67 protein-coding genes and 1 pseudogene (2 of these 68 cut by a window edge) are annotated in these 56,280 nt (G+C 42.4%); 16 read left to right on the top strand and 52 right to left on the bottom strand.

Annotation, left to right across the window (positions count from 1 at the left end; all coding sequences use genetic code 11):
• From C9E88_RS02450 to C9E88_RS02440, 3 genes are all read left to right on the top strand, one after another.
• A protein-coding gene (locus tag C9E88_RS02450; protein WP_171356348.1) for a YheV family putative zinc ribbon protein crosses the window boundary here: on the top strand, positions 1 to 68 show its end. Its footprint begins 142 nt before the window's first position; only the last 68 of its 210 coding nucleotides appear in the window; its start codon lies beyond the left edge, outside the window; its stop codon occupies positions 66 to 68.
• Positions 69 to 84: 16 nt separating this feature from the next.
• Positions 85 to 549: a hypothetical protein gene (locus tag C9E88_RS02445; RefSeq protein WP_106984056.1), complete on the top strand. Its 465-nt coding sequence runs from the start codon at positions 85 to 87 to the stop codon at positions 547 to 549.
• 68 nt (positions 550 to 617) lie between these two features.
• The gene (locus C9E88_RS02440; protein ID WP_106984055.1) at positions 618 to 1,505 is read left to right on the top strand and encodes a DMT family transporter; all 888 of its coding nucleotides are present in this window, start codon (positions 618 to 620) and stop codon (positions 1,503 to 1,505) included.
• 66 nt (positions 1,506 to 1,571) lie between these two features.
• Here C9E88_RS02440 and C9E88_RS02435 read toward each other — a convergent pair whose 3' ends face one another.
• The 5 genes from C9E88_RS02435 to C9E88_RS02415 all read right to left on the bottom strand — a co-directional run bounded on the left by C9E88_RS02435 (position 1,572) and on the right by C9E88_RS02415 (position 6,806).
• Positions 1,572 to 3,761: a TRAP transporter large permease subunit gene (locus C9E88_RS02435; protein ID WP_106984054.1), complete on the bottom strand. Its 2,190-nt coding sequence runs from the start codon at positions 3,759 to 3,761 to the stop codon at positions 1,572 to 1,574.
• A 193-nt stretch (positions 3,762 to 3,954) separates the two neighbouring features.
• Positions 3,955 to 4,530: a rhombosortase gene (rrtA, locus tag C9E88_RS02430; RefSeq protein WP_106984053.1), complete on the bottom strand. Its 576-nt coding sequence runs from the start codon at positions 4,528 to 4,530 to the stop codon at positions 3,955 to 3,957.
• 76 nt (positions 4,531 to 4,606) lie between these two features.
• Complete coding sequence (locus tag C9E88_RS02425) at positions 4,607 to 5,653, bottom strand: hypothetical protein (RefSeq protein ID WP_106984052.1); 1,047 nt, start codon at positions 5,651 to 5,653, stop codon at positions 4,607 to 4,609.
• Positions 5,654 to 6,172: 519 nt separating this feature from the next.
• A complete protein-coding gene (locus C9E88_RS02420) occupies positions 6,173 to 6,556 on the bottom strand; it encodes a protein YgfX (protein WP_106984051.1) in 384 nt (127 codons plus the stop codon).
• Positions 6,549 to 6,806, bottom strand: coding sequence for an FAD assembly factor SdhE (locus C9E88_RS02415; RefSeq protein WP_106984050.1), 258 nt, complete (start codon positions 6,804 to 6,806; stop codon positions 6,549 to 6,551). Before C9E88_RS02415 ends, C9E88_RS02420 begins: the two co-directional genes overlap by 8 nt.
• A gap of 186 nt (positions 6,807 to 6,992) precedes the next feature.
• Between C9E88_RS02415 and C9E88_RS02410 the strand changes: the two genes are divergently transcribed.
• Entirely contained in the window at positions 6,993 to 8,165 is a 1,173-nt protein-coding gene (locus C9E88_RS02410; RefSeq protein WP_106984049.1) for an acyl-CoA dehydrogenase family protein, read from the top strand.
• A 79-nt stretch (positions 8,166 to 8,244) separates the two neighbouring features.
• Here C9E88_RS02410 and C9E88_RS02405 read toward each other — a convergent pair whose 3' ends face one another.
• The 31 genes and pseudogenes from C9E88_RS02405 to C9E88_RS02255 all read right to left on the bottom strand — a co-directional run bounded on the left by C9E88_RS02405 (position 8,245) and on the right by C9E88_RS02255 (position 25,451).
• The gene (locus C9E88_RS02405) at positions 8,245 to 9,036 is read right to left on the bottom strand and encodes an alpha/beta fold hydrolase (RefSeq protein WP_106984048.1); all 792 of its coding nucleotides are present in this window, start codon (positions 9,034 to 9,036) and stop codon (positions 8,245 to 8,247) included.
• A 159-nt stretch (positions 9,037 to 9,195) separates the two neighbouring features.
• Positions 9,196 to 10,686, bottom strand: coding sequence for a flavin-containing monooxygenase (locus tag C9E88_RS02400; protein ID WP_106984047.1), 1,491 nt, complete (start codon positions 10,684 to 10,686; stop codon positions 9,196 to 9,198).
• A gap of 200 nt (positions 10,687 to 10,886) precedes the next feature.
• Positions 10,887 to 11,252 (bottom strand): 50S ribosomal protein L17, encoded by a 366-nt coding sequence (rplQ, locus tag C9E88_RS02395; RefSeq protein ID WP_004641032.1) that lies wholly within the window; start codon positions 11,250 to 11,252, stop codon positions 10,887 to 10,889.
• 18 nt (positions 11,253 to 11,270) lie between these two features.
• On the bottom strand, positions 11,271 to 12,278 hold the full coding sequence (locus C9E88_RS02390) for a DNA-directed RNA polymerase subunit alpha (RefSeq protein ID WP_106984046.1): 1,008 nt from the start codon (positions 12,276 to 12,278) through the stop codon (positions 11,271 to 11,273).
• A gap of 17 nt (positions 12,279 to 12,295) precedes the next feature.
• The gene (gene rpsD, locus C9E88_RS02385) at positions 12,296 to 12,922 is read right to left on the bottom strand and encodes a 30S ribosomal protein S4 (protein WP_004691294.1); all 627 of its coding nucleotides are present in this window, start codon (positions 12,920 to 12,922) and stop codon (positions 12,296 to 12,298) included.
• Positions 12,923 to 12,934: 12 nt separating this feature from the next.
• The gene (rpsK, locus tag C9E88_RS02380) at positions 12,935 to 13,321 is read right to left on the bottom strand and encodes a 30S ribosomal protein S11 (protein WP_001040166.1); all 387 of its coding nucleotides are present in this window, start codon (positions 13,319 to 13,321) and stop codon (positions 12,935 to 12,937) included.
• Positions 13,322 to 13,340: 19 nt separating this feature from the next.
• The gene (gene rpsM / locus C9E88_RS02375) at positions 13,341 to 13,697 is read right to left on the bottom strand and encodes a 30S ribosomal protein S13 (RefSeq protein WP_106984045.1); all 357 of its coding nucleotides are present in this window, start codon (positions 13,695 to 13,697) and stop codon (positions 13,341 to 13,343) included.
• 107 nt (positions 13,698 to 13,804) lie between these two features.
• Positions 13,805 to 13,921: a 50S ribosomal protein L36 gene (rpmJ, locus tag C9E88_RS02370; protein ID WP_000867907.1), complete on the bottom strand. Its 117-nt coding sequence runs from the start codon at positions 13,919 to 13,921 to the stop codon at positions 13,805 to 13,807.
• A gap of 19 nt (positions 13,922 to 13,940) precedes the next feature.
• Positions 13,941 to 15,260: a preprotein translocase subunit SecY gene (gene secY, locus C9E88_RS02365; protein ID WP_171501790.1), complete on the bottom strand. Its 1,320-nt coding sequence runs from the start codon at positions 15,258 to 15,260 to the stop codon at positions 13,941 to 13,943.
• Between the two features lie 45 nt (positions 15,261 to 15,305).
• Positions 15,306 to 15,746, bottom strand: coding sequence for a 50S ribosomal protein L15 (gene rplO, locus C9E88_RS02360; RefSeq protein ID WP_106984043.1), 441 nt, complete (start codon positions 15,744 to 15,746; stop codon positions 15,306 to 15,308).
• 3 nt (positions 15,747 to 15,749) lie between these two features.
• On the bottom strand, positions 15,750 to 15,926 hold the full coding sequence (gene rpmD, locus C9E88_RS02355) for a 50S ribosomal protein L30 (protein WP_081406804.1): 177 nt from the start codon (positions 15,924 to 15,926) through the stop codon (positions 15,750 to 15,752).
• 6 nt (positions 15,927 to 15,932) lie between these two features.
• Complete coding sequence (gene rpsE, locus C9E88_RS02350; protein ID WP_004786901.1) at positions 15,933 to 16,430, bottom strand: 30S ribosomal protein S5; 498 nt, start codon at positions 16,428 to 16,430, stop codon at positions 15,933 to 15,935.
• Between the two features lie 2 nt (positions 16,431 to 16,432).
• Positions 16,433 to 16,783, bottom strand: coding sequence for a 50S ribosomal protein L18 (gene rplR, locus C9E88_RS02345; protein WP_106984042.1), 351 nt, complete (start codon positions 16,781 to 16,783; stop codon positions 16,433 to 16,435).
• Positions 16,784 to 16,797: 14 nt separating this feature from the next.
• Positions 16,798 to 17,331, bottom strand: a complete 534-nt coding sequence (rplF, locus tag C9E88_RS02340) for a 50S ribosomal protein L6 (protein WP_106984041.1) — start codon at positions 17,329 to 17,331, stop codon at positions 16,798 to 16,800.
• Between the two features lie 13 nt (positions 17,332 to 17,344).
• Positions 17,345 to 17,740, bottom strand: coding sequence for a 30S ribosomal protein S8 (rpsH, locus tag C9E88_RS02335; RefSeq protein ID WP_053579514.1), 396 nt, complete (start codon positions 17,738 to 17,740; stop codon positions 17,345 to 17,347).
• A 12-nt stretch (positions 17,741 to 17,752) separates the two neighbouring features.
• Positions 17,753 to 18,058: a 30S ribosomal protein S14 gene (gene rpsN / locus C9E88_RS02330; RefSeq protein ID WP_106984040.1), complete on the bottom strand. Its 306-nt coding sequence runs from the start codon at positions 18,056 to 18,058 to the stop codon at positions 17,753 to 17,755.
• Positions 18,059 to 18,067: 9 nt separating this feature from the next.
• Complete coding sequence (gene rplE / locus C9E88_RS02325) at positions 18,068 to 18,604, bottom strand: 50S ribosomal protein L5 (protein WP_106984039.1); 537 nt, start codon at positions 18,602 to 18,604, stop codon at positions 18,068 to 18,070.
• Positions 18,605 to 18,620: 16 nt separating this feature from the next.
• Positions 18,621 to 18,938, bottom strand: a complete 318-nt coding sequence (rplX, locus tag C9E88_RS02320) for a 50S ribosomal protein L24 (protein WP_106984038.1) — start codon at positions 18,936 to 18,938, stop codon at positions 18,621 to 18,623.
• Between the two features lie 9 nt (positions 18,939 to 18,947).
• Positions 18,948 to 19,316 carry a 50S ribosomal protein L14 gene (gene rplN / locus C9E88_RS02315; protein ID WP_106984037.1) on the bottom strand — a complete coding sequence of 123 codons (369 nt, stop codon included), beginning with the start codon at positions 19,314 to 19,316 and terminating at the stop codon, positions 18,948 to 18,950.
• A 91-nt stretch (positions 19,317 to 19,407) separates the two neighbouring features.
• Positions 19,408 to 19,665 (bottom strand): 30S ribosomal protein S17, encoded by a 258-nt coding sequence (rpsQ, locus tag C9E88_RS02310; protein ID WP_106984036.1) that lies wholly within the window; start codon positions 19,663 to 19,665, stop codon positions 19,408 to 19,410.
• Positions 19,662 to 19,859: a 50S ribosomal protein L29 gene (rpmC, locus tag C9E88_RS02305; RefSeq protein WP_005012982.1), complete on the bottom strand. Its 198-nt coding sequence runs from the start codon at positions 19,857 to 19,859 to the stop codon at positions 19,662 to 19,664. The genes rpsQ and rpmC overlap by 4 nt, the downstream gene beginning before the upstream one ends.
• Positions 19,859 to 20,272 carry a 50S ribosomal protein L16 gene (gene rplP / locus C9E88_RS02300; protein WP_106984035.1) on the bottom strand — a complete coding sequence of 138 codons (414 nt, stop codon included), beginning with the start codon at positions 20,270 to 20,272 and terminating at the stop codon, positions 19,859 to 19,861. Before rplP ends, rpmC begins: the two co-directional genes overlap by 1 nt.
• A pseudogene (rpsC, locus tag C9E88_RS02295) lies at positions 20,251 to 21,028 on the bottom strand (30S ribosomal protein S3). The gene rplP and the pseudogene rpsC overlap by 22 nt, the downstream one beginning before the upstream one ends.
• A gap of 1 nt (position 21,029) precedes the next feature.
• Entirely contained in the window at positions 21,030 to 21,359 is a 330-nt protein-coding gene (gene rplV / locus C9E88_RS02290; protein WP_106984033.1) for a 50S ribosomal protein L22, read from the bottom strand.
• A gap of 11 nt (positions 21,360 to 21,370) precedes the next feature.
• Positions 21,371 to 21,646, bottom strand: a complete 276-nt coding sequence (rpsS, locus tag C9E88_RS02285; RefSeq protein WP_004281508.1) for a 30S ribosomal protein S19 — start codon at positions 21,644 to 21,646, stop codon at positions 21,371 to 21,373.
• Positions 21,647 to 21,665: 19 nt separating this feature from the next.
• Positions 21,666 to 22,490 carry a 50S ribosomal protein L2 gene (gene rplB, locus C9E88_RS02280; RefSeq protein WP_067762915.1) on the bottom strand — a complete coding sequence of 275 codons (825 nt, stop codon included), beginning with the start codon at positions 22,488 to 22,490 and terminating at the stop codon, positions 21,666 to 21,668.
• A gap of 11 nt (positions 22,491 to 22,501) precedes the next feature.
• Positions 22,502 to 22,822, bottom strand: coding sequence for a 50S ribosomal protein L23 (rplW, locus tag C9E88_RS02275; RefSeq protein ID WP_106984032.1), 321 nt, complete (start codon positions 22,820 to 22,822; stop codon positions 22,502 to 22,504).
• Positions 22,819 to 23,421, bottom strand: a complete 603-nt coding sequence (gene rplD, locus C9E88_RS02270; protein WP_106984031.1) for a 50S ribosomal protein L4 — start codon at positions 23,419 to 23,421, stop codon at positions 22,819 to 22,821. The genes rplW and rplD overlap by 4 nt, the downstream gene beginning before the upstream one ends.
• Before the next feature lie 11 nt (positions 23,422 to 23,432).
• The gene (gene rplC / locus C9E88_RS02265; protein ID WP_106984030.1) at positions 23,433 to 24,071 is read right to left on the bottom strand and encodes a 50S ribosomal protein L3; all 639 of its coding nucleotides are present in this window, start codon (positions 24,069 to 24,071) and stop codon (positions 23,433 to 23,435) included.
• Positions 24,072 to 24,135: 64 nt separating this feature from the next.
• Entirely contained in the window at positions 24,136 to 24,447 is a 312-nt protein-coding gene (gene rpsJ / locus C9E88_RS02260; RefSeq protein ID WP_004725677.1) for a 30S ribosomal protein S10, read from the bottom strand.
• Between the two features lie 239 nt (positions 24,448 to 24,686).
• On the bottom strand, positions 24,687 to 25,451 hold the full coding sequence (locus C9E88_RS02255; RefSeq protein ID WP_106984029.1) for a type 1 glutamine amidotransferase: 765 nt from the start codon (positions 25,449 to 25,451) through the stop codon (positions 24,687 to 24,689).
• Between the two features lie 163 nt (positions 25,452 to 25,614).
• Here C9E88_RS02255 and C9E88_RS02250 point away from each other — a divergent pair, with 163 nt between their 5' ends.
• From C9E88_RS02250 to C9E88_RS02225, 6 genes are all read left to right on the top strand, one after another.
• On the top strand, positions 25,615 to 26,817 hold the full coding sequence (locus C9E88_RS02250; protein ID WP_106984105.1) for a PLP-dependent transferase: 1,203 nt from the start codon (positions 25,615 to 25,617) through the stop codon (positions 26,815 to 26,817).
• Positions 26,818 to 26,836: 19 nt separating this feature from the next.
• Positions 26,837 to 28,420, top strand: a complete 1,584-nt coding sequence (locus C9E88_RS02245; RefSeq protein ID WP_106984028.1) for a helicase HerA-like domain-containing protein — start codon at positions 26,837 to 26,839, stop codon at positions 28,418 to 28,420.
• 150 nt (positions 28,421 to 28,570) lie between these two features.
• On the top strand, positions 28,571 to 29,779 hold the full coding sequence (gene hmpA, locus C9E88_RS02240; RefSeq protein WP_106984027.1) for an NO-inducible flavohemoprotein: 1,209 nt from the start codon (positions 28,571 to 28,573) through the stop codon (positions 29,777 to 29,779).
• A gap of 87 nt (positions 29,780 to 29,866) precedes the next feature.
• On the top strand, positions 29,867 to 30,310 hold the full coding sequence (locus tag C9E88_RS02235) for an RrF2 family transcriptional regulator (protein WP_106984026.1): 444 nt from the start codon (positions 29,867 to 29,869) through the stop codon (positions 30,308 to 30,310).
• A 112-nt stretch (positions 30,311 to 30,422) separates the two neighbouring features.
• Positions 30,423 to 31,292 carry a ribosome biogenesis GTP-binding protein YihA/YsxC gene (gene yihA / locus C9E88_RS02230; RefSeq protein ID WP_106984025.1) on the top strand — a complete coding sequence of 290 codons (870 nt, stop codon included), beginning with the start codon at positions 30,423 to 30,425 and terminating at the stop codon, positions 31,290 to 31,292.
• A gap of 150 nt (positions 31,293 to 31,442) precedes the next feature.
• Positions 31,443 to 32,390, top strand: a complete 948-nt coding sequence (locus C9E88_RS02225) for a metal-dependent hydrolase (RefSeq protein ID WP_106984024.1) — start codon at positions 31,443 to 31,445, stop codon at positions 32,388 to 32,390.
• Between the two features lie 140 nt (positions 32,391 to 32,530).
• Here the strand turns inward: C9E88_RS02225 and C9E88_RS02220 are convergent, their stop codons facing one another.
• Positions 32,531 to 33,775, bottom strand: coding sequence for a dicarboxylate/amino acid:cation symporter (locus tag C9E88_RS02220; protein WP_106984023.1), 1,245 nt, complete (start codon positions 33,773 to 33,775; stop codon positions 32,531 to 32,533).
• A gap of 256 nt (positions 33,776 to 34,031) precedes the next feature.
• Positions 34,032 to 34,904, bottom strand: a complete 873-nt coding sequence (locus C9E88_RS02215) for an acyl-CoA thioesterase (protein ID WP_106984022.1) — start codon at positions 34,902 to 34,904, stop codon at positions 34,032 to 34,034.
• 280 nt (positions 34,905 to 35,184) lie between these two features.
• Between C9E88_RS02215 and plsB the strand changes: the two genes are divergently transcribed.
• Positions 35,185 to 37,752, top strand: a complete 2,568-nt coding sequence (gene plsB, locus C9E88_RS02210) for a glycerol-3-phosphate 1-O-acyltransferase PlsB (RefSeq protein WP_106984021.1) — start codon at positions 35,185 to 35,187, stop codon at positions 37,750 to 37,752.
• Positions 37,753 to 37,903: 151 nt separating this feature from the next.
• Here plsB and C9E88_RS02205 read toward each other — a convergent pair whose 3' ends face one another.
• The gene (locus C9E88_RS02205; protein ID WP_117007432.1) at positions 37,904 to 38,635 is read right to left on the bottom strand and encodes a hypothetical protein; all 732 of its coding nucleotides are present in this window, start codon (positions 38,633 to 38,635) and stop codon (positions 37,904 to 37,906) included.
• A 141-nt stretch (positions 38,636 to 38,776) separates the two neighbouring features.
• On the bottom strand, positions 38,777 to 39,550 hold the full coding sequence (locus C9E88_RS02200) for an NAD(P)H-binding protein (RefSeq protein WP_106984019.1): 774 nt from the start codon (positions 39,548 to 39,550) through the stop codon (positions 38,777 to 38,779).
• A 50-nt stretch (positions 39,551 to 39,600) separates the two neighbouring features.
• Between C9E88_RS02200 and recG the strand changes: the two genes are divergently transcribed.
• Entirely contained in the window at positions 39,601 to 41,646 is a 2,046-nt protein-coding gene (gene recG / locus C9E88_RS02195) for an ATP-dependent DNA helicase RecG (RefSeq protein ID WP_106984018.1), read from the top strand.
• On the top strand, positions 41,633 to 42,286 hold the full coding sequence (locus C9E88_RS02190; RefSeq protein WP_425267151.1) for a ComF family protein: 654 nt from the start codon (positions 41,633 to 41,635) through the stop codon (positions 42,284 to 42,286). The genes recG and C9E88_RS02190 overlap by 14 nt, the downstream gene beginning before the upstream one ends.
• 35 nt (positions 42,287 to 42,321) lie before the next feature.
• On the opposite strand, the gene C9E88_RS02185 is transcribed toward C9E88_RS02190, so the two are convergent.
• Both C9E88_RS02185 and C9E88_RS02180 read right to left on the bottom strand, forming a co-directional pair.
• On the bottom strand, positions 42,322 to 42,717 hold the full coding sequence (locus tag C9E88_RS02185; RefSeq protein ID WP_106984017.1) for an NUDIX hydrolase: 396 nt from the start codon (positions 42,715 to 42,717) through the stop codon (positions 42,322 to 42,324).
• A 1-nt stretch (position 42,718) separates the two neighbouring features.
• Positions 42,719 to 43,315 (bottom strand): LOG family protein, encoded by a 597-nt coding sequence (locus tag C9E88_RS02180; protein ID WP_106984016.1) that lies wholly within the window; start codon positions 43,313 to 43,315, stop codon positions 42,719 to 42,721.
• A 154-nt stretch (positions 43,316 to 43,469) separates the two neighbouring features.
• Here C9E88_RS02180 and C9E88_RS02175 point away from each other — a divergent pair, with 154 nt between their 5' ends.
• Positions 43,470 to 44,483, top strand: a complete 1,014-nt coding sequence (locus C9E88_RS02175) for a CorA family divalent cation transporter (protein ID WP_106984015.1) — start codon at positions 43,470 to 43,472, stop codon at positions 44,481 to 44,483.
• Positions 44,484 to 44,617: 134 nt separating this feature from the next.
• Here the strand turns inward: C9E88_RS02175 and C9E88_RS02170 are convergent, their stop codons facing one another.
• The 9 genes from C9E88_RS02170 to dxs form a co-directional block, all read right to left on the bottom strand.
• A complete protein-coding gene (locus C9E88_RS02170) occupies positions 44,618 to 44,905 on the bottom strand; it encodes an STAS domain-containing protein (protein ID WP_106984014.1) in 288 nt (95 codons plus the stop codon).
• Positions 44,906 to 44,916: 11 nt separating this feature from the next.
• On the bottom strand, positions 44,917 to 45,552 hold the full coding sequence (locus C9E88_RS02165; protein WP_106984013.1) for an MlaC/ttg2D family ABC transporter substrate-binding protein: 636 nt from the start codon (positions 45,550 to 45,552) through the stop codon (positions 44,917 to 44,919).
• 19 nt (positions 45,553 to 45,571) lie between these two features.
• Entirely contained in the window at positions 45,572 to 46,234 is a 663-nt protein-coding gene (mlaD, locus tag C9E88_RS02160) for an outer membrane lipid asymmetry maintenance protein MlaD (RefSeq protein ID WP_106984012.1), read from the bottom strand.
• Complete coding sequence (mlaE, locus tag C9E88_RS02155; protein WP_106984011.1) at positions 46,234 to 47,013, bottom strand: lipid asymmetry maintenance ABC transporter permease subunit MlaE; 780 nt, start codon at positions 47,011 to 47,013, stop codon at positions 46,234 to 46,236. Before mlaE ends, mlaD begins: the two co-directional genes overlap by 1 nt.
• Positions 47,010 to 47,828 carry an ABC transporter ATP-binding protein gene (locus C9E88_RS02150; RefSeq protein WP_106984010.1) on the bottom strand — a complete coding sequence of 273 codons (819 nt, stop codon included), beginning with the start codon at positions 47,826 to 47,828 and terminating at the stop codon, positions 47,010 to 47,012. Before C9E88_RS02150 ends, mlaE begins: the two co-directional genes overlap by 4 nt.
• A gap of 380 nt (positions 47,829 to 48,208) precedes the next feature.
• A complete protein-coding gene (locus tag C9E88_RS02145; protein ID WP_106984009.1) occupies positions 48,209 to 49,948 on the bottom strand; it encodes a DEAD/DEAH box helicase in 1,740 nt (579 codons plus the stop codon).
• Between the two features lie 704 nt (positions 49,949 to 50,652).
• Positions 50,653 to 50,910, bottom strand: a complete 258-nt coding sequence (locus tag C9E88_RS02140) for an AAA family ATPase (RefSeq protein WP_106984008.1) — start codon at positions 50,908 to 50,910, stop codon at positions 50,653 to 50,655.
• Between the two features lie 163 nt (positions 50,911 to 51,073).
• A complete protein-coding gene (locus C9E88_RS02135) occupies positions 51,074 to 51,904 on the bottom strand; it encodes an inositol monophosphatase family protein (protein WP_106984007.1) in 831 nt (276 codons plus the stop codon).
• A gap of 129 nt (positions 51,905 to 52,033) precedes the next feature.
• Entirely contained in the window at positions 52,034 to 53,926 is a 1,893-nt protein-coding gene (dxs, locus tag C9E88_RS02130) for a 1-deoxy-D-xylulose-5-phosphate synthase (protein ID WP_106984006.1), read from the bottom strand.
• Between the two features lie 311 nt (positions 53,927 to 54,237).
• Here dxs and ribA point away from each other — a divergent pair, with 311 nt between their 5' ends.
• Together ribA and C9E88_RS02120 are read left to right on the top strand one after the other, a co-directional pair.
• On the top strand, positions 54,238 to 54,840 hold the full coding sequence (gene ribA / locus C9E88_RS02125) for a GTP cyclohydrolase II (protein WP_106984005.1): 603 nt from the start codon (positions 54,238 to 54,240) through the stop codon (positions 54,838 to 54,840).
• Between the two features lie 38 nt (positions 54,841 to 54,878).
• Positions 54,879 to 55,349 (top strand): DUF4844 domain-containing protein, encoded by a 471-nt coding sequence (locus tag C9E88_RS02120; RefSeq protein ID WP_106984004.1) that lies wholly within the window; start codon positions 54,879 to 54,881, stop codon positions 55,347 to 55,349.
• Positions 55,350 to 55,465: 116 nt separating this feature from the next.
• Here C9E88_RS02120 and hemN read toward each other — a convergent pair whose 3' ends face one another.
• On the bottom strand, positions 55,466 to 56,280 hold the 3' portion of the coding sequence (gene hemN, locus C9E88_RS02115; protein WP_227865846.1) for an oxygen-independent coproporphyrinogen III oxidase. The gene runs 589 nt beyond the window's last position; the window shows 815 of its 1,404 coding nt (coding positions 590–1,404); the start codon falls outside the window, past its right edge; its stop codon occupies positions 55,466 to 55,468.

The following is a 56,280-nucleotide window of genomic DNA, read 5'->3' as shown; positions in this document are numbered from 1 at the left end:
AGCCTGAGACTCCGGCAGTGCCCGATGAAATTGGTGTCATTCAATTCAAACCTCGTCAGCCAAAATAACAATTTAGGTCTATGTATGGCAGAAGATCAAAGAAATAGCCCGAAACTTTTAATCGGGATTATTGGGGGACTCGGCGTACTGGTTGCGCTTTTTTTTGCTTATCAGTGGTTCACTTCTCCAGTAGAAGAGCTAGCGCCAGTTTATGATACGGTTGCGAGCGAAGCCTCAAATCAGCCAACAAGTGAGGCAAGCACTGAAGAAACCGCTGCTTCTGAAATCAACCTTCAAGAAGCAAGTGCAGTAGAAGCGAATCATGCAACTCAGTCAAAGCCGCTGGTCACTGACGATATTTTAACAGCGCCTATTCCTGAAAATGCTTCTTTAGCAAAAGAGGAACAGGCACGGCTTGCCGATTTGCAAGAACAACTCGCAGAGCAAGAAAAGACCCTAAAGGCACAGCATGCTGATGCTGATCAGCTGATTAAATTAAAAGAAGAGCAACTTAAGCTACTTGAGCAACAACTGGCACAAGAACACTAAGTCATTCAATACTTAGTTTTGCATCTAAATCAGGCTAGAATATCATCAGATTTTCTGGCCTATTATTTATGTCTTCACTCCCCTCATCCAATACCACCGTTAAAGCAATTGGCTTTTTAATGCTGTCCGCCTTTTTATTTTCAATTATGGGCGTCTGTATTCGTTTAGCCTCACAGAGTGTAGACAATGCCACGATTGTATTTTTTCGCAATGTAGTAGGCCTATTCATTTTCCTTCCCCTTATCCTCAAAAAAGGTACTGGCTTTTTTAAAACTCAAAAACTCTGGATGCACACTTGGCGCTCCATAGTCGGGCTGATCGCAATGTATGGTTTTTTCTATGCAATTGCCCATTTAAAACTATCCAATGCGATGGTGTTTACGTATTCATCCCCCATTTTTATTCCTTTAATTGCATGGTTATTTCTCAAAGAGCAAATCACTGCAAAAATGCTGATTGCGGCATTGGTCGGACTCATTGGGGTACTGTGCGTTGCAAAGCCAGATTCTGGCATGTTCAATCAATTGTCGCTCATTGGTTTAGGTGCAAGTTTTTTAGCAGCCATGGCCTTTGTGACCGTACGCGCCCTTACAGCAACTGAACCACCTGAACGCATCGTGTTTTATTTTTGCTTTTTTGGCACGCTCATTTCAGCCATTCCAATGTTTTGGTCATGGCGTCTATATACATTCACTGAATTAATGTACCTCATTTGTGCTGGGCTATTGGCCAATATCAGTCAACTCTTTATGTCGAATGCCTATAAACTCGCACCTGCTGGCGAAATTGGACCAGTCAATTATATTGCGATTATTTTTGCGGGTGCTTGGGGTTACTTCATGTGGCATGAGCTTCCAGATCTTTATAGTCTAATTGGATTTGCATTTATTTTTATGGCAATTGTCCTCTGTAATCCTTTATTCAAACGACCGCAGTGGTTGAAGGCACGTCGCTAAAATAAAAACGTTTAAATGTCTATCTCCCATAAAAAAATGCACCCGAAGGTGCATTTTTTTATGCTGTTACTTGTACCAGCCAAATAACTTCAATACATACGGCGCATAAGTCACAATCAGTAATGATGGGAACAACACCAAAATTGGTAAGATCCAACGTTCATAACGATAGTAGAAATTGGTGTACATCGCTTTTGCTTCGGCATCCGCTTCACGAACCTCATCATCACCAACGGACAATCGTGTCAGCAAATGATTCAGCGCAACAGGTGGTGAGACATAACCCAACTCGAATGCGACCAGTACAATCATCCAGAAATGAATTGGATGGATGCCATTTTCATACGCTACAGGTGCAACTGTAGCCGCAACCAAAATAACTGCACCAAATGGGTCTGTGGTCATACCAATAATTGCCAATAGCAATGCAATAAAGGCCAATGAAATATAGATATTGCCCAAATGTGTCGGTAATAGTTCTACAACTTCAGTACGTTCAATTAAGCCACCTACACTTGCAGAGAGTGCCATAAGGATAATCAGCGCACCAATATGACCAACTGTTTCTGATGATGCAAACCAAATCGAGCTACCAAAGCCACGACGCTGTCCATCATGCTCACGCATAAATGTTGAGCTTTGAGCATGCTGTTCTGCCAAATGTGCATGTTGATCGACAGGTGTTGGAGTAAAACGATCCGCAAACCAACGGTCAAACATAATGTAAGCAATTAAAATAATTGGTAACACTACAGGTGCAGTGAACTCATCCATCTTGGTGTCTAGACCATATTTGTAGAATGCAATCACAATCAATGTGATCACAATATATGGAATGACTGGAATAAATGCGCGAAGCATGCCTGGAATTGCAACTTTCGGTGAATTCACACGGAAACGTGTTTCCGCCAAGAACAAAGAAATGCCTAAGAAAATAAATGCAGTTAACCAGAATACATAAATACCATGATCAAATAGCTCATCTGAAGTAACATGACGACTGTCTAGCATTGAAATCAAGATAATTAATAAACATGGACGAATCACCACGCCGAGCGAGCCCGACATTGCAGACACGGCCAAAGCAAATTGACGACGTGAGCCAGAATTCCAAACTTCTTTATAAATAATGGCACCCGCAGCCACAACGAAGATACCAGATGCACCTGTATAAGCTGTTGGAATAGCAGCTGCAATCAAAATTAACCAAGTCAGTGTTTCAGGGGCCAAGTTCCATGGGCGTAAAATCCCCAAGAACAGATCCATCACCCGTGTTTGCGTGAGTAACATACCTGCCCAAATGAATAACGCTAGGTTTAAGAAAATACCTGAGAACTCAACCAACTGTCCCAAATAAATCCCTTGCCCCATTGGATAGTCCATGAAGAAAGTAAATGCTACGCCTGTAATAATGGCCATATAGGCATACAGTGGTACACTCAGTAATGCAAAACCAATATTCCCTGGGCCTTGTTCTTTTACCGCTGGGGTTTTAAAGAACTGGAAAATACTGATCAGCATAACTAAACCAAATAGCGCCAACCACAACCAATAGACAGCTAAGGTTTCAGTGGTCGATTTCACCCCTGAATTTAAAACCGAATTAAATTGGCTATATACAGAGAAAGTTAATAAACCATTACCTATCGCCATAAACAACGCGTATACACGGTAATCTAATTTGGTTGTTGGTGCACGTAGACCAATATGGTGGAATTTTATTGATGCAGTAATTGCAGAGACTAAAACCATCAACAATAAAATCAAGACACGGTTTTCAGAACCGAATTTGAAAATACCGAAGAATGTTGTTTCAACTGCACGATAAGTACGAATACTTGAATGATCATCCAAATATTTTTTAGCTTTGTCATAAAATTGGAATTTTTCTTCACACTGCTGCACACCCGCCATGATTGATGCACGTACATCAGACTCAGAGGCACTACCGAAGATATCTGCAAACTCATCATTTGCATTTTGCTTCATTTGGGTCTGCACCATTGCATCAACATTCGGATGACGATCACAATCAGGTGCAACAGGTTCAGCGCGTAAAAACGAGTACTGCATCCCAATCGCTTCATTGCCATACAGCTTTTCACCTGTACGCAATAATTGGCCATGAATCATTTCGCCCGTGCCAATGATTAAAGTCAACAGCAGTAAAAGCAGAACGATAAAGGTCGAGATCCAGTTGTTCCATATATAACTTAACAGTCCGAGTCCGGATCTGCTGTTTTGATCATTTTGCATGAATCTTCCTATTTTTATTTTGGGTGTGAGCGCTTTGCTTCACCCTTGTCCTTCTTTCCAAAAAATTCCTTTTTCGGTATTTCTGTTTGTTATTCCGATTTTCTTTCAATGTGCAACAATTAGGCAGATATTAAAATGACAATATGTATTTTCTTTTATGAAAAAAATGTCAACTCGATCACTTCTCTACTTATCATTTCTCTGCAATGAAATAACTCCCAATTACATAGATAACGGCCAGTACAATACCCCAAATCACCCCCAATAAATGGGCTTCGACCAATACAGGACTTCCTATAAGTTGAGCTGTCCCCATACTGCCAAAGGTATTTTCCCAAACCAATTTTGACAAAATTAATAACAGTACAAATGCAGCAAAGCGTCGCTCACGCTTATATAACAAGTGTACACAAGCAATAGATGCATAAGCCCCATGCAGCACCCCAGAAAGCCCCGCATAAGCTTCTATATCGGGTAGAAAAAAGTAAAAACTGAGACTAATTAAAGGCGGAAGTGCCAAGAGCAAGGCTACAAAGTGCCAGAGCGATGCGCGTGGAAATATAAATGGCAAACAGATAAATGCCAGCATATTCAAAAAATAATGCATCCATCCCACATGAACCCAATGAGCTGTCCATAAGCGCCAAAATTCGCTAAACAGCCCATCTTGCCAGTAGATGAATGCATCTTTATACACTTGCAAACAGGCAGAAAAAGACACAAATACTGCTAAAAAAACAATTTTTCGAATTAAAAATTGATCTTGCATGTACCTTACTCCGTTATGTTTGCACTAAGGTCTTACACTTAGCAATTCACTTCGGTTCTATTTCTGAGGCTCATATTTACTGTGACTTACCCTCTTCAAATAAATCATCTAAATCAGAAGAAGAGCCACTATCATCCCAGAAACGTTGCATGCCATCATCTGCTGTACGTGTACCTGTATGCTCAGTCCAATAGCGATCTGAAATACCTTTCACCATCAACTCAGCCATACTATCAATCAGTTTAAACTGTGGATTGACTGGTTTTTCATCTGAACGTGCCTGTGCAAAACTCTTCAAAGCATCACGAATTTTAGCATCGTCACCACTGGCTTGTGCTGCAACGGCATACATCGCATGCGGTAAGCGGACGCCTTTTTGCTCACCAATCGTCATTGATTGTTTTAAAGTTTGGTATGGATCTGGCTTATCATCGCCCGCCCCGGGTAATAAGGTCCAAATCACAGCACGCGTTGCATTAGGCGCACCCCAAAATTTTTCATTATTTAAGCAGGTCATCCCACGCTCAACCACGGCCGCAATATCTTTAGGTACATTCACTGCACCACCAGAGTTAATATCATTGGTCATGGCCTGTAAGCCACTTAACATGCCCAATAAATAAACAGTCTGCTCTATATCACTGTTCATTTTGGCACAGCCATCACCCAATGTTTTTTTGTATTTCTTTTCATAGCGTGATTGGAACAATTGATAGCCTGTATATTGACGCTGTGCCGCTAAACCCGCCCAACGTTTTTGCTCTATACGTGCATCCTGTGCTTCAGTCACTTGATTTGATTTAGATGCTCGAAGATAACGTAACTCTGCATCTAAAGCTTTTTGCTCTGCGCACATACCAGAAGCTGAGTACATAAGTACAGCCACACGTGTTGGATCTGCACCCATATCTTTAGTCGCCATAATCGCAGGCGTCAAAGAGTTGCCGGTGTTGCAGATCATTTCTGCATCATCCATGGCTAAAATTGGCGGTACGATATGATTTTCTGTAAAACCTAATGCCACATTGGCACCTGTCTTGATCACTTGTGAACAGCCAGATAATAAAAATGTAGTTGTTATTGCGACTGCCACACCTTGGCAAATGCGTTGGACGTTCGACATATTCCTGTCCTCTATAATTTTGTTTATGTCCATCTCGACAAACATATCAGAAGCGTTTTCTGTTTAAAAGAGTATTTACTCTAATTTGAGTCTACACTGTGCCATTATTTTAATGCGTTGCAATTGACTGGAATGAAGAGGATGCCAAATTTTAGGCAAAAAAAAGCAGCATTGCGACGGTTCAGCACATGCTACTTATTAAGGGTCTAGCGCCTAAACGCTAATCATGTTGTGCAATTCGTTCCTTCAGCACCGTTCCTAGCCGTCCTACTACAATTGCCATAACAATCGCAGCTGCCAGAAGCATCCAAGTTGGATAGTCCATAAGAGACTCCTCATTTCGCTGTTGGTAGAGTTAATGTACATGTATCAAAAAATAGACAGCACAATAATTGTCAGACAATTTATATTTTCTGCCAACTATTCAGCAGTCTGTCTGACAACATTGTGAGAGATGCATTATATTCAATTGATTTTTATTGTTTTTATGATTTTTTAAAAATTTAGTCTGTCTAACAATTAGATCATTTTGGCCAATACTTTCAATGACTTCCACTGTTTGAAGGCGACTTGATCACACCAAATAATCATTGGTTTTGTACGTGCATGCTGAAAATACACCACGATATACACTTGATGATCAATAATATGACTGATTTGCACACGCTGTGGCTGACCGTACTTGGTCAAGGTCCAATCACGACCATCCAGATATTCCAGCGCACTAATATTGGGGCGCCGGCGATAAAATAAAGCATAGATGACCAAGCCCAATAGCAGAAACACACACCAAAGCCAGATGGCTAAAACCTGATAGAGCAAGGTCATTAAAACCGCAAAAATGGCAAACTGAAACACTAGCGCTATCAGACTAGGTTTCAGCTGAAAATGACGCTTATCCATGAACGTAGTGTTTTAACTTCTGAATAAAATCACGTAATTCTGGGCGTGGCGGTTCACTTACTTCCATAAACCAATCCAATAAATCTGGATCTTCCTGCGCAACCAACTCTGCAAACATGTCTTTTTCAAATTGATCTGCTTGCAAGTAGTAATTTTTTACGTAGGGATCAAAATACACATCAATTTCTTTTAAACCGCGTCGCGCACGGTAAATTACTTTGCGTTCTTCCAAGCTGATGTCATCAGTCATCGCATTCCCCAATGTTAGATTTAAACGCCGTTATTTTACCTTATTCAGCCCTGTTAATTGACACCTTTTCACAAGATTGACCGAAAGCATCAGTAAATTTTCTGCAATTGAGCATTCAGCACATTGCTGACAACTGTACATTCTTATAATTTTCAAATACACGCACACACAATAAGGATAATTCACATGCAATCTGGAGCGATTCGCCCTATTCTCAATATGCTACCGCGCAAACTGTTTAATGCTGATCATGAAGCATTCCGCGATACTGTACGCAAATTTTATGAAAAAGAAGTTGTGCCAAATATTGAAAAATATGAACAACAACAACATGTGGATCGCGATATATGGAATAAAGCAGGTGCGCTAGGTTTATTGTGTACCACCATGCCTGAAGCCTATGGTGGCTCTGGGGTAGACCGTCTGTACAGCATGATCTTGATTGAAGAACAAGCCTATGCCATGGATTCTTCAACAGGTTTTTCTCTGCATTCAGATATTGTGGCCAATTACATTTATAATTTTGGTAATGAACAACAGAAGCAATTTTGGTTACCTAAAATGACCACTGGCGAAACAGTTACCGCCATTGCGATGACTGAACCAGGCACAGGTTCAGATTTACAAGCTGTACGTACAACCGCCGTACTAGATGGCGACGACTATGTTATTAATGGCTCTAAGATTTTTATTACCAATGGTTATCTATGTGATATGGCCATTGTGGTATGTAAAACAGGTCACTCTGAAAAAGGTTCTGCAAACTTATCCTTAATTTTAGTTGAAGCAGATCGCGTAGGCTTTAGCAAAGGCAAGCCACTCAACAAAATCGGCATGAAAGGTCAAGATACCTGCGAACTGTTTTTTGATAACGTGCGTGTACCTAAAGAAAACTTACTGGGTATGGAAGGCATGGGCTTTATGATGCTAATGAAAGAGCTGGCTTGGGAGCGCATGTTGGTCGCAATTATTTGCCAAGCAGGTGCAGAAGCGTCTTTTGCACATACCGTCAAGTACACCAAAGAGCGTAAAGCTTTTGGCAAAGCAATTGGGAGCTTCCAAAACAGTCGTTTTACACTCGCTGAATTGCGTACTGAAATTGACTTCTGTCGTGCCTACTTAGACCGATGCATGGAGTTACAACTCAAAGAAGAACTCGGCATTGATGCAGCAGCAGCGGCCAAATACAAAATTTCAGAAATGTTCTCAAAGGTTGTAGATGAGTGCCTACAGCTCCATGGTGGCTATGGCTATATGCTTGAATATCCAATTGCACGTGCCTATATCGACAACCGTGCAAATCGAATCTACGCAGGAACCAATGAAATTATGAAAGAATTAATTTCACGTACGCTCTAATCTCTAAACCCCTAGCCTATCCTGCTACAGCAACGCAATTCGTTCAGCGTTGCTGTTCTCATTTTACAAGTAACTATGATTAAAACAGCTCATTGAGAAATTCTTGAATAATCTGCAAAACCAGCTCAGGTTGCTCTTTATGCGGTAAATGATGCAACCCTTCTAAAATATGCATTTCAGCGCGACCATCAACACCATCAAATAATTGCTGTGCTTGATTTATACTGCCGTATTCGTCTAATTCACCATGAATAATCAAGCTTGGACAGCTTACTTTTGGCAAGACTGTGGCCAAATTCCAGCTTTGAAACTCAGGTGCAAGCCAGGTTTCCGTCCATGCATCTAATACCCACTGTGCCTTCTGTGGATGGTATTTCTCTAAGCGTTCCAATTGACCTGCTTGTTGAAAACCTTTTTTTGCAAGCATGATCCCCTGCACTGTTTGCTCTTCTACTTCAAACTGGGCTGCAATACTCACTAAACCTACACAGCGCTCTGCTTCTTGAGCCGCAATGGCAAATGCCATAGCACCACCCACACTATGCCCCATCACCACAAAATGTGAGAGCTGAAAATAGTCAATCACAGCCTGAAAAGCCTGCTGTGCTTCACTGAGCACAAAGTCCAGTGCAGGTAAGGCCATACATGCATCAGACAATCCAAAGCCTAAACGATCATAGGCATAGACTTTACGCTTTGAAAGATGTGCCAATTGCGCAGGTAAATCTCGCCATAAACCCACACTTCCTAAAGAATCGTGTAACAAAATTATGGGTGCCAATTCAGCATTTACATCAACCGATTGCCAAGAACGCGCGTTTAATAACAAAGTGCCAAAAGGCACTTGATAATGCTGTGTTTGAATATCCATTACACTACTTCGATTTATGTCCTACATACATCTTGTCCGAATCTATACTTAAGGCAAAGTTAAATTACTGAACGCAGAATTCATAAAAAAAGGAGCTCTTAGAGCTCCTTCTCATATCCAGCTTATAATGAAGTGATTTTAATACCTCATAAAATTCTCTTAAGAGACTAAACGAGGCTTTGTCACTGAAGCAGCTGATTTCTTACTGAATTTGAGCACACTATCTTCAAAACCAGCTTTTTTCAACGCTTTACGATCTGCCAAATAGTTATTGGTTACACGCCATGGTCCACTCTTACCTTGTTTCGGCATGACATCCGCAGCACGCGCAATATAACCAGAGCTGAGACTTCCCATCACCGTATCTTGCTCAATTTGTGTTGCATCGCCTTGTGGTAAAACTTCGTTATAGCCTTTCTCATCCATATAGTTCAGCAAACGACAGATATATTCAGCAGCAATATCCACTTTTAAAGTCCAAGACGCATTAATATAGCCAATAATTAGCGCCATATTTGGCACATCACTGACCATCACACCTTGATATAGCATATGCTGAGAAGTGTTCAATGGCTTACCATCAATCGTCGCTTTAATTCCACCTAAAATTTGAATATTTAAACCTGTCGCAGAAATTACAATATCTGCATCTAAATGTTTACCAGACTTCAACTGAACACCTTTGGCAGTAAACTTCTCAATTTGATCCGTTTCTACACTTGCACGGCCTTCACGCAAAATCTTAAATAAGTCACCATCTGGAACAACACATAAACGCTGATCCCAAGGATTATATTTAGGCGTAAAGTGTTTCATATCCACCTTACCCTTTAACTGCATTTTAATAGATTGCAATAAGAATTTGCGAAGCAACTCAGGCTGCTTTTGAGCGACTGCATATACAGCACGCTGCACACCAATATTACGTGCACGTGTTAATTTATAAGCCAAATCTTCAGGCAACACTTTACGCATTTTGTCATAGATCATATCCACCGAAGGAATAGATGCAATATAGGTTGGCGAACGTTGTAGCATCGTTACATGACCAGCGCCACCCTTAGACATTGCTGGTACGAGGGTAATTGCAGTTGCACCACTACCAATGATGACTACTTTTTTGCCTTTGTAATCTAAATTTTCAGGCCAATGCTGTGGGTGAATAAACTGACCTTTAAATGCACTTTGATTTGGAAAATCAGGTTGAAAACCTTTGTCATAGTTGTAATAGCCCGTACATCCCACGACAAAATTTGCAATCCAAGTTTCTTTTTTATTGTCCGCATTTTCAATTTCAACTGACCATTTTTTCGTGTTCGAGTCATAATTTGCACTCAGCACACGATGCTGAAAATGAATTTTCTGTGCCAACTGATTTTCGTCAATAACTTCAGACAAATACCCTTTAATTGAAGCACCGTCAGCCAAAACACTGGCCTTTTGCCAAGGTTTAAAATTAAAACCAAAAGTTGACATGTCCGAATCTGAACGAATACCAGGATATTTAAATAAGTCCCACGTACCACCAAAACTTTCACGACGTTCAATAATTTCAAATGAACGCTGCGGGCAATTCTTTAATAAATGCGCTGCAATACCAATACCAGAAATACCAGCACCAACAATCAGAATATCAACTTGCTTTTCCATATTGTTCTTTTAACCTATCTCAGTTTTATGGTTTTATTAAAGCACATATTTGACAATACGCAATGTCAAGTTTGATAAAATTTGATAAATTCCGTGTCATTTAAGGACAACACTTATTTTTGTCTAATAATTTTTAGGCAAAAAAAGACCGGCTAAAAGCCGGTCTTTCTTAGAACAACTAACGCTATTCTTGTGCGAAATTATTTAACTTCGCGATCTACAAGCTCAACGTAAGCCATCGGTGCAGCATCACCCGCACGGAAGCCCGCTTTAAGAACACGTAGATAACCGCCGTTACGTTCTTTGTAACGAGGGCCAAGAACGGTAAACAATTTACCAACAGTTGCTGCTGAACGAGTACGAGCAAACGCTAAACGGCGGTTTGCAACAGTATCGTTTTTAGCTAAAGTGATTAAAGGCTCAGCAACACGGCGAAGTTCTTTCGCTTTAGGCAAAGTTGTTTTAATTAACTCATGCTCAACTAAAGCATTTGTTAAGTTTTGGAACAACGCCTTACGGTGACTGCTTGTACGGCCTAATTTCACACCACTATTACGATGACGCATGGTGATAGTCCTACTTAATTAACGGCTACGATAGGCAAAGCGGTCGTCCATGCGTAAACTAGCTGGTGGCCAGTTTTCTAAACGCATGCCAAGCTGCAAGCCTTTCGAAGCTAGAACATCTTTAATCTCAGTCAACGATTTTTTACCTAAGTTAGGAGTTTTTAACAACTCAACTTCAGTACGTTGAACAAGATCGCCAATGTAGTAAATATTTTCTGCTTTCAAACAGTTAGCAGAACGAACAGTAAGCTCTAGATCATCTACTGGACGAAGCAAGATTGGATCAACTTCTTCACGAGGTTCTTGAGCAACTGGCGCTTGATCTTTCTGAAGATCAACAAAGATTGCAATTTGTTGTTGCAAGATTGTTGCCGCTTTGCGGATCGCTTCTTCTGGATCTACAGTACCATTTGTTTCAAGATCAATGATCAGTTTATCAAGATCTGTACGTTGTTCTACACGAGCGTTTTCCACTGTGTAAGACACACGTTTAATAGGGCTATAAGAAGCATCTAATTGTAAACGACCCACTGGGCGAGTTTCGCCTTCTGGGAAGCGTGAATCAGAAGTCTCGTAACCACGACCTTGAGAAACTTTCAGGCGCATCTTAAGATTGCCTGTAGCACTTAGAGTGCCGATCAAGTGTTCAGGGTTAACCACTTCAACATTATGAGGTAAACGAAGGTCAGCGGCAGTTACGTCGCCAGGACCTTGTTTCTCTAATGTCAAATAAGCTTCATTTTGATCGAACAGCTTAATAGACAATCCTTTTAGGTTCAGCAAGAGCTCGACGATGTCCTGCTGCAAGCCTTCCAAAGTACTGTACTCGTGCTCGACACCTTCAATTTCAACTTCAACCACAGCAGCGCCAGGTAAAGAAGAAAGTAGGATGCGACGTAAAGCATTACCAAGAGTATGACCAAAGCCACGCTCTAAGGGTTCTAGAATAACTTTTGCCGAGGTCCCGCTTGCCGCTTCGACCTTAATCGCTTGCGGAGTTAGAAACTCATTTGCAGTACGCGTCATTATTGCTACCTCAAGGATTATTTAGAATACAATTCTACAATCAAGCTTTCGTTGATTTCAGCAGGTAAATCAGAACGATCTGGAGCAGCTTTGAACGTACCTTCCAATTTAGAATGGTCAATTTCCATCCAAGAAGGAATGCCACGTTGAGCAGCTAATTCAACTGCGTTTTTGATACGCAATTGTTGTTTAGCGCCTTCGTGAACTGCAATCACGTCACCAGCTTTAACTTGGATAGACGCGATGTTAACGCGACGGCCATTTAAAGTGATAGAACGGTGAGATACAAGCTGACGAGCTTCTGCACGTGTAGAACCAAAACCCATGCGATAAACAACGTTATCTAGACGGCTTTCAAGCAATTTCAACAAGTTTTCACCAGTTGCGCCTTTAACACGAGCAGCTTCTTTGTAGTAGTTACTAAATTGACGTTCTAAAACACCGTACATACGACGTACTTTTTGTTTTTCACGTAATTGTAGTGAATACTCAGATTGTTTGCCACCACGAGCGCCGCCATGTTGGCCAGGTGCTTTAGCAGCTTTTTTTGTTTTGACGTCAAATGGTTTTACGCCAGATTTTAATTGCAGGTCTGTCCCTTCGCGGCGAGAGAGTTTGCATTTTGGACCAATATAACGAGCCATGAATGTTTCTCCTTACACGCGACGTTTTTTAGGTGGACGGCAACCGTTGTGCGGGATTGGCGTCACATCGGTAATGCTGTTAATTTTATAACCCACTGCACCTAAAGCACGAACCGCAGATTCACGACCTGGACCAGGACCTTTTACAAGGACGTCCAAGTTTTTCAAACCGTAGTCTAAAGCTGCTTTACCAGCAACTTCAGCAGCTACCTGAGCAGCGAACGGAGTTGATTTACGTGATCCACGGAAGCCTTGTCCACCAGAGGTAGCCCAAGCCAGTGCATTACCTTGACGATCGGTAATAGTCACAATGGTGTTATTAAAAGAAGCGTGAATGTGTGCAACACCTTCAGAGACGGTACGAGTGACCTTCTTGCGTGTGCGAGTATCTTTAGCCATCTTTTAGCTTCCAGAAATCTTATTTCTTAATAGGTTTGCGCGGACCTTTACGGGTACGTGCGTTAGTTTTGGTGCGTTGACCGCGGACAGGCAAGCTGCGACGATGACGAAGACCGCGGTAGCAGCCTAAATCCATTAAACGTTTAATGTTCATGGAAATTTCGCGACGTAAGTCACCTTCGGTAGGAACCTTAGCAACTTCTGCACGAATCGCATCAAGCTGAGCGTCATCTAATTCACGAATCTTAGTTGTAGTAGCGATACCTACAGTAGCTAAGATGTTCTTAGCAGTGTGGCGACCTACACCAAAGATGTACGTTAGAGAGATAACAGCATGCTTGTTATCCGGAATGTTTACACCGGCAATACGAGCCATTCAATTTTCTCCAAAAAGGCAGTTAAGATAATCAACCGCCCCACAAAAATCTTGAGGGGCGGATAATAACCTAATTAGCCTACTGAAATCAACAGGTCTTGATCAGATTAACCTTGACGCTGCTTATGACGAGGTTCAGCGCTACAAATTACGCGAATAACCCCATTACGACGGATAACTTTACAGCTACCACAAATTTTCTTTACAGAAGCTTGTACTTTCATGATGAAACCTCAAGTGCGCTTATCCCTTAGGATGAGCAGTCGTTTTTCTCATTAATGATTGATTATCGTACTGATGCGATGTGAGATGAGCTTGTAGCTGAGCCATAAAGTCCATCACAACAACCACTACGATCAGTAAAGACGTACCACCTAAGCTGAATGGAATACCAAACGAACTTTGTAGAATCATCGGCATTAAACAGATGATTGTGATATAAATCGCACCGATAAAGGTCAATCGATTGAGAATATGATCTAAGTAACGAGCAGTTTGCTCACCTGGACGAATACCAGGCACATAAGCTCCGCTGCGTTTTAGGTTCTCTGAAACTTCTTTAGGGCTAAATACTAGCGCAGTATAGAAATAACAGAAAAAGATAATTAACGCACCAAAGAGCACCAAATACAACGGCTGTCCAGGCGACAAAACGAGTGCCAAATCTTGTAGGCCACGCTTAATAAAACCAGCATCAACATCATGACTACCTACCCACTGACCTAAGCTCGCAGGAAATAATAGCAATGAACTTGCAAAAATCGCAGGAATCACACCCGCCATGTTAATTTTTAACGGCAAATGTGTCTGTTGTGCTGTAAATACACGACGACCTTGTTGTTTTTGAGCATAGTTTACTGGAATACGACGTTGCGCTTTCTCAATAAACACAATTGCTGCCAATACTGCAATCGATAATACAGCAAAAACTGCCAAACCAATCATACTTGATTGACCATTATCGATAGAAGTAAATGATTGCAGAACCAAGTTCGGCAAACCTGCAACAATACCAGCGAAGATGATCATGGAAATACCATTCCCCACCCCACGCTCGGTAATTTGTTCACCCAGCCACATTAAGAACATTGTACCTGCAACTAAAGATGTTACAGCGGGAACGTAAAATGCAAGACCAGAAGTCAAAGTAATATTTTGACTAATTAGACCCGCACACATCCCGATCGCTTGCACAAGTGCAAGGAACAACGTGCCCTGACGTGTATATTGGTTAATCTTACGCTTGCCTTGTTCGCCTTCTTTTTTCAAAGCTTCAAGCGAAGGAACCACAGTTGACATCAACTGCACGATAATCGATGCAGAGATGTATGGCATGATCCCTAGAGCAAGAATTGACATCCGCTCTAATGCACCACCTGAAAACATATTAAACAAACCAAGGATCGTGCCTTGGTTTGCATTAAAAAGGTTTTCAAGCGCAACATTATTAATGCCCGGTACTGGTATATGCGCTCCTAACCGAAAAACCAACAACGCCCCGATGAGGAACATCATACGACGAATAATTTCACGGTATTTCACATGAAATGGTTGACCTTTCATCATGTTAACATGACCTGACGAGCTAGGAGACATAGACACTGGGGATTACTCCTCGACTTTGCCGCCAGCAGCTTCTAGAGCAGCTTTAGCGCCTTTAGTCAATGCAACACCTTGTACAGTGAATGCACGAGTAATTTCACCAGAAAGTACGATACGTGCACGAAGCATGTCTTTACGTACAACGTTAGCAGCTTTTAAAGTTTCTAGAGACACGATGTCGCCTTCAACTTTAGAAAGTTCTGATAAACGTACTTCAGCAGTTTTCAAAGCCATTTGGCTAGTGAAGCCGAATTTAGGCAAACGACGATATAACGCTGTTTGACCGCCTTCGAAACCTGGACGTGTACCACCGCTCTTACGCGAGTTTTGACCTTTGACACCACGGCCACCAGTCTTACCAACGCCAGAACCGATACCACGGCCTAAACGAAGGTTATCACGTTTAGCACCTTCTGCAGGTGCAATTGTATTTAAACGCAGAGTCATGGCTTATTCCTCTACACTAACCATATAGTAGACTTGGTTGATCATACCACGGTTAGAAGGTGTATCTAGCACTTCTACAGTATGACCAATACGACGCAGACCTAAACCTTTAAGGCTAAGCTTGTGATTTTTCAAGCGATGCGATGAAGATTTAGTCTGGGTAACTTTAATCGTTTTCATGATTGATTACCCTTGAATTTGTTCAACAGTAAGACCACGTTTCGCAGCAACCTTCTCAGGAGAAGTCATATCACGCAGACCGTTAAAAGTCGCGTTTACAACGTTTGCAGCGTTAGTAGAACCGTAGCATTTAGTCAATACATTGCGTACGCCAACAGCTTCTAAAACTGCGCGCATTGCACCACCAGCGATTACACCAGTACCTTCAGAAGCAGGCTGCATGTAAACACGGCTAGCGCCATGACGAGCATTGATAGGGTGCTGAACAGTACCATCAACAAGGTCAACAGTAATCATGTTGCGACGAGCCGCTTCAAGTGCTTTAGAAATAGCAGCTGGAACTTCACGTGCTTTACCACGACCAAAACCTACGCGACCATTACCATCACCCACAACAGTTAATGCTGTGAAAGAGAAGATACGACCACCCTTAACAACTTTGGCTACACGATCAACGGCAACCAGCTTTTCAACAAGACCTTCGTTTTGTTCAACTTTAGCCATGATTAGAACTCCAAGCCGTTTTCACGAGCAGCATCAGCCAAGGCTTTGATACGACCATGATATTTAAAACCAGAACGGTCAAATGCAACTTTAGTAACACCAGCTGCTTTAGCACGCTCTGCGATTAAAGCACCTACTTGTTTCGCTGCTTCAACGTTACCAGTTGTACCTGCACGTAAAGTAGCATCTAAAGTAGAAGCTTGAGCTAATACTTTGCCACCATCTGCTGAGATAACTTGAGCATAGATGTGACGCGGTGTGCGGTTTACACACAAGCGAGTCGCACCCAATGCACGAATGTGCAAGCGTGTGCTTTTCGCACGACGCAAACGGGATTGTTTCTTTTCGTTCATAAGAACCTCGCGCCTTATTTCTTCTTAGCTTCTTTACGAAGTACAACTTCGTCAGAATAACGAACACCTTTACCTTTATAAGGCTCTGGTGGACGGTAGCCACGGATTTCCGCAGCAACTTGACCTAAAGCTGCTTTGTCAGCAGATTTAAGGATAATTTCAGTTGCAGTTGGAGTTTCAGCAGTCACACTTTCAGGAAGTGCATAATCAATTGGGTGTGAAAAACCAAGGTTAAGGTTAACAACGTTACCTTTAACCGCAGCTTTGTAACCAACACCAATCAATTGTAACTTGCGTTCGAAGCCTTCGCTAACACCTTTTACAAGGTTGTTTAAGACAGCGCGAGCAGTACCAGCTTGCATCCAAGCGTCTTTCGACTCTTTAACTGGAGCAACTTGAAGTTTACCTTCTTCCTGTTTAAGCTCGACCAGCGCATGCAGGTTGAAAGACAAAGTACCTTTAGTGCCTTTCACTTCGACCTGCCGGCCGTTCTGAGTAACTGTTACACCGTTAGGTACAGTTACTGGGGCTTTAGCCACACGAGACATGAGGAATCACCTATTAAGAAACAAAAGCAATAACTTCACCACCGATGCCCGCAGCACGTGCAGCGCGATCAGTCATGATGCCTTTGCTTGTAGAAACAATTGCAATACCTAAACCTTGCTTAACGCTAGGAAGTGCATCTTTACCGCGGTATTGACGTAGACCTGGACGGCTTACGCGTTTCACAGTTTCGATAACTGGTTTGCCTTCGAAATATTTTAACGTAATTGTTAAAGTTGCTTTGCCTTCAGCGTCTGCAACTTCTACGTTAGAGATGTAACCTTCTTGTTGAAGTACGTTTGCAATAGCAACCTTCAACTTAGAATTAGGCATAGAAACAGTTTGTTTCTTCGCCATTTGTGCGTTACGAACACGTGTTAGCATGTCGGCAACGGTATCTTGCATACTCATTTATAGTGCTCCTTACCAGCTTGCCTTAACAACGCCAGGTACATCACCTTGCATTACTGTATCACGTAGTTTGTTACGGCTTAGACCGAACTTACGGAAGTAACCATGAGGACGACCAGTTAAACCACAACGGTTACGCAGACGTACTGGAGACGCATTACGTGGTAATGCTTGTAATTTCATCATCGCTTCGAAACGCTCTTCGTCGCTTGCATTTACATTTGCAATCGTAGCTTTTAATTCAGCACGTTTTGCAGCAAATTTAGCAACAGTAGCTTCGCGTTTCAATTCGCGATTAATCATACCTTTCTTAGCCATATCGACCTCTTATTTGAACGGGAAGCCGAATGCACGCATAAGCGCACGGCCTTCGTCATCGGTGCGAGCAGTCGTAGTGATGGTAATATCCATACCACGAATACGATCAATCTTATCAAAATCGATTTCAGGGAACATGATTTGTTCCTTAAGACCCATTGAGTAGTTACCACGACCATCAAATGATTTCGCAGAGAAACCACGGAAGTCACGGATACGTGGGATCGCGATAGAGATCAAACGGTCTAAGAATTCGTACATTTGTTCGCCGCGTAAAGTAACTTTACAACCGATCGGCCAACCATCACGGATTTTGAAACCAGCGATAGATTTACGAGCTAATGTAAGAACTGGTTTTTGACCAGCAATCGCTTGCATATCTGCAAGAGCACCATCAAGGAGTTTTTTGTCAGCAGAAGCTGCGCCAACACCCATGTTGATCGTGATTTTAGTAATGCGAGGAATTTCCATCACATTTTTAACGTCTAATTGCTCTTTTAACTGAGCTTTTAGTTCGTCGTTGTAACGCGTTTTAAGTCTGGCCATAGCCTAAATCAACCTATTACTTCGCTGCCGCCACTGATTCACCAGATGACTTGAATACGCGAGTTTTCACGCCTTCAACTACTTGGTAACCAACACGGTCAGCCTTTTGGGTTGCAGCATTAAAAATTGCCACGTTAGAAATATGAAGCGAAGCCTCTTGAGTTACGATGCTACCTTCAGCGCCCGTAGCACGGTTTGGCTTTTGGTGCTTCTTAACTAAGTTAAGGCCTTCAACCTTCACTTGGTCATTCGAAACAGACAATACAGTACCCTGTTTGCCTTTTTCTTTACCTGCGATCACGATTACTTGATCGCCTTTTTGAATCTTAGCCATGATTGCCTCTTATAGAACTTCAGGAGCCAGTGAAATAATTTTCATGAACTGTTCAGTACGAAGTTCACGTGTCACTGGTCCAAAGATACGAGTAGCAATTGGCGCTTTGTTGTTGTTCAAAATAACAGCTGCGTTATCGTCGAAACGAATAACTGAACCGTCTGCACGGCGGATGCCGAACTTTGTACGTACAACAACAGCATTCATCACATCACCTTTTTTAACGCGTGAACGTGGAATTGCTTCTTTTACAGTAACTTTAATAATGTCGCCAACAGACGCATAACGACGATGTGAACCACCAAGTACTTTAATACATTGTACGCGGCGAGCACCACTGTTGTCTGCTACGTCGAGCATACTTTCGGTCTGAATCATTGCCCTACTCCAAAACCGAGCATCACCGGTCACAAATTCGAAAGGCTCAAAGAGTACTCGAATTTGACCGATGATGCAACTAGAACGTTAATTACTCAGCAGCTGCTTCAATAACTTCAACTAGAGTCCAAGACTTAGTTTTAGAAACTGGGCGGCTTTCTTTGATAGTTACAACGTCGCCGATTTTAGCAGTGTTGTTCTCATCATGAGCATGTAATTTTGTTGAACGGCGGATTGATTTGCCATACAACGGGTGTTGAACACGGCGTTCGATAAGCACAACGATAGACTTGTCCATCTTGTCGCTTACTACTTTGCCTGTTAACGTGCGGACTGTATTTTCACTCATTGTCCGTTCCCCTGTTTTTCGGTAAGGAGGGTCTTAATACGAGCAATTGTTTTACGAGTAAGCGCAACTTCGTGCGATTTACCCAATTGACCAGTTGCTTTTGCCATACGAAGACGGAATTGGTTAAGCTGTTGCTCATCAAGCAAAGCTGTCAACTCTTCTACCGACTTTTCACGTAGATCATTAGTTTTCATTACATTACCGTCCGAGTCACGATAGTGGTTTTAAACGGAAGTTTAGCAGCAGCAAGTTTAAATGCTTCTGTTGCCAACTCGTCGCTAACACCATCAATTTCGTACAAGACTTTACCTGGTTTGATTTCGCAAACCCAGTATTCCACAGAACCTTTACCTTTACCCATACGAACTTCTAATGGTTTATTAGTAATTGGTTTGTCTGGAAAAACACGGATAAAGATCTTACCACCACGCTTAATACGACGGCTGATTGTACGACGCGCCGCTTCAATTTGACGTGCAGTCATACGACCACGTTCGATTGATTTAAGTGCGATTGTACCGAAAGATACTGAGCTACCGCGATGTGCAAGACCAGTGTTACGGCCTTTTTGCACTTTACGGAATTTCATACGTTTAGGTTGTAACATGGATTATTCTCCTTTTTCAGCAGAACGATCATTGCGACGACCACGACGCTCTTGACCTTCACCACGACCACGACCACGTTTAGCTGGACGCTCTTCTGCAGGAGCTGGGTTCATGACTTGTTTCATGCCACCCAAGATCTCGCCACGGAAGATCCAAACTTTAACACCGATCGTACCGTAAGTAGTCTCAGCACGCATAGTTGAGTAGTCGATATCAGCACGTAAAGTATGTAGAGGTACACGACCTTCACGATACCATTCTGTACGAGCGATCTCAGCACCACCTAAACGGCCTGATACTTCAACTTTGATACCTTTAGCACCAGCACGCATAGAGTTTTGTACCGCACGCTTCATAGCACGACGGAACATAACACGTTTTTCTAATTGAGAAGCAATTGCTTCAGCAACTAGACGAGCGTCTAAGTCTGGGCGATCGATTTCATTGATACTAACTTGCGCAGGAACACCCATAATAGCTGTTAATTCGCGTTGTAGTTTCTCAATGTCTTCGCCTTTTTTACCGATAACGATACCTGGACGAGCAGTGCTAATAGTAATTTTAGCAGCGCCTGTAGGACGTTCGATAAGAATATTGCTGATCATTGCATTCTTAAGTTTTTTAGTTAAAAACTCACGAACCTGCAAATCTTTAAGCAAGTATTCAGCGTATTGTTTCGGACTCGCATACCAGTTAGCGTTATGACGTTTCACAACACCTAGGCGGATACCGATTGGATGAACCTTCTGACCCATATCAAACCCCTACCTTAACGGTGATGTGACAAGTACGCTTAGTAATACGATCTGCACGGCCTTTAGCACGTGGCAAAATACGTTTAAGGCTCATGCCTTCGTCAACGTAGATCGTAGAAACTTTAAGATCGTCTACATCTAAACTGTTATTGTGTTCAGCGTTTGCAATCGCAGACTCTAATGCTTTCTTAACTAAAACTGCAGCTTTTTTATTGCTGAAAGTTAAAATGTTAAGCGCATGTGCAACAGATTTACCGCGCACAAGGTCTGCAACCAAACGTGCTTTTTGTGCCGAGATAGCGGCACCGCGTAATTTAGCAGTTACTTCCATCATAGCACCTATTAACGTTTAGACTTCTTGTCAACACCGTGACCACGATAGGTACGAGTTGGCGCGAATTCACCTAGTTTATGACCAACCATGTGTTCAGATACGATTACTGGAACATGGTTACGGCCATTGTGTACAGAAATTGTTAGACCAACAAAATCCGGTAAGATCATCGAACGACGCGACCAAGTTTTGATCGGCTTACGGTTATTAGCCGCGATAGCCGCTTCAACCTTAGCGAACAAGTGCGCATCGACGAATGGGCCTTTTTTCAGAGAACGAGGCATTGTCAGATTCCTTTACTTGTTACTTAACGCGACGGTCGCGAATGATCATCTTAGTCGTACGCTTATTGGTACGTGTTTTGTACCCTTTAGCTTTTTGACCCCATGGGCTTACAGGTTGAATACCTTTGTTACGCCCTTCACCACCACCGTGTGGATGGTCTACTGGGTTCATCGCCATACCACGAACGGTAGGACGAACACCACGCCAGCGCGATGCACCAGCTTTACCCAATGAACGAAGGTTGCTTTCTTGGTTAGAAACTTCACCAAGAACTGCACGGCATTCAACGTGTACTTTACGCATTTCGCCTGAACGTAGACGAATGATAGCGTAAGAACCGTCACGACCTAACAACTGAGCAGAAGTACCAGCAGAACGTACTAATTGTGCGCCTTTACCGATTTTAAGCTCGATGTTGTGAAGTGTAGAACCGATTGGCATGTTGCGAAGTGGTAAGCAGTTACCTGGACGAATTGGAGCATCGTTACCAGATTGTACTTGATCACCAGCGCGAAGGCCTTTAGGTGCAATGATATAGCGACGTTCACCGTCAGCATATTTCAATAAAGCAATATGAGCTGTACGGTTAGGATCGTATTCAATACGTTCAACTACAGCTGGGATGCTGTCTTTGTTACGTTTGAAGTCAACGATACGGTAGTGCTGTTTATGACCACCACCAACGTGACGAGTCGTAATGTGACCGTTGTTGTTACGACCACCAGTACGTTTTTTAGCTTCTACCAACGGAGAGTACGGTGCGCCTTTGTGAAGGTGATCATGAACCACTTTCTCTACAAAGCGACGTCCTGGAGACGTTGGCTTACATTTTTGAATCGGCATAATTTTCGTCCTTATTCCGCTGCGTTTTCAGCGGTATCGCCCAAGTCAGCCATTTCAACATCTTGGCCAGCTTTCAGGGTGACGTATGCTTTTTTAACATCAGAACGACGTCCTAATGTTTTACCAAAGCGTTTTGTCTTACCTTTAGTGATCGTTGTGTTAACTTTAACAACTTGAACACCAAACAGTTGCTCAACTGCTTTTTTGATTTCAAGTTTGTTTGCATTTAATGCAACTTTGAAAACTTGAACACCAGCAGTTTCGCCTAAAACTTGTGCTTTTTCTGAGAATACAGGTCCTTGTAGGACTTGATATAAACGTTCGTTGTTCATCCGAGTTCTACCTCAATTTTCTTAGCAGCAGCTACAGACATAACAACTTTATCGAACGCGATCAAGCTAACAGGATCGATTGCAGCAGCATCAACAACATCCACGTGTGGAAGGTTGCGCGCAGCAAGGTATAGATTCTCATCTACAGCTTCTGTAACGATCAATGCGCGAGTTGCATTTAAGTCGTTAAGTTTTGCAAGCAATTCTTTAGTTTTTGGAGCTGCAACAGCAAACTCTTCAACCAATACCAAGCGATCTTGACGAACAAGTTCAGCTAGGATGCATTGCATAGCACCGCGATACATTTTACGGTTTACTTTTTGAGACCAGTCTTGTGGACGAGCAGCAAAAGTTTTACCACCGCCAACCCAGATTGGGCTACGAATAGAACCAGCACGAGCGCGGCCAGTACCTTTTTGACGGAATGGTTTTTTACCACCGCCAGAAACGTCTGCACGAGATTTCTGAGCTTTAGAGCCTTGACGACCACCAGCTAAGTAAGCTGTAACTACTTGGTGAACAAGAGCTTCGTTAAAGTCACGACCAAAAGCAACTTCAGATAACTCAACAGCAGAGCCGGAAACAGTATTTAAATTCACAATATTTCCCCTCAGGCCTTGATCGTAGGACGAACAGTAACGTCACCACCAGTAGCACCAGGAATCGCGCCTTTAACAACAAGAACTGAACGTTCTGCGTCAATTGCAACAATCTCAAGACCCTGTGTAGTTACGCGTTCAGCACCTAAATGGCCAGCCATTTTTTTGCCTTTGAATACGCGACCAGGAGTCTGGTTTTGACCAGTAGAACCTAAAACACGGTGAGAAACAGAGTTACCGTGAGTAGCATCTTGAGTACGGAAGTTCCAACGCTTAACGCCACCTTGGAAACCTTTACCTTTAGATGTACCAGTTACGTCAACGATTTGACCAACTGTGAACAAGTCAACAGTTAGAGTACCACCAACTTCACGACCTTCAAGATCAGCTTCTGTAGCGCGGAATTCTTGAACTAGACGACCAGCAGCAACACCCGCTTTAGCGAAGTGACCTTTCTGAGCGTTAGTTACGCGAGATTCGCGACGTTCACCAGTAGTGATTTGAATCGCTTGATAACCATCAGTTTCAAGCGTTTTGATTTGAGTGATGCGGTTAGGATCAACCTCAATCACTGTTACAGGTACAGAAACACCAGCATCTGTAAAGATACGTGTCATACCGCACTTGCGACCGACTAAACCAATAGCCATGTGCATTAACCTCTAAAAAAGCGGCTTAATTAACTTCTATAATTCGTTAATTAACCCGAAAGCCTTAACCCAAAGCGATCTGAACATCAACACCAGCTGCAAGATCTAACTTCATCAATGCATCTACAGTTTTGTCTGTAGGTTGAACGATGTCGATCAAACGCTTATAAGTACGGATTTCGTACTGGTCACGTGCATCTTTGTTTACGTGTGGTGATGTTAAAACGTTAAAACGTTCAATGCGTGTAGGCATTGGAATTGGACCGCAAACTTGTGCGCCAGTACGTTTTGCTGTTTCTACGATTTCTTGAGATGATTGATCAATTAAACGGTGATCAAAAGACTTAAGACGGATACGAATTCTCTGGTTAGACATACCAGTTAACTCCAAGCCAAAAATATAAAGAATCACTCTTGACGCATCTCACCCCACTAATAAAGGCAAGTGTCAAGAGCAGTGAATTATCACTAAGGTCACGATCGATGCCGCGACTGTCACGATGTTAACTACTTTATTCGTAGTCAACCCCCTTCATTAAAGGGTCGCCCATTATAACTATTGTTTAATGCATAAGCAAATCTAAAATCGTTTTTTTATCATGTTTTTCAATTTAATTATGCTTTGTGACATTCAGCGAGTTGTCCTGCCACTGTTCTTTGCAATACATACGCTATTGCTTGGTTTAATATTTGATTTCCCTGAATAAATTTACTTTTACTACTTGACTTCAGCTCGCCTTCCGATTGTATATATGCCCCTGTATATCGTTCACAGGCATCATCTGTTTCCAAGAACAGATTTAAAGCATGCGGGGTAATTTCTGGGTGAAACTGGAAGCCCAAGACATTTTGACCAATCTGATACACTTGATTGCGACAACCATCGTTTTCCGCCAAATGTATAGCACCTTTAGGTATTTCAAAACTTTCGCCATGCCATTGCAAAACCTGAAATTCATCTGGCAAGGGAAAACAATGCGCTGGTACATGGGCTGTCTTACGTACAGACATCCAACCCAGTTCTTCATGCGGACTTTTACTGACTGCAGCCCCCAAAGCATTGGCAATTAACTGCCCACCCAAACACAAACCTATTGCAGGCTTCCCTTGTGCCAAATAGCGCCTTAACCAACGCTTTTCTATTTTTAGCCAAGGGAAATTAGCTTCATCATTGACACTCATTGTGCCCCCCATAATGATGAGTAAATCAACATCATCTACATGAGGTAAGGCCTCTATATCTAAAGCCAAATCGATAGGCAAGGCAAAAAACTCAGTGGCAGAAATTTTAGCATTCATACCTTTCAAATATTCATAACAACTTCCGAACCCTTCACCAGCAATATGCTGAAAATAATGTACTTTTAACTGTGGCTTCATTCACTTTCCTATATCTTTTCTCTCTTATAGATAGTGGTTTTGCAAAAATGAAGCCAACTTTTTAGCTTTCTGCTTACATTAAACAATTTATACACATTGTGGTGTATTTAGGATGAATCCCTTAAGCTCAAATACAAGATTTAACGAATGAATGAGTTTCGCTGTGAAAAATAAACCTCAAACCGCCCTCATACATGCACCACGACGTGCCCCTCAATATATAGAAACCGTTCAACCTCCCCTATTTCGTGCATCTACTATTATTTTCAACAATACTGATGCCCTATTTAATCGCCACTGGACAGATGCTTACGACTATAGTTATGGCACACATGGCACCCCAACCACCTTTACACTTGGCGATAACATTGCGCAAATTGAAGGCGGTATATATAGCCTCCTTGCACCGAGTGGCTTATCAGCGATTAACTTAGTCAATTCTTGTTTTTTAAGTCAGGGAGATGAAGTGTGGGTGGCCGATAATATTTATGGCCCAAATATGGAGCATTTACGTAACTTAGAATCACGCTACGGAATTCATGTAAAAGTTTATAACTCACTCGATGTTTCAAGCTTTAACCCTAGCTCAAAAGCCAAGCTTATTTGGTTAGAAGCTGCAGGTTCGGTCACCTTAGAATTCCCTGATCTTGCAGGATTAGTCAAAAAAGCCAAAGCTCAAAACATCTTAACCGCACTCGACAATACATGGGGCGCAGGTCTTGCCTTTAATGCTTTTGATTTTGGAGATGAGCATTTAAGTGTCGATATCACTGTCCATGCACTAACCAAATATCCAAGTGGTGGTGGCGATATTTTAATGGGCTCCGTGGTAACGCGTGACCAAAAATTGCATCACAAACTATTCCGTATGCATGCCATTCAAGGGATTTCTGTTTCAGGTGATGATGTGGCACAAGTGCAACGTAGCCTTGCATCTATGCAGTTACGTTATGCGCATCAAGCCAAAAGTGCGTTAACGCTTTTGAATTGGCTGAAGCAACAATCTGAATTTGTACAAGTATTACACCCTGCCGACCCTGATGCTGCAGGACACGAGTATTGGAAAAACATTTGCAAACAAGGCCAAAGTGCTGGCTTAGTCAGTGTAATTTTCAAACCTGAATATGACATGCAAGCGATCCGTCGCTTTTGTGATGCATTACAGCTGTTTAAATTAGGTTTTAGCTGGGGTGGTCCCGTGAGTCTGGTGATGCTGTATAACTTAAAAGAGATGCGTGTTTTAGAACATACACATTTACAACAAGGTTTGCTGGTACGTTTCTGTATAGGACTAGAAGATCCACAAGATTTAATCCAAGATATAGAAAATGCTTTAAAACAAATGAACCAACAATTACATGAATAATGAGACAAAAGGCTAAATTATGGGTACACCAATTATTATTGCTAAAAAAACCTCGAATACACAACAAGATATCATCCTACACTCTGAGTTTGCCAATCGCCACGGCTTAATTGCTGGTGCAACCGGTACAGGTAAAACGGTGACCTTAAAAGTGCTGGCAGAAAGTTTTTCCCGCTTGGGTGTACCCGTATTTCTGGCTGATGCCAAAGGTGATGTTTCCAGCCTTGCAAAGGCTGGATCAAGTAGTCCTAAATTTGACGCACGGCTACAAACCCTAAATATAGAAACAATTGAGTTTTCTGCTTCACCAGTTGTATTTTGGGACCTGTTTGCAGATCAAGGCCACCCTATCCGAGCAACGATTTCTGAAATTGGGCCACTTTTGTTGGCACAAATGCTGAATTTAAATGATACACAAGAAGGTGTGCTCTCTGCGGTATTCCGTATTGCCGATGATCAAGGCTTACTTCTTATTGATTTTAAAGATCTCAAAGCATTACTCAGTTATGTGAGTGAACATGCTGCTGAATTCAAAGCAGAATACGGCAATTTATCCCCTGCAAGTTTAGGCGCGATACAACGTAATTTGCTTGCACTGGCAGATCAAGGCGCAGATCAATTCTTTGGCGAACCTGCTCTCAATATCATGGATTTTATTCAGACCGATGCACAAGGCCGAGGTAATATTAATTTACTGGCTGCCGATAAACTGATGAACACGCCAAAACTATATGCAAGCTTTTTACTGTGGATGTTATCAGAGCTGTTTGAACAACTCCCTGAAGTTGGAGATATGGATAAGCCCAAATTGGTCTTCTTCTTTGATGAAGCACACTTATTGTTTGATAATGCCAGCCCTGCATTACAACAAAAGATTGAGCAAGTTGTACGCCTGATCCGATCCAAAGGTGTGGGCATTTATTTTGTGACACAAAACCCTCTTGACCTACCTGAAAGCGTACTGGGCCAACTGGGTAACCGCGTACAACATGCGCTACGCGCCTTTACCCCCAAAGATCAGAAAGCAGTTAAAACCGCTGCCGATACCTTCCGCGCCAACCCGGCATTTAAAGTCGATCAGGCCATTACAGAATTAGGTGTCGGTGAAGCGCTGATCAGCTGTCTGGATGAGCAAGGCACCCCGCAAATGGTTGAGCGCGGCTGGATTATGCCTCCGCATTCCGCCTTTGACCCGATCAGCCCGGATGAACGCAAAACCATCATGACGCAAAGCATTGTCGCAGGCATTTATGATCAAGCCGTAGACCGCGACAGCGCTTTTGAAATGCTGCAGCAAAAAGTGACAGACCGTAACCAGCAGGCCGCTCAAGCTGAACAAGATAAAGCTCAAGCCAAAGAACAGGAAGCCCGAGCCAAACAGCACGCCAAAGACCAAGCAGCTTTAGAAAAACAGCAGGCACGTGAACAAGAGCGCATTGTCCGCGAACAGCAAAGAGAAGCTGAACGTGCAGCCAAACAGCGTGAAAAATTGATTCAGGATACGGTGGGCACCTTTGCCAAGAGTGCTGCACGCAGCCTTGGCGGTTCAACTGGACAGAAAATTGTCCGTGGACTCTTGGGTTCTCTCTTCGGCCAGAAATAATCTAAAAGCCCAATCAAAAAGTACAAAATTATGGAATATTTTTATATTCCATAATTTTTTTATGGTTTTTGCTAAAACATGTATTGCGAATATATTTTTAAACATGTATTTTAAATACATCTTATAAATAACAGCCATGAGAGATCAGCTATGACTCCGCAGCAAATTGACCTAGTAAAAGCGACTGTTCCTGTTCTACGTGAAAATGGTGTCGCGCTGACGGGTTACTTCTATAACCGCATGTTGGGCAATAATCCTGACCTTAAAGAAACCTTTAACATGGGGCATCAGCGCAGCGGTGCTCAGGCACAAGCCTTGGCAGGCGCTGTATTGGCCTATGCTGAAAATATTGAAGATCCGTCTGTACTTTTACCGGTTGTAGAATTAATTGCGCACAAACATGTGAGTCTTAACATTCAAGCGCCGGACTATAATATTGTCGGTGAAAACTTGCTGCACTCGATCAGTGAAGTCTTAAGCATTTCAATGGAAGATCCATTAATTGCAGCTTGGGCGGCAGCATACGGACAATTAGCAGATTTGTTTATCAGCACTGAAAAAGCGATTTATGAGCAGCATCAGCAAACTAAAGGCAGCTGGTTAGGCTGGCGCAATTTCAAAATTGCGAAAAAAGTGGTTGAAAGCGATGAAATCACCTCATTCTACCTTGAGCCTTCCGATGGCGGCGATTTACCAAAATATGAAGCAGGCCAGTACATCTCAGTACGTGTATTGGTTGATGAACTGGGTTTAAAACAGCCGCGTCAATATACGCTGTCTACCAGTCCGCAAACCAACTATTTACGCATCTCCGTGAAACGTGAAGACCAAAAAGGTGATTTGGTTGCAGGCTGGGTATCCAATACGCTGCATGGCTTAGAGACCGGTTCAGAAATTGAAGTATCTGCGCCAACAGGCAACTTCTATCTCATTGATCCAAATAAACGCAATGTCTTCATCAGCGGCGGCGTTGGCTTAACTCCGATGATTGCAATGCTGAATCAGCTGGTCACTTTAGACATGCCGCAGCCTGTGACCTTTATCCATGCATGCCGCAGCAAACAAGTGCATGCTATGCATAAACACATTCAGGATTTGAAAGCAAAATATCCGCGCCTTAGCACTTTTACTGCGTATGAGTTCCCTCATGCCAGTGACAAATTAGGTGAAGATTATGACATTGCTGGCCGTCTAGACTTAGGCAGCATGGATACTGCAATCTTGCCAGTCAATGCAGATTACTACCTCTGCGGTCCAATGCCATTTATGGCTGAACAGCAGAAAGCTTTAATTGCCCGCGGCATTCCTGCGGCCAATATCCACAGTGAAGCTTTCGGCACAGGCGGTGTAAAACACTAACTCTCCCGTCCGCTTGAAATAAAATAGGGTTAGTTTAGTTATGCTAGACTAACCCTTATTTATTTCTCCTACACTTACAGTATTATCATGCAGCTGAATAAATTCACCGATTATGCCTTACGTGTTCTGATGTATATCGCTCAGCCCAAAGCGCTGCCGTATACAATTGCGGAAATTGCCGAAGATCTGCGCGTATCGCAAAATCATTTAGTGAAAATTGTGCATTTTATGGGAAAACAGGACTGGCTGATTACCGCCCGCGGCAAAGGCGGCGGCATTCGCCTTAACCCTCAGGCACTCACGCTTCGTCTTGGTGAAATTGTCCGGATTTTACAGCGTGAAAATCCGATTGTGGAATGCAATACGCCTCCCTGCGTGTTACGCAGCAATTGCGGTTTAAAAGGCATTTTAGATCAGGCGATGGAGCAGTTTTATCACAGCCTCGACCAATACAGCTTAGGAGATGTCCTCAGCACCCCGCCCTCATCAAAATACACTACGCAGTCTCCCATTCAAATGATCAATCTATGATGTGGCCGCGCCCATTTTCCATTCGATCAGCGCATCTTTCAGATCAAAGTTCGCTTGCCCGAACGAGTTCCTTTATAATGGCTGCTTGTAAATCAGTCATTGAAGTCGAGTTATGCATCAGCACAGAGGAAAATCTAGAAACAGTAAGGTAGCTCATGCGCCTAAGCAAAAGATCAGCTACGAAAAAAAAGTCGATCCAGCTATTACTGAATACTCTGTACGCGCATTAAACTGGCTGCGTAAAGCTGAATTCTTAATGAGCGCGCCAAAGCTGAATTTATGCGTTGAAGATACAGGCTATGAAATCGCTTTTGCTGGCCGCTCAAATGCAGGAAAATCTAGCGCAATTAATGCCTTAACCAATCAAAAGCAATTGGCCCGCGCATCAAAACGCCCTGGCCGTACCCAAATGATCAACTTTTTCAGCTTGGGCAATCCAGACCAGCGTTTGGTCGATTTGCCGGGTTATGGCTATGCGGCCGTACCTGAAGCGATGAAAATTGTTTGGCAAAAAGAACTCGAAAATTACCTGATTCACCGTGAAAGCCTGCAAGGCCTTGTCCTGTTAATGGACATCCGCCACCCGCTGCAGCACTTTGATGTGATGATGCTGGAATGGGCATATTCACGTAAATTATTCGTGCATGTACTTTTAACTAAATCAGATAAACTCAACCGCGGCCCTGCTTCTAAAGCGCTGCAGGAAGTTAAAGCGCAGCTGAAAAAAATGAAGCTGCAGTTCTCGATTCAAACCTTCTCATCGTTAAACAAACAGGGCTTAGAAGAACTTGCCAGCGTGATGGGCGGCCGTTTGAACTTTACCCTTGAACAGGCTGCAGAATTTGATTTGGCCAGCATTCCAGATGCCGAAGCAGATGATTTTGATGATGCTGACTTCGATTCAGAGTTTGAAGAGACTGAATTTGATGATGCTTTAGACGCTGAACTGCCTGCCGAGCAAGCGCCAAAAGATCCGTCTTAACGGTAAAATGCGTCAGATTGTCTGACCATAATCATCATTTTTTGACAACCAAATGTCCTGTATTGCTAATTACAATACAGGATATTTTTTTCATACTGACCCTATATATAAATGTGAACAGCTTCACAAAATTAAAATAAGGACCGTCAGATGAAATTGCTCTCCCGCCTGAAAAACTCAAGAATAGGCTCTTCCATCAGCTACAGCATTAAACCGCGTAAAGTCAAATTTGAGTGGCAGGATACGCCGGTTGACTGGATTCCCAACCAGCCTTTTGTCAGCTACTTTATTAATGAAATTAATATGATTTTGCCAGCAGGCGAATTTTGGTTCTGCCGCCTGTACAACAAAGTACTGCCTAAAATTACCGATGAAAAACTTGCGGAGGACGTCAAAGCATTTATCCGCCAAGAAGCCATGCATGCGCAAGCACATAATTCTGCGAATAAAGAATATCTAACGGTGCGCAATATTGATGTGAGCCGTAACTTAAAAATTATGGATTTCTTGTTTGGCAAGGTATTGGCCGATCAACCCATGGGCTTAGAAGTACCTAAAGCACTCGAACATCAATGGGATCTATTCCGCCTAGGGATTATTGCAACGGTTGAACACATGACCTGTGTGTTAGGAAAATACGTACTATATAACTCTGAATGGCAACGCTTGGGCGCAGATCCCAATATGCTGGACTTGGTCAAATGGCATGGCGCAGAAGAAATTGAACATCGCACGGTGGCTTTTGATCTTTATCGTCATTTAGGTGGTGGCTATATTTCTCGCTACTATCAAAGTTTAATTGTGATTGTGGCTGTTATTGGGCTTTGGACTGATGGTGCTGCCCATATTTTAGGACAAGATCCACGTTATGCATCAATTAAGCCTGCGGTATATAAACCTTGGATTTGGCGTGAATGGTCACGCATCGCACAAAAAGACAACCGTCTAATGCCACATCCGCTATGGTTGGTTTCTCAGCAATTGGGTTATTTAATGCCTTGGTATGATCCAGTCCATGAAGCAAAAACAGAAGATGCGATTGCTTACTTAGATCAGTCTCCTGCGGCTAAATGCGCACTACCTAAAGTTGCCGCTTAAGCGATTATCCAAAGCTAATTAGTACTATTTGGGCTGAAATAAAATTAAAAAAGCAGGCTTTGTAGCCTGCTTTTTATTGTGCTCATTTCGTGGTTAAAATGCTTTACAGCGTTACGGCGCAGAAAAAACTCAATATTGAATTAACTTTCTATTACTGTTTCAGCTTCTCGCGTATGACGATCAACCACCACACTAATCATCATATCGCCCTGTACATTCACCACCGTACGTACTGTATCTAATAAGCGGTCAATCGGCAGTAAAATCGCAATCGCTTCAGCAGGCAAACCAACAGACTGCAATACCATAATCATAGTCACCATGCCCGCACTTGGAATGCCCGGCGCACCCAAAGAGGCAATCATGGCGGTGGCACAGACAATCAATTGTTGCCCCAAACTCAAATCTAGTCCCATCAAATTTGCAATAAAAAGTGCGGCAGCAGCTTCATATAGCGCAGTACCATCCATATTCAATTGTGTGCCTAATGGAATTACAAAACCTGCAGTTTGTGGACGGACGCCTAAATTTTCCTGTGCACACTTCATAGACAGTGGCATGGTTGCAGAACTGGAACTGGTCGCAAACGCTGTGATGAGAGCAGCACGTGTTCCCTTAAAGAATGTGATTGGGCTCATCTTGCCAAAAATCCACAATAAAAATGGCAATACCACCGCACCATGAAAAATGGTCGTTCCTGTTACCACAGCAGCAAATTCAGCCAAACGGCTCAGCACCGAAATATCTTCTGTCGCAATCAACTTCGCCAAGAGCGCAAAAATACCCAAGGGTGCTAGTTTCATAACCCAGCTGATCATCAGCATCATAATGTCAAAAAATTGCGCACTCAGTTTACGTACGCTACGGAATTTATCGCCACCTTGCACCAATGCCACACCCAACAGTAAGGCAAACACGACGACTGCCAGCACATTGCCTTCAGCAAAGGCTTTGAAAGGGTTAATTAATGTATTTTGAATAAAATTGGTAAAAAAAGATAACGGTGTCAGCGTGTCTGGACTTTGATGTTGTGCCATGGCCTCTTGGAACATTTGAATGTCCACACCCTTCCCCACCTGAAATATATGCGCACAAGCCAAGCCCAATATAAGTGCCAGTGTAGTCGTGGTTACACAGCAAGCCAAAGTAATTTTCCAAACACGGCCTAACTGACCACCTGCCTGTAAATTAGAAACTCCCACAACGATTGAACTGAAAATGAGAGGGATCAATAGCATTTTTAGTAAGCCAATAAAAATACTGCTCATTAATCCCAAGCCATATAAACTCGAGTTAAAGAATCCACTGTCTGGAAACAGATTCATTAAAAAGCCAAAGGCAATGCCTAAAATGGCTGCAATAAAAATTTGGGTATTTAAGCTCATAGCTGAGTCATTTTTTTCAGTACATACTTCAAGGCACTATGCCATGCGTAAGCCTAAGATTCGATATTTTTTTGTGTAAAGGCCTGCAATTTTCCTGCTAAGCACATCCAATGAACGATGTTGGGCGACAGCAGATTTCTACTACATTCGAAAAAAAATATTTAAACTTTAAAGCCAGCTATACATTCTGTGAACAGCTTAAAATAAAAAAGCCGAATCGATCGATTCGGCTTTTTTAATGTACACAGCTCAAGGTTTATTGCGTTTCAATTTCACGCAAACGAATTAAACCTTCTTGTGTAGTACTACATACCAACTCGCCATTTTGCCACATACGACCAAAATTCAGACCGCGCGAGCTAGCGCTTATGGTTGCATCCATGTCGTATAGCATCCATTCATCCACACGAAATGGTTTATGGAAATACATAGCATGATCAATGCTGGCACACTGTAAACTTGGCGATAAATAGCTTAAACCATGCGGACGTAGCGCAGTCGTCATTAAAGTAAAGTCTGAATAAAATGCCGCAATCGCCTGATGGAGCGAGATCTCATCTACATGATCTGCAATTTTGTCATGTGTGCGAATGTAATGTGCATAAGATGGCGCAGCAGGTTGTGGCTGGAAGGGATTTTGCGGATCGATTGGGCGAATTTCCACATGACGGTCGCGCATAAATGAAGCACGTACATTTTCAGGTACAAACTCAACCAACATATTTTTAAGTTCAGCTTCTGATTTTACATCTTCAACTGCAGGATACTCTGGCTCAGCCACTTGATAATTCAAGCCTTCTTCTTGTTCTGCAAATGACACCATGCACATAAAAATGGTCTTGCCATGTTGAATAGCACGTACCTGACGGCTTACAAAACTACGGCCATCACGAATACGGTCAACTTCATAAATAATTGGCGCATTTACATCACCACCAAACAAGAAATATGCATGCAGTGAATGTGCAGGACGGTCGGTTGTATATGATGCTGCACGAAGTGCTTGGCCTAAGACTTGACCGCCAAACACACGCTTGCCCACCAAATTACGGCTTTGACCGCGAAAGATGTTTTCTTCTAGCTTTTCTAAGCTAAGCAGTTCAACTAACTCTTGAGTTAAAGCATTCATATACGACCTATTTACATGGGATCACCTGAAATCAGGCAAAATTTAAATTCACAGTTCAGCACTATATTGCCATAAAAACCCAGTAAAACCCTAAAGATTGCCTGACTGAACTGTCACATTCTTCTTCGAAATTATCTGCTAAAAATACGTTTTTTAACGATAAAATCTTACAATATGCCTATAAAATGTTAGAAAATGACATACTGTTTTTCGCTAAAATTATGCAAAAATTGTATCCCCCGAAATTTAATCGGGCTGGTTCATTCAAGTAGGAGTCTTTATGTCCAAGCCTGGCTTTGGTCAAATGTATCGTAAGCTTTCAAGTAAGCTTCTTGACCTCGTGGTAACACCACACGTTCTTGGCGAAGTGCCTACTGAACCCGCGATCGCAGAAACATCAGATACCCCGCAATCTAAAAAGATTGTCTGCTACGTATTACAAACACACTCACGTAGTAATGCCTTGGTGGTCGATGGTGAAACCCGTCGTTTAAAATTACATGCCGCGCTCGACCCGCTCAATGTAGGGACACATACTGAAAAAGCCTCAGTATTATTTTTGCAACATCGCGATGAAAATAATTTACTTAACCCACCGCCACATGCTTTTCCACCGCGCCTTTTGCGCTTAGTCGAAGCCTTAGAAAAACAACCTGATTTAGATATTGAATTTGTTCCTGTCACTTTGCTTTGGGGACGCGATCCAGAAAAAGAAGATTCTTGGTTAAAGCTTTTATTTACAGACACGTGGTCTACACCAAGCCGTGTTAAGCAGCTCATGAATATTGGCTTGCATGGACGTCAAACTTATATCGAATTCCATGAGCCACAATCACTACGTGCGCTGATCGATTATGCGAAAACCACGCATCCAAACCTTTCACCAGCCACTTATATCTTAAGCACACTAAATGACTATCTTGATGGTCAACGTGAAGTCGTTTTAGGCCCAGATTTATCTGACCGTCGCAATGTCATGCACGGTCTCATCAAAGCCCCTGATGTGCAAGATGCGATTCGCCGTGAAAGTATTCGTGGCAAAATTAGTATGGTCGAAGCTGAGCGTCGTGCGATTGGTTATTTAAATGAAATCGTGTCCGATTATTCTCACTCAACGGTGCGTTTTGCAGATATTGCATTAACACGTTTGTGGACACAGTTGTATGACGGTGTAGAAGTACATAACTTCAGTACCGTACGTGAATTGGCTAAGGACTATGAAATTGTCTATACACCATGTCACCGCAGTCATATTGACTACCTATTACTGTCTTATGTGATTTACAAACGCGGGATGATGGTGCCGTACATCGCTGCCGGTGATAACTTAAATATGCCATTTGTCGGCCAAATTCTACGTGGCGGTGGCGCATTCTTTATCCGTCGTAGCTTCCGTGGCAATGGCTTATACACCACTGTGTTTAAAGAATATTTATACAGCATTTTGTCGCGTAATACGCCTCTCGAATACTTTATTGAAGGTGGTCGTTCGCGTACTGGCCGTCTGTTACCGCCAAAAACGGGTATGTTGGCAATGACGGTACACAGCCATCTGCGTAATCCTGCAAAACCGATTGTGTTCCTGCCAACTTATATTGGCTATGAACGCTTAATGGAAGGCGCAACCTACGTTGGCGAAATGAACGGTAAGCCAAAAGAAGGCGAATCAATCCTCGGTATTGTTAAAACTTTACGTAAAATTGAACGTATTTTCGGCAAGGTGCATGTGAACTTTGGCGAGCCTGTTTTCCTCAATGATGTTCTAAAACAGCATGGCGTAGACAATGTCAAAATTGAAAAAAATGACGATGCGATGCCACCAGAAGTTTCAGAAGCTGTGACAAGCTCAGCACATGCGATTTTGGAAAACATCAACCGTGCTGCAGTAATCAATCCTGTGTCTTTGCTGTCTCTGATTTTACTAGCTACTGTAAAACATACGCTGGACGAAGAAATTTGTATTAATCAGCTTGATACCTACCGCAACCTGCTCACTGCCCTGCCGTATGATTCGCGTATGCAAGTGACACCGTTGTCAGGTAAAGAAATTATTGCTTACGGCTTAAAGCTTAAACTGATCAAACGCGTGAAGCATGTCTTGGGTGACATTATTGCCATTGAAGATGGTCAAGCCGTGTTACTGACCTATTTCCGCAATAACATTTTACATGCATTCATTTTGCCTTCACTGATTGCGGCAATGGTTGAACATAACGGCACCATCCGCCGTGGCGACTTAATCAATGTGATCCGTACTTTATATCCATTCTTAAAAGCTGAACTGTTTTTAAAATGGAAAGATGAAGAGCTGAAAGATCAGATTTGTGCTTATGCTGAAGCATTGATTCAAGCCAAGCTCATTTCTGAAGACGCCGAAGGCAACTTAGTTTCACCTGCGCCAAACAGTGAACATCACAATCAATTGGTGGTGTTGGCTGCACCTGTGATGCAGAGCCTTGAACGTTATTACATGACCTTGGCTTTAATCACCCAGCGTGGTTCAGGCAATATTTCTACGCGTCAGGTTGAAGAACTGAGCCATTTGGTTGGTCAGCGTCTATCTGTGCTGTATGAGTTCAACTCACCAGAATTCTTTGATAAAGCCTTATTCCAAAGCTTTATTAAGGTACTGACACAGCAAGGCTACATCAGTACCAATGAAGACAATGCGATTGTGTTTGATGAAAACTTCCAAAATGTTGCTCAGTACGCCAACCTTGTATTGGATGATGTGACCTTGCAAATGTTGCAACACATTACGACATTCAGCGATGATGAACTGAAAGAAGCACTGGATAAAGTCGTTGCGGAACAGGCGAAGAAACGCTTGAAGCGCAAGAAGAAGTAAATCCTTATAGCTCCTTCTCCCTTTGGGAGAAGGTTGGGATGAGGGGTGAGTTTTAAGACTTGCCCCTTTTTATTTACTTCGAAGAAAATGGATATTTCTGTTTTGGGCTTACATATGCATTTAGTATAAGAGGTCTTATGTTAAATGAATGTTACTTCCAAAATAAAATTTTCTCAAAAAAGCTTTTTTTCTGTTTATTTACAATTAACTGATTCTCAGTAATATCACCATAACCTAGAGTAATTTTGTTCTCTAAGTCATAAAAATCATTAATCAAATCAAAACCTAGATATTTATTTGATAAGTCACTTAGCAACTGTCTAGCTAAATGGTTGGTGGAATTATTTATAGAGCCAACATAATAAAATTTGTAATAATTCTCCCACTCTTCAATGTCATCCAAGGAAAAGTTTGGATCAGTTATAATTTCTTCCTTCCATTCATCATCTTCTTGATATTCATGTTCATAAGCTATTGATGCATTAAGCCATTCTTTTTCAAAGTCTTGAGGTTCACCATCCTGATAAAAAGCCTGATCTTCAGACTCAGAAACTCGCCTAACCTCTATATTATTTTTAAATATCAAATAACTGGCTACATTAAAACTATCTACACATTCAAAAAATATTACCCAATCATTCAATGAAGATTTTTTAAGCCTTTCACTCCATAAACCCTTATCTTGATAAGCAGAGAAGAAAAAGCTGTAATTATGAATAATGACCACGTTATCTTTAATTAACTCTAATTCAATAGTTTCATTTGCTTTCAAATTAGGGGCTAAAATTTCAAAGCATTTTTCAGTCCAATTGTTAACTAAGTCAACTAATTCGTCTAGATCACCTTTGAATGGAAACACCATCCCACCAGATCTATAACCCATAATTATTAATTTATTTTGATTAAAAATTTATCTTATCAAAAATTATGATTTACTAAAAACCCATTTAACACACGTTACACAAACTATTAATTTCACATAAATATCAAAACATTAAGATAAAAAACCTAATATTAAGCATACTTAAGAATCCTCATACTCCAACTGAAAGCCCGCTGATTTCATCCTGTCCGCATAAATCCGCTTCCCTGTTACCCTATCACTTTCCAAAACCAACTCAGGCAGATTCAACTCACGTTGAATATTTAAAATTTTCTCATGCAAAGGTTGTGGCATATTATTGGTACAAATATATGATTTTTCAGCATGTTCCACGTGAAGCATAAATACCAAGAAACGCGCTAAATCATCAATGTGAATCCGGTTGGACCAGTGAATATTTGGATAGCTTTTTGTTGTCTCTGCCAGCTTCTGCATTCGTGCAGATGCACCGCTATAAATCCCACTCGGGCGGATAATCACGCACTGCGCAGGAAAAGCAGTTTGATATAGTTGCTCCATCTCCAGCAGCAGCCTGCCCTGCGCATCTATAGGGTTTGGCAAGGTTTCATCATCCACACGCTCACCGGCATTTTCGCCATAGACCCGAGTAGAAGACACGACAACGATGCGTTGAATCGGATGCCCTTTTAAAGCTTGAACAATGGACTGAACCGTATCGACATAGGTCTGCTGATAAGCTTCCACAGTAGACGCATTGGGCGATAGCAATACATACACTGCATCTATAGGCGCGATACCGCTTAAATTCAAATGATGTACATCCTGAATCAGATGATTGGCATATTCATCCGTTTTCGGGCTTTGGCTAATTGTGGTAATTTGGTGGCCCTGCTCAAATAACAGTTTTGTAGCGCGCTGAGATGTTTTACCATAACCTATAAATAAAATATGCATTTAGCACCTAATCACAGACTTAACATCTGTCCAAAACAGACTGAGGGGAAATGGCTGCCGTTCATCAACTGCAAGGCGTAGGAAACGCTGCTGCCGCATTGCTTGAAAAACTGAATATTTTCACCACCGACGACTTACTGTTTCATTTGCCACGTGACTATGAAGACCGCAGCACTATTATACCCATGAATCAGCTGACCGTTGGACGCAGCTATTTGCTCGAAGGCATTGTCAAAGGTGTCGACTTTCCGCCGGGTAAACGCAAATCGATGGCTGTACAACTGGACGATGATACAGGCAAAGTCACCTTACGTTTTTACCATATTTATAAAGGCATTACTGACCGTGCCAAATTGGGCGCCCGCCTGCGCATTTTTGGTGAAGTACGTGTCGGTGCACGCGGACTGGAAATGTATCATCCTGAGCTGCAGCTAATCACTGAACACACGCCGCTGCCACAAACACAGCTCACTGCCATTTACCCAGCAACTGATGGACTCACCCAGCCTAAACTGCGTGAATTTGTGAAGCAAGCTTTAGAAAGCCACAGCGATGACCTACCTGAACTGCTGCCGCAAAAATTCACCAATGGCTATGCGCTGAAACAAGCACTGGACTATATTCACCATCCGCCTGTAAATGCCAATATGCTGCAGCTGACACAAGGCTCACACCCTGCGCAGCAGCGTTTGATTTTTGAAGAATTGGTCGCGCATCAAGTCAGCCTGCTGACCCGCCGTGCTTATGTTCAGCAAATTGAAGCACCCTCATTCAGTCCAAGTAAAACTTTTGCTAAAGCCCTGCTTGGCAGCCTTCCCTTTGAAATGACTGGCGCGCAAAAGCGGGTTTCAAAAGAAATCGCCAAAGATTTAAAACAAAACAAGCCCATGCTACGTTTAGTTCAAGGTGATGTTGGCGCGGGTAAAACACTGGTTGCAGGCGTGGCTGCCTGTCATGCCTTAGAAGAAGGCTGGCAAGTGGCACTGATGGCACCGACTGAAATTTTGGCAGAACAGCATTATCTAAATTTTAAAAAATGGTTTGAGCCTTTGGGCTTAACTGTTTCTTGGCTTTCAGGCAAGCAAAAAGGCAAAGCCCGCACTGCCGCCGAGCAAAGCATACAAGACGGCAGCGCCAACTTAGTGGTCGGAACCCATGCGCTGTTTCAGGACAATGTCGCTTTTGCCAAATTGGGCTTAGTGATTATTGATGAACAGCACCGCTTTGGGGTCGATCAACGCTTGGCACTGCGTAATAAAGGCTTAAATGGCATGACATCACATCAGCTGGTGATGACGGCCACACCTATTCCCCGCACACTGGCCATGTCGGCTTATGGTGATTTGGACACTTCGGTGATTGATGAACTGCCGCCCGGCCGTACACCAATTCAAACCGTGACTATACCGCTGGACCGCCGTGAAGAAGTGCTACAACGCATTGCCACCAATTGCGCCGAAGGCAAACAGGCCTATTGGGTCTGCACGCTGGTAGAACAGTCGGAAACATTAGATGCGCAAGCTGCAGAAGCCACTTTTGCCGAAATTAAAGAACGCTTCCCCGAGCTGAATATCGGACTGGTACACGGTAAAATGAAAGCCGATGAAAAGCAGGCTGTGATGCAGCAGTTTAAGGACAATGAACTACAATTGCTGATTGCCACCACGGTCATTGAAGTGGGTGTGGATGTACCGAATGCCTCGATTATGGTGATTGAAAATGCAGAGCGTCTAGGCTTATCTCAGCTGCATCAGCTGCGTGGCCGTGTGGGGCGTGGCGCTAAAGCCAGCTTCTGCGCCCTGCTGTATAAAAACCCACTGTCGCAAAATGGGCAGGAACGCTTACGTATCATGCGTGAAACCAATGACGGTTTTATCATTGCTGAAAAAGATTTGGAAATACGTGGCCCAGGTGAACTGCTTGGCACCAAACAAACAGGCGATATGGGCTTCCGTGTAGCCAAATTAGAGCGCGATGATCATCTGCTGAATCAAGCGCATTATGCTGCGCAGCAAATATTAAAAGAACATCCTAAAAATGCAGAAGCCTTGCTGAAACGCTGGCTGCCTGAAGCACCACGCTATGCCTATGTATAACCCTAAATCTAATTCCATACTCCAGCAATTGACAGGGCTGTTTCGAAGCTTCCAGCCCTGTCAACTTTGCCATGCAGATACCCAACATTGGCATCAGGTCTGTGAGGATTGTTGGAAATCTTTACCTTGGCAAAGGCAAACCATACAGCGCCAAGGCCTACAAATCATGACACCATGTCGTTACGACTATCCACTCGATCGCATTATTCAACAGTATAAATATCAACAACAACTACAATTTCAACCACTCCTTTCAGGCTTACTCTGCTCGCTCAAACTACCCAAAAAAGTACAGGCGATTGTTCCTATGCCCATATCAACGGAACGCCTAGAAGAACGTGGTTTTAATCAGTCCTTGCTGATTGCACAAGATCTGGCAAAACACTTGGATGTACCCATTTGGCAACCTGTCACACGTTTAAAACAACACGCACAAAAAGGCTTAAGTCGTTTAGAACGTATGAGTGATATTCAACAACAATTTCAATTAACGCCACAAAATGCAGTGCGTTATCGCAATGTTCTGATTGTCGATGATGTGGTCACTACGGGCAGTTCTATTCAAGCTCTACATAATTGCCTAATCGAATTGGGGTGCCAGCAGGTACATGTCACCTGCTTAGCCGTTGCAGAAATTTAAGCGTCTTACTTACACCACAAAACTCATCTAACTGCTTAAGAAACCAATTGCTGCTTAATCCAAGGAATAATGATTTCTGTGGTCAATGGTGCCAGTGCTATGTCTTGATCATCTAAATCCACCCAACGCATTTCCGCAATTTCTGCATGCACCGTTGGAATCTGATCTAAGGTCACATGATATACATAGCTCACCAGTTGATGATCAGGTTCATTGGCTGTTGCAGTTTCAAAGCGCCCAAGATAATGCTGAATTTTAGCCTGACAGCCAATTTCTTCTGCAATTTCGCGCACAATGGTTTGTTCTGGATGCTCATTCGGTTCTAGCTTGCCACCCACCTGCATAAAGCAGGCAGTATTTTTCTTACGCACCACCAACATTTGCTGTTGTTCATTTAGCACAATGCCCGCAGCAACAGTAATCACTTTCATCTTAATGTTTCACCAAATCTTGTTGATCTGCCGCCATTCCCCATTTAGGTTGTGGCGCCGTATAGTGCATAAACTGCGTTAAAATATCTTCTATTTGATCGGATACCACCAAAGCATCTGCAAAACGGGTTTGCGTAAAACCTTTTTCCACTGTGAGCTGAATAAACTTAATTAAGTCCGTATAAAAATCATCAATATTTAAAAATGCGCAAGGTTTTAAGTGAATTCCCAATTGTGCCCAAGTCCACTGTTCAAAAATTTCTTCCAAGGTACCAGCACCACCAGGAATCGCAATAAAACCATCGGAGAGTTCCGACATTTTGGTCTTACGTTCATGCATATTTTGCACCACATGTAACTCTGTCAAATGTGGATGTGCGAGTTCACGGTCCACCAATTGCTTCGGAATCACGCCAATAACTTTACCGCCCGCCTGTAATGCACTGTCTGCAACGATGCCCATGAGACCTGAACGCCCTCCACCATATACCAAAGTGATCTGATGTTTTGCTAAGCATTGCCCGACTTGAATGGCGATTTGCTCATAAACAGGGTCCGTACCTAAAGCTGAACCACAAAAAATTGCTATAGAATTCATCATCTCTCACCCTGTTATTGAATTGTCATGCTTGGAATCTAAACTTCGTTCAGATTTTTTCATAAAATAATCATTCGAGCAGTGTATTTCTAAGCATCCTTGTCTAAAATACACGCATTCATTTTTACATACTGCGCAAGGGAGAAAAGACGGCATGCTGGAAGCCTTTTACGCCACAGAGCGCGGTAGTTTAGAAGATACCACTGTCAATGGTGACTTCGATCTACATCAAGATTTGGTCTGGCTTGACCTCATTGCTCCATCTCAAGAAGAACAGCAATGGATCATGGATGCCTATGATCAAAATATGCCTACGCTTAAATCGCTAGAAGACATTTCCTCATCTGCACGATTCTACCGTGATGATGATGGCATTTTGCATATCAGTACGTATTTTTTAACGAAAAATAAAAACTTTCAGGTCGATGGCGAAACCGAAGAAAACTCCAGTATTTTAGCAACCGTGCAGACCGTTGCTTTCATTCTTCATAAAGAGCGCCTATTTACACTGCGCGGTGAAAAACTGGTGGCCTTCCGTGCTTTTCGTGCACGGGCGCGTCGTAATGACTATGAAATTGATTATAAAGATCCAACTTGGATTTTATTGGGCTTGCTGGAAGCCAAACTCGATGAGCTTGCGGATATCTTAGAAGATATCCACAAGGACTTGGAAAAATACTCCACAGAAGTGCTAAACAATCGTCACCGTGAAATGATTTTAGATTTAGATGACATGATCACGCGCTTGGCACAATTAGAAGACATGCTTGGTAAAGCACAGCTGTGTCTTATTGACTTACGTCGTGTCCTCACCTTCTTATCTCGTCCGCGTGCGCTTGGTAGCCATATTTACGATGCAGATATTCGAGAACTGAGTGAAGATGTACGCTCATTGGTAGAACATGATGCCTTCTTATTCCAAAAAGTACGCTTCTTGCTCGACACAACTTCAGGCTTCATTAATACCGAACAGAACGATACCATTCGTCGATTCTCGATTTTACCAAGTATGCTTGCGCCTCCTATGCTGGTGGCCAGCATTTACGGCATGAATACCGATGTGCTCCCTTTCGCACATGGAACAACCAGCTTTATCGTGGTCAGCTTAATTTTAATTGCCTTCTTGATTGGCCCACTCATTTACTTCCGCTGGAAAAAATGGATTTAAGCACGCCTTGGCGCATTGCTTCAACCTGAAATACACAGCATGCTACAGATGAAATCACGATTTATCTGTAGCCCACAAAAAAGCGCCCTTAGGCGCTTTTTTTTATGAAGATCACTTTTAAATTACGATAGAATTTAAATAAGTTTCAAATCATGCTCTAAATGACAAGCTTGAATAATCTTCATCATTTTTTCAGGAACAGCTTTAAAGACTAGACCTTCTGCATTTGGTGTTTGTCTTAGCCAGCGAACCAATACCGCCAATGCTAAAGTACTACCATGCTCCAAAGCAGATAAATTCACTGTCATTGGATATTGTTGCTGTGTCTGAATAACTTTCAGCCCTTGAGCGTAATACTGTTCAGCATTACGATAATCAATTTTCCCAGTTACATGCAACTCTTGCGCAGTGAATTCAATCATCTTAAACCTGCTTATTTTTTCTTTTCAACAGCAGCTTCAGCATCAGGCTTGAAGTTCGCAATTGATTTATCCAAGTTACCGCCATTACGTTTTACAGTTGCCGCAAACTGATTACGGAATTGCAAGCCTAGGTCGATACCTGAAACGTTGATATTACGAATTTTCCATTGGCTACCTTTGTCAGCCAATTGGAACGATACTGGAATTTTTTCGCCATTGTTAATGAAGTCGATGGTCACAACAGGATTGGTTGGATTTGTCGACTTAAATGGACGCATGGTGTAGCTTTGGTTGCTGTATTTTGCAAAAGCAGAACCATAGTTTTCAATGAGCGTTTCACGGAAATTCTTTTCGAACTGAGCACGCTGTGCAGCAGTACTGTTCTGATTCGTTGCATAAGTACCCATCACAATACGTGTAAATGCTTGTGAATCAATATATGGGTCAAGATTTTGACGCACAATTGCTTTTACTGCTGCAGGGTTATTTTGCAGTTTAGATTGGTCCGCTTTCAAACGAGTGATCAACCCATCAGCCACTTTCTTAATAAATGCAGGTGGCGTTTCAGATGGTGCTGCAAAAGCGGTACCTGCAAGCATGGTCGAAAGTATGCTAGCTGTTAAGGTTTGTTTCACCAAAGTATTCACGTGTTTTCTCCTCAAAAAACTATTCTGTAAATGACGGTTCTGCATCTGCCGTAGTATCCGTCTCTTCAGCTTTAGCGTCAGATGACTTACCAGCACCACCGGTTACAAATTTGGTAATTAAGTCTTCAATTTCCATCGTGCCCTGTGTGTTCACAATTTGAGAATCACGCTTCAAATAGTTCAAACCACCACCCGGTACAATTTTCAAATATTTCTCACCCAACAGACCGTTGGTTGCAACCATAATATAAGCATCTTCATCAATATTCGTGATGGATTTCATGTTAGCAATAAGTTGCTTTTCCATTTCTTTTTGTTGTGCTGGATCGGCCTCCTCATAATCCGAACTATAACGTAGCTCTTCTAAGGCATCTTTTTGTACTTGCTTTAATTGTTCTGGATTAAACGTCGTTAAGCTACCATCCATCGTAAGATGTACTGTCGCTAAACGCGTCATTGGATCGAGTGTAATTGAATCTACTTGTCCAATTTTAACACCACTCATTGCAACTTTTGCACGGGGTTTAATGCCATTCACATTTTCAAAAACAGCAGTCATTTCATAGCTGTCTTTTAAATTATTGCCCACCAAACCACTCACACGCATGGCCAAGAAAAATAAAGCAATACCAAATAAAATAACAAAAATGCCGACGGCCAGCTCACTCGTACGTGATTTCATTAAATACCTCCGAACATGACCGCAGTCAACACGAAATCAAAACCTAAAACACACAGCGACGAATACACCACTGTACGTGTTGTAGAAGTTGCAATACCTTCAGATGTTGGCTCACAAGCATAGCCTTGATACACCGCAATCCATGTACAAATTAGTGCGAACACAAAACTTTTAATAATTGTGCCGTTTAGCACATCTTTAAAAAATTGCACGCTATTTTCGATACCACTCCAGTACGAACCTTCATCCGCACCCAAGAAGTCCACACCGACCAACTTACCGCCCATAATACCAACAGCGGCAAATATGACGGATAACATTGGAAGGCTAATAATGCCTGCCCACAAACGCGGTGAAATCACACGTTTCAAAGGGTCTACACCAATCATTTCCATACTTGATAGCTGTTCAGTGGCTTTCATTAAACCAATTTCAGCAGTTAATGCCGAGCCTGCACGGCCTGCAAACAATAAAGCCGCCACAACAGGTGCAAGTTCTCTTAACAATGTGAGTGCAACTGCAGTCCCCAGCATGGCTTCACTACCAAATGTAGACAAAATGCTATACATCTGTAGGCCCAAGACTGAACCAATAAATAAGCCAGATACAGTAATAATCAGCAGGGACAACACCCCAACACGATACATCTGATAAATAAACAGCTTTACCCCAAGCCATGTGGGCAAAGAGCATAAAATTTGCAACAACATAATAAATGCTGTGCCAATGCCTTGGACACGTTCAATGACGCGTCTACCTAATGCGGCAATTGCATTCATGAACGAACCTCTTGCGACAAATATGGCTGATGGCTAAATTGATAATCGACAGGACCATCGACTGAACCTGTAAGGAATTGACGTACAAAAGGTGAAGCATGTGCTTTCAGCTCAGCGGGAGTCCCCTCACCCTGAACTTTGCCTTCTGCAACCACATAAATATAATCGGCAATCGATAAGGTTTCTGCCACATCATGCGACACAATAATAGTGGTAAGATCCAAAGCTTCACGCAAAGAGCGAATTAAACGGGTTAATACCCCCATCACAATTGGGTCTTGGCCTGCAAAGGGCTCATCATACATAATCAGCTCTGGATCAAGCGCAATTGCACGTGCCAATGCCACACGACGATTCATCCCGCCAGAGAGCTCTGCAGGCATAAACTGTTCTGTGCCACGCAAACCTACAGATTCAAGCTTCAGAGAAACCAACTCTGATACTAAATATTCAGGTAACTTCGTATGTGCACGGATTGGAAAGGCCACGTTTTCATATACGGACATATCGGTAAATAATGCACCACTTTGAAAAAGCATGCCCATACGCGCACGTGCAGCAAATAATTCCTGACGTGACATTTGGCCAATATTTTTACCATCTAGGAGGACTTCACCTGCATCGGGCACCAACTGACCACCAATAAGACGCAATAAGGTGGTTTTACCCGTACCTGACGGCCCCATAATAGCGGTGATTTGACCACGACGAATGGTTAAGCTGACATTGTCATAAATGACACGCTCTCCTCGCTTAAAACTCAAGTTTTTCACTTCAATGAGTGATTGAGCCTGAAGAGGTGTTTGATTATTCATAGCTGAGCTTATTCCTGCATTTTTTCAGCACGCATACTATAAAGGATTCAAGAACATAATGTTACCTTTCCATGTAACACAAGATGACTAAATTATAGTGTGTTTTTTATTTTTTATTTTTTCAAAACTGGTTAAAACAAGGCGTACGAGTTTAAACCCAATGATTATAGATATAATAAACAATATTGCTTAAAAATAAAGCTAAACCGATATAAGGCATAAGCACCTCCAAAGAAGAAGCTTGTAAAAACCACTTGCTAACATTCAACATATTTATCAAATAAAACAAGAAACATGATCAAGTATACATTTTATCAAAAAAAGGACAAATAAAAACCGGCGAATGGCCGGTTTTTATCTTTATTTCAGACGAAATTCAATTAGTCATTGAATTTTCGACCGCGTTCGCCATCTTCACGACGTGGACGGTCTGAATTAAATTCGCGACGTGGACGGTCATCACCAAAGCTACGTTTTGGACGGTCACCGAAAGAACCTTCACGACGTGCTGGACGATCACCAAAATCACGTTTTGGACGGTCACCGAAAGAACCTTCACGACGTGGTTTGTAATCTACGCGATTGCCACGGTTGTCATCATTCGAGTCAAAACGTGGTTTATCGTTGAAGCCACCTTCGCGACGTGGACGATCATTGTTGAATTCACGACGTGGACGGTCTTCGAAACCACCTTCACGGCGTGGACGATCGTTGTTAAATTCGCGACGTGGACGGTCTTCGAAACCACCTTCACGGCGTGGACGATCGTTGTTGAATTCGCGACGTGGACGGTCTTCACCACCGAATGAACGGCGTTCGCCATCACGGCCACCTTCACGACGTTTGAAGTTGCTTTCGCCTTCAAAACGACGACCGCCACCAAAACCGCCACGACCACCGCGACCACCGTCACGACGACCACGACCGCCATCACGGCTACCGCGTGCAGGAGGTGGAGATGGCTCAAGGCCTTCAATTTCAGAAACTTCTAAACGTGCATCTAGGTAATCTTCTAAAGCACGGATTTTACCGCGTTCACGGTAAGTTGCTAAAGTGATTGCTTTACCAGTACGGCCCGCACGACCTGTACGACCAATACGGTGTACATAGTCTTCGTTCTTCATTGGAAGACCAAAGTTAATTACGTGAGAGATTGTTGGTACGTCAAGACCACGTGCTGCAACGTCAGTTGCAACTAAGATTTTTGCACGACCTTCACGGATGCTACGTAAACGACGGTTACGTACAGTTTGTGGCATAGCACCGTGAAGCGCTACAACTGAGTGACCTGCTTCAGCAAGTTCTTCAGCCAACATATCTGTGTCTTCTTGAGTAGAAGCGAATACAACTGCTTGATCAAGATCTTCTTCGCTCAACCAATGAGTAAGAAGTTTTTTCTTGTGCTCAAAACCATCAGTCCAGTGTAAAGTCTGAGTGATGTCTGTATTTGTTGTATGACCTGTTTCAATTGCAATACGTTCAGGTTCATTCATCATGCGTTCAGCAAGTGTAATGATACGTGGTGCAAAAGTTGCAGAGAACATTAATGTTTGTTTACGGTTCGCAGCCAAATCACTGATTGCTTCTAGGTCTTCAGAGAAACCAAGATCAAGCATACGGTCAGCTTCATCGACAATTAACGCGTCAACTTTGTCTAATTTAATTTGACGACGGTTTACCAAGTCAAGTAAACGACCTGGAGTCGCAACAACAACTTGTGCGCCTTTTAATTGTTGGATTTGTTTACCAAAAGGCATACCACCCATAATTGCAGCAATACGAACACCTTTCATGTGACGTACGAATGCAATTGCGTCTTGACTCACTTGTTGAGCCAACTCACGCGTTGGACATAAAACCAAAATATTAGGTTGAGTAATCGCTTTCATACGTTCTTTAAACGGTACGAAAGTATCTTGGTCAGCTAATGCATTTAAAGTTGGGAGTAAGAATGCAGCTGTTTTACCAGAACCTGTTTGGCTTGATACTAAAAGGTCTTTACCTTCTAAAGCCGCAGGAATTGATTGCTCTTGTACAGGAGTTGGCGCAGTAAAACCTAAGCTTTGTAGAGCTTGTTGCAGGGACTCGTGTAGAGGAAATTCAGCAAAAGTTTTGCTCATAGAGTTTTTCACCCGAAAAATGGGTGCTCCATTAAAATAAAGTCAATTGGACATCGGCAAAAAGCGGTACAGCAATAAACGCTGACAATCTAAGATTCAGCGGCGATCCGAGTAACGACGATGTGATATAACGCACGCATGATTACGGCTAAACCTGAAGGAATCGCTAAAGCGATTGGGGCGCGAGATATCGTCCTCTCTTTGGACCGCACGCGCATACACAATGATTTGAAGAGAAATGTTCAGGTAATGAACGAAAATAAGTGCGTGGGCGGATTATATCAGAATAATTTTAAAAGTCATCCTTTTTAGTCAACTTGAAACAACAAATTCAAAAAACATATATTTATTTGCTGTCTAGCATACAAAAATTTGACTGATAGATACTCCATATTTTATTAAAGTACTCCTTTATTCAACCCTTTAGGCGCCGCGAGAAGTGTCATTAAAAAATTAACAATATTTTCTGGTGTATCGTGGGTAATGACCCGTGTACACGCGAAAGAAGCATATTGATCAAAACGCTGTGAAATTTTTAAGCATTCTTTTTCAGGATCTGCCTGAAGATATGCTCTGTTTAATTGCCTCTGCACAATAAGATCAATACATTGTTTTTTATCTAATGATGGTAAAAATACATAGGTCTGTGCTTCGGCTAACAGTTGATGCTTAATGGTCTTATATTCTGCATCCTGATCTAGTGCTTAGGTCATAAACCCAGATGAACACACTAAAATGACAGATTGTTCTGGCTGAATTGATCTTCGCAGTTGTTGATACAAAGTGATATTACGGCGTGCATAGGCCAAATAGCCGTGCTGTTGAATATATAAAGAGATATCCCCTTCCATCTTTAGGAAATATTCATCCAAATCTATACAGACAGCCCCTATTTTAGGAGCAAGTTGCTTTGCGATCGTTGTTTTGCCTGCACCGCCAGGCCCAATAAACTGAATTAACATATTCTGCACTCTAGTTGGAGATGGGCCATTCAAACACCTGCTCAAGCTCTGTCATTTTTTATTTCTTAAATTTATTATTTTTATCAGTCTAAATATAAGCCCAATAAAAAACCCTCATCAATGAGGGTTTTTTTAAACTCGAACTACAGATAAGTTGAATAACTTATTTAGCAGCTTCGCCCCAAGCAGGAACTACAGCTTGCATTAATGGTTTTAACATTTTCATAGAACATGCGATCACTTGACCGTTTTCCATAGAATCTGAACCGCCGCGTGCATCTACTACAGTACCGCCCGCTTCTTTCACAATCAGCTCACCTGCAGCGATATCCCAAGGCTTTAAGCCAAGTTCAAAGTAGCCATCTAAACGGCCAGCAGCCACATAAGCTAAATCAAGGGCAGCAGAACCAGCACGGCGGTATTGAGCACCTGCTTCAGTTACATTTAATAATGAATCGAAGTGATTTTTTGCATAAGACACTACTTCACCATTACGGACTTTACGGTAAGCATGGCCTACACCCATAAAGGTATTTTCTAAGCTGTCTTTTACATTTACACGAATACGGCGTTGGTTCAACATTGCGCCACGACCACGGCTTGCAGAGAATAACTCATCTTTTACAGGGTCATAAATAACACCGTGTTGAGTTACACCTTTATGTTGAACAGCAATAGATACACAGAAATGTGGGAAACCATTAATAAAGTTTAAAGTGCCATCAAGTGGGTCAATAATCCAACACCAATCAGCGTCATGACCTTTACCTTCTTGAAGACCAAACTCTTCACCTAGGAAGCTGTGGTTTTTATAGCTTTTACGAAGCGTGTCGATAGTCAACTGCTCAATGTAGCGATCTACACGTGTTACAGGACCGTCGATGCCTTTTTCTTCAACTTGCAAATCGAGTTTATGACGATTTTGATGCGCTTTTAAAAGCTCTTGACCAACTAATTGAGCCGCACGCGCAGCCATCACCACCATAGGTTCCATTGAACACCCACTACAAATTTGAAGACACTGATAAAGAATAATGCATAAAAGCCCGTACATTTTAGCAAATATACGGGCTTTTAGGCAAAAAATGTTTCTAAACGTATTTAAAAAAATAAATTCAGCGATTTAAACGAGTTTCGACCACGCACGTTGTACTGATTTTTCAATACCTTCGGCATCAAGGCCAGCTAATTGCAACATTTGTCCATGTGAGGCTTGATGTAAAAATTCATCTGCCAAACCTAAGTTCAATGTTGGTTTCACAATACCTGCCTTCGCGAGATATTCATTCACTGCACTACCCGCACCCGCCATTACAGCATGCTCTTCAACCGTCACAAATAAAGCCGTGCTATCTGCAAGACGATCCAACAATGCTTCATCTAATGGTTTCACATAACGCATATTGACGATACGAACCGCTAAACCTTGTGTTGCTAAGGCTTGTGCAGCTTCAAAAGCAGGCTGTACACGACTACCAAACGCTAAGATTGAAATGCTTGGGCCTGCCGCCTCATTAAAGCTTGCTAAAACTTCTGCTTCGCCAATGTTCATGGCCTGAAGTTCGCTTTGGATACTCACCCCTAAACCATTACCACGTGGGTAACGTACTGCTGTTGGGCCTGGATATAAATATGCCGTATGAAGCATTTGGCGACATTCATTTTCATCTTTTGGCGCCATGATCACCATATTCGGAATGGTACGCATATAAGCGTAGTCATAGGCACCCGCATGGGTTGGGCCATCCTCGCCCACCAAACCTGCACGGTCAATCCCAAAAGTCACATCAAGGTTTTGTAATGCAACATCATGGATAAGCTGGTCATAACCACGTTGTAAGAAGGTGGAATAAATCGCGACAACAGGTTTTAAACCTTCACATGCCATACCTGCAGCCAAAGTGACCGCATGTTGTTCTGCAATAGCGACATCAAAATAACGCTGTGGAAAATCTTGGGCAAATTTTACCATGCCGGAACCTTCACACATGGCCGGTGTAATTGCGATTAAGCGCTCATCTTGTGCCGCTTCATCACATAGCCACTGACCAAATACATCTGAATATTTTGGCGCAGTTGTAGACGATGCGGGTGCGTTAAGTTTGCTAATCGCATGATATTTGATTTGATCCGCTTCTGCTGGTGCAAAACCTTTGCCCTTTTTGGTATAGACATGTACCAAACGTGGACCTTTGCGCTTTTTCACTGCTTCAAAAACTTGAGTCAATTGCACAACATCATGACCATCAAAAGGGCCAAAATAATCAAAACCAATGGCTTTAAATAGATTGTCCGCCGCATCTGTGGCTGCGCTGTGTAAACGTGAGTTATAAGTCCATTCAGGATGAGGTTGTAGATAAGCCTCGCCCTGTTCGGTGATATTGACTGACTCACCTTTACCCCAAATGGCCGCCAAGTGTTTGGCAAAACCGCCTGTGCTACATGAAATCGACATATCGTTGTCATTCAATACAACAATTAAATCTGCATCATGTGCAACTGCATCGTTCATAGCTTCAAAAGCCATACCCGCAGTCATTGCGCCATCCCCTACAATAGCAACAACTTCACAAGGGTCTTTTTGATAACGGCGTGCCAATGACATGCCTAAACCTGCAGAAATTGCCGTTGAAGAATGGCCTACGCCAAATGTGTCGTACTCTGACTCTTCACGCGCAGGAAAGGCCGCTAAGCCATCTTTAGCACGAATAGTGACGAGTTGTTCACGGCGCCCTGTTAGCGCTTTATGTGGATAGGCTTGATGCCCCACATCCCAAATCAGGCGATCGCGTGGTGTGTTAAAACAGTAATGCAACGCAACGGTCAATTCAATCACGCCAAGATTTGCGCCAAAGTGTCCGCCGCTTTGTCCTGCTGCATATATAATAAATTGACGTAACTCATCCGCCACTTGTTCGAGCTGCGTGCTTTCAAGCAGACGGAGCTGTTGAGGTAGCTCAATGCTGTCCAGCAGCGATGTAATGGGGCGATGAGACGGTATTTCTGTATACAGCATAATATGGCAAAGCCTTCTAAAGCCTGGCAAATCCTAAGCTAGGTCAAATGGATATTCGATGATTATATCGAATTGTATCACCTTCAATCAGCCATATTTCTAGCGATGCAATTTTAAGTTCAACTCAAAATTGGGTGTTATGTTTAAGTGTAGGAGATTATCCTGAATAATCTGACTATTTATCAACTATTATCGTTCTCTTTATGCAAAAAAAGAAAATGTTCTGCACAAAATCGTAACTGCAATTCTACCAATGTCCAAGCATTACGCTATACTTTAAACAATTTACAATCAATTATTCGGGTTTGACTGTGCCTATAGAATTTGTCGCGACTTCCAGATTACCGACCGCTTTTGGTGAATTTAAAATTTCAGTATTTCAAGACCCACACACCGGCGAAGAACATGTCGCACTCTCTAAAGGCTTAGAAACCGCACCAACGGGTGCTGTTTTAGTTCGCATTCATTCAGAATGTTTAACAGGTGATGCCTTTGCATCACTCAAGTGTGACTGTGGTCCACAACTACAAGCAACACAACAACTGATTAATGATGCAGGTCAAGGCGTAATTTTATATTTACGTCAGGAAGGTCGCGGTATTGGTCTTACCAATAAAATCCGTGCTTATGCCCTACAAGATCAAGGTCATGACACTGTAGATGCAAACCTTATGTTGAATTTACCTGCGGATGCACGTACTTACGATATGTGTAGCATTATGCTGGCGCATTTACAGGTCAACGAAGTCCGCCTCATTACCAATAATCCGTTAAAACTTAAAGCATTAACAGACCTCGGCATTAATGTGGTAGACCGTGTTCCGCTTACAGTGGGTTTAAATAAATTCAATGAAGAATATTTAAAAACCAAACATGATCGGATGTCGCACATGTACGATAAAGATGATTTTTAAATAAAAGCATGAATTAAGAATAATCAGAGATTGAACACATGAAGCTAACCACGATTCTATTTGTGTTCAGTCTCTTCTTATTTGCCAACGTGTGTAAAGCCGATCTAGCACCAGCAAATGCCCAAAACACGCAAGCACCCACCATTCAAAAACTACAACAATTTCAGACGAACAATCGTTTTGCTTATGGCAGCGCTTCTGATGCAACATTACAAGAGCACATTTTAAAAAATCAAATTAATCAATCTATTGAAAGTACACGACAAGCATTTATCCGTCTCTATCAAAGCAATAGCCAACCAAGTAAACAACAGTTATTACACATCTTATCCAATGGGATTAACCAAATAAATCCAAACAGTTTATATACTGATGATCGCGAGCAAGTTGCGACTATTTTTGAAAATTTTTTAGATGTTATTGGCTTAGAAAGTTCAGACGGAATACTCAACACATGGATATATGGCAAAGAAATTACTGACCTAATTACCAAACCTAAAGCGCAATGACGACAAATCGATGTGAAGCATCCATTTTTTACTCGGCTATATTTTTTTTTGCTAAACACATCTCCCTCTCTGCAATCAGAACGGGAGACTTAGCAATCTTCTCTCCAAAGTGAAAATCAAATCGTCATCGAGAATATCTGAGTTTCAGGTTTTCTTCGCTTTAAATGTAAATCAAACGCCATACAAATATTTCTTACGAAGGGCTTACCTTGCTCCGTAATCACAATTTGATCCTGTTCTATCTGCAATAGGCCATCTTGCTCCATCTCTACCAGTTGCTGAATGACATCTTCCCGTTCAGGAAAATCCATCGTCTGGTCAGCCCATGAGGTTTGAAACGCACACATTAAATTCAAAATATGCTTACGAATTTTTAAATCTTCCGCACTCAACACATGGCCTTTCACCACTGGAATTTGATGATTTTCCAGACATGCATAATATGCATCTATATTCTTTTCATTTTGTGCAAAGCTATACCAACTGTCGCTGATCGAAGATACCCCCAAGCCAATCATGACTTGTGTTTTAGATGCGGTATAGCCCATAAAATTACGGTGTAAAGCCTGCGCCTGAAACGCCTGATACATTGGATCGGTGCTTAATGCAAAATGATCCATACCAATTTCATGGTAACCATGCGCCAATAATGCTTTTTTGCCCTCTTCATAGCACTGACGTTTCATTTCATCCTTAGGCACATCAGCATCTTTAAAACCGCGTTGCCCATTGCCTTTAATCCATGGCACATGCGCATAACTATAAAATGCCAAACGGTCTGGCATTAAGCGTGTGGTCTGCTCAATGGTATTCAATACATCTTCGAGCTGTTGAAAAGGCAAGCCAAAAACCAAGTCATGGGAAATTGAGCTATAGCCAATCTCTCTTGCCCAAGTGGTCGCACGCTCTACATGGGCAAAGGGTTGGATAC

It is taken from the genome of Acinetobacter cumulans, from assembly GCF_003024525.3.
Classification (GTDB): Bacteria; Pseudomonadota; Gammaproteobacteria; order Pseudomonadales; family Moraxellaceae; genus Acinetobacter; species Acinetobacter cumulans.
Note: the sequence above shows the minus strand (reverse complement) of the source record. Positions and strands in the feature narration are given on the sequence as shown.

Coding starts and splice junctions, on each gene's coding strand:
- C9E88_RS02445 (WP_106984056.1), top strand. CDS start 85: ATGGCAGAAGATCAAAGAAATAGCCCGAAACTTTTAATCGGGATTATT.
- C9E88_RS02440 (WP_106984055.1), top strand. CDS start 618: ATGTCTTCACTCCCCTCATCCAATACCACCGTTAAAGCAATTGGCTTT.
- C9E88_RS02435 (WP_106984054.1), bottom strand. CDS start 3,761: ATGCAAAATGATCAAAACAGCAGATCCGGACTCGGACTGTTAAGTTAT.
- rrtA (WP_106984053.1), bottom strand. CDS start 4,530: ATGCAAGATCAATTTTTAATTCGAAAAATTGTTTTTTTAGCAGTATTT.
- C9E88_RS02425 (WP_106984052.1), bottom strand. CDS start 5,653: ATGTCGAACGTCCAACGCATTTGCCAAGGTGTGGCAGTCGCAATAACA.
- C9E88_RS02420 (WP_106984051.1), bottom strand. CDS start 6,556: ATGGATAAGCGTCATTTTCAGCTGAAACCTAGTCTGATAGCGCTAGTG.
- C9E88_RS02415 (WP_106984050.1), bottom strand. CDS start 6,806: ATGACTGATGACATCAGCTTGGAAGAACGCAAAGTAATTTACCGTGCG.
- C9E88_RS02410 (WP_106984049.1), top strand. CDS start 6,993: ATGCAATCTGGAGCGATTCGCCCTATTCTCAATATGCTACCGCGCAAA.
- C9E88_RS02405 (WP_106984048.1), bottom strand. CDS start 9,036: ATGGATATTCAAACACAGCATTATCAAGTGCCTTTTGGCACTTTGTTA.
- C9E88_RS02400 (WP_106984047.1), bottom strand. CDS start 10,686: ATGGAAAAGCAAGTTGATATTCTGATTGTTGGTGCTGGTATTTCTGGT.
- rplQ (WP_004641032.1), bottom strand. CDS start 11,252: ATGCGTCATCGTAATAGTGGTGTGAAATTAGGCCGTACAAGCAGTCAC.
- C9E88_RS02390 (WP_106984046.1), bottom strand. CDS start 12,278: ATGACGCGTACTGCAAATGAGTTTCTAACTCCGCAAGCGATTAAGGTC.
- rpsD (WP_004691294.1), bottom strand. CDS start 12,922: ATGGCTCGTTATATTGGTCCAAAATGCAAACTCTCTCGCCGCGAAGGG.
- rpsK (WP_001040166.1), bottom strand. CDS start 13,321: ATGGCTAAAGATACTCGCACACGCAAGAAGGTCACTCGTACCGTCTCT.
- rpsM (WP_106984045.1), bottom strand. CDS start 13,697: ATGGCTCGTATTGCCGGTGTAAACATTCCGGATAACAAGCATGCTGTT.
- rpmJ (WP_000867907.1), bottom strand. CDS start 13,921: ATGAAAGTACAAGCTTCTGTAAAGAAAATTTGTGGTAGCTGTAAAGTT.
- secY (WP_171501790.1), bottom strand. CDS start 15,260: ATGAAAGGTCAACCATTTCATGTGAAATACCGTGAAATTATTCGTCGT.
- rplO (WP_106984043.1), bottom strand. CDS start 15,746: ATGACTCTGCGTTTAAATACAATTGCACCTGCAGAAGGTGCTAAACGT.
- rpmD (WP_081406804.1), bottom strand. CDS start 15,926: ATGAAAACGATTAAAGTTACCCAGACTAAATCTTCATCGCATCGCTTG.
- rpsE (WP_004786901.1), bottom strand. CDS start 16,430: ATGGCTAAAGTTGAACAAAACGAAGGTCTTGTTGAAAAGCTGGTTGCC.
- rplR (WP_106984042.1), bottom strand. CDS start 16,783: ATGAACGAAAAGAAACAATCCCGTTTGCGTCGTGCGAAAAGCACACGC.
- rplF (WP_106984041.1), bottom strand. CDS start 17,331: ATGTCTCGTGTGGCTAAAGCCCCAGTAACTGTACCTAACGGTGTAACA.
- rpsH (WP_053579514.1), bottom strand. CDS start 17,740: ATGAGTATGCAAGATACCGTTGCCGACATGCTAACACGTGTTCGTAAC.
- rpsN (WP_106984040.1), bottom strand. CDS start 18,058: ATGGCTAAGAAAGGTATGATTAATCGCGAATTGAAACGCGAAGCTACT.
- rplE (WP_106984039.1), bottom strand. CDS start 18,604: ATGGCCAGACTTAAAACGCGTTACAACGACGAACTAAAAGCTCAGTTA.
- rplX (WP_106984038.1), bottom strand. CDS start 18,938: ATGGCTAAGATTCAAAAAGGCGATCAAGTAATCGTGATCGCAGGTAAA.
- rplN (WP_106984037.1), bottom strand. CDS start 19,316: ATGATTCAGACCGAAAGTATGCTCGACGTAGCAGACAACAGTGGTGCT.
- rpsQ (WP_106984036.1), bottom strand. CDS start 19,665: ATGAGTGAAAATACAGTCCGCACGTTAACAGGCAAAGTAGTAAGCGAC.
- rpmC (WP_005012982.1), bottom strand. CDS start 19,859: ATGAAAACTAATGATCTACGTGAAAAGTCGGTAGAAGAGTTGACAGCT.
- rplP (WP_106984035.1), bottom strand. CDS start 20,272: ATGTTACAACCTAAACGTATGAAATTCCGTAAAGTGCAAAAAGGCCGT.
- rplV (WP_106984033.1), bottom strand. CDS start 21,359: ATGGAAGTAACTGCTAAATTACGCGGTGCCGCTATCTCGGCACAAAAA.
- rpsS (WP_004281508.1), bottom strand. CDS start 21,646: ATGCCTCGTTCTCTGAAAAAAGGCCCATTCGTCGATGCGCACTTGTTC.
- rplB (WP_067762915.1), bottom strand. CDS start 22,490: ATGCCGATTCAAAAATGTAAGCCAACGTCTCCAGGACGTCGCTTTGTA.
- rplW (WP_106984032.1), bottom strand. CDS start 22,822: ATGAACAACGAACGTTTATATCAAGTCCTACAAGGACCTGTATTCTCA.
- rplC (WP_106984030.1), bottom strand. CDS start 24,071: ATGGCTATTGGTTTAGTCGGTCGCAAGTGCGGTATGACACGTATCTTT.
- rpsJ (WP_004725677.1), bottom strand. CDS start 24,447: ATGTCTAACCAGAGAATTCGTATCCGTCTTAAGTCTTTTGATCACCGT.
- C9E88_RS02255 (WP_106984029.1), bottom strand. CDS start 25,451: ATGAAGCCACAGTTAAAAGTACATTATTTTCAGCATATTGCTGGTGAA.
- C9E88_RS02245 (WP_106984028.1), top strand. CDS start 26,837: ATGGGTACACCAATTATTATTGCTAAAAAAACCTCGAATACACAACAA.
- hmpA (WP_106984027.1), top strand. CDS start 28,571: ATGACTCCGCAGCAAATTGACCTAGTAAAAGCGACTGTTCCTGTTCTA.
- C9E88_RS02235 (WP_106984026.1), top strand. CDS start 29,867: ATGCAGCTGAATAAATTCACCGATTATGCCTTACGTGTTCTGATGTAT.
- yihA (WP_106984025.1), top strand. CDS start 30,423: ATGCATCAGCACAGAGGAAAATCTAGAAACAGTAAGGTAGCTCATGCG.
- C9E88_RS02225 (WP_106984024.1), top strand. CDS start 31,443: ATGAAATTGCTCTCCCGCCTGAAAAACTCAAGAATAGGCTCTTCCATC.
- C9E88_RS02220 (WP_106984023.1), bottom strand. CDS start 33,775: ATGAGCTTAAATACCCAAATTTTTATTGCAGCCATTTTAGGCATTGCC.
- C9E88_RS02215 (WP_106984022.1), bottom strand. CDS start 34,904: ATGAATGCTTTAACTCAAGAGTTAGTTGAACTGCTTAGCTTAGAAAAG.
- plsB (WP_106984021.1), top strand. CDS start 35,185: ATGTCCAAGCCTGGCTTTGGTCAAATGTATCGTAAGCTTTCAAGTAAG.
- C9E88_RS02205 (WP_117007432.1), bottom strand. CDS start 38,635: ATGGGTTATAGATCTGGTGGGATGGTGTTTCCATTCAAAGGTGATCTA.
- C9E88_RS02200 (WP_106984019.1), bottom strand. CDS start 39,550: ATGCATATTTTATTTATAGGTTATGGTAAAACATCTCAGCGCGCTACA.
- recG (WP_106984018.1), top strand. CDS start 39,601: ATGGCTGCCGTTCATCAACTGCAAGGCGTAGGAAACGCTGCTGCCGCA.
- C9E88_RS02190 (WP_425267151.1), top strand. CDS start 41,633: ATGCCTATGTATAACCCTAAATCTAATTCCATACTCCAGCAATTGACA.
- C9E88_RS02185 (WP_106984017.1), bottom strand. CDS start 42,717: ATGAAAGTGATTACTGTTGCTGCGGGCATTGTGCTAAATGAACAACAG.
- C9E88_RS02180 (WP_106984016.1), bottom strand. CDS start 43,315: ATGAATTCTATAGCAATTTTTTGTGGTTCAGCTTTAGGTACGGACCCT.
- C9E88_RS02175 (WP_106984015.1), top strand. CDS start 43,470: ATGCTGGAAGCCTTTTACGCCACAGAGCGCGGTAGTTTAGAAGATACC.
- C9E88_RS02170 (WP_106984014.1), bottom strand. CDS start 44,905: ATGATTGAATTCACTGCGCAAGAGTTGCATGTAACTGGGAAAATTGAT.
- mlaD (WP_106984012.1), bottom strand. CDS start 46,234: ATGAAATCACGTACGAGTGAGCTGGCCGTCGGCATTTTTGTTATTTTA.
- mlaE (WP_106984011.1), bottom strand. CDS start 47,013: ATGAATGCAATTGCCGCATTAGGTAGACGCGTCATTGAACGTGTCCAA.
- C9E88_RS02150 (WP_106984010.1), bottom strand. CDS start 47,828: ATGAATAATCAAACACCTCTTCAGGCTCAATCACTCATTGAAGTGAAA.
- C9E88_RS02145 (WP_106984009.1), bottom strand. CDS start 49,948: ATGAGCAAAACTTTTGCTGAATTTCCTCTACACGAGTCCCTGCAACAA.
- C9E88_RS02140 (WP_106984008.1), bottom strand. CDS start 50,910: ATGTTAATTCAGTTTATTGGGCCTGGCGGTGCAGGCAAAACAACGATC.
- C9E88_RS02135 (WP_106984007.1), bottom strand. CDS start 51,904: ATGGAACCTATGGTGGTGATGGCTGCGCGTGCGGCTCAATTAGTTGGT.
- dxs (WP_106984006.1), bottom strand. CDS start 53,926: ATGCTGTATACAGAAATACCGTCTCATCGCCCCATTACATCGCTGCTG.
- C9E88_RS02120 (WP_106984004.1), top strand. CDS start 54,879: ATGAAGCTAACCACGATTCTATTTGTGTTCAGTCTCTTCTTATTTGCC.